Origin of the sequence: Micrococcus sp. 116, from assembly GCF_902506395.1 — a bacterium.
GTDB lineage: Bacteria > Actinomycetota > Actinomycetes > Actinomycetales > Micrococcaceae > Micrococcus > Micrococcus luteus.
Genome location: NZ_LR732370.1, coordinates 2,247,515 through 2,302,698, shown reverse-complemented (window position 1 = coordinate 2,302,698; position 55,184 = coordinate 2,247,515). Strand labels below are relative to the sequence as shown.

Sequence of the window (55,184 nt, the reverse complement as noted above, 5' to 3'; positions counted from 1 at the left end):
CCTTGCCGCCGGGCAGGGCGCGACGGATCGCGCCGAAGACGCCGCCGTAGTCCTTGGTGCCCTCCGACTCCCCCGCGGCGCGCCCCTGTGCGGCGCCCTCGCGGATCTCGCCGGGGATCACCATCGGCAGGGGGCCGAAGAGCTCCGCGGCGTTCTCCATCACGGCCTTGCCCATGGCGCGGTTGCCCACGCCGCCGATCACGGCGCCCACGCCGAACGGCACGGCGCGGCCCACGAAGCCGGCACCCTGCCGCAGGAGCATCTTGCGCATGAACGTCCTCTTGAGGCGATCCACCACGAACGCGCTGATGCCGGTGCCCGATGCGGTGCCCGCGAGCGCGTTGAGGCTGGACTGCGGGTCGTAGGGACGGCCGGCCTTGGCGGCGGCCTCGCGGAGCAGCTCCTTGGCGTCGTCGCCGAGCATGAGGCCCATGACGAGGGCCTGGGCGCGCTGCGGGTCCTGCGTGGTGATGCCGTGCAGCTCGGCGAGGGACTGCGCGTAGAGGGCGGTGGCCTCCATGAAGCCGGCGACCGCGGCACCGGACAGGCCGAGCGCGGCCACGGTGCCGATGCCCGGGACGATCGCGGTGCCGCCCACGGCGGCACCGGCCCCCGTGACGGTGGTCAGGTACTGCTGCCCGAGCCGCTCGGCGAGACGCTCCGGGCTCTCCCCCGGGTGCTTCGCCGCCATGCGCTGGATGTTCTTCAGGACCAGGGGGCGCTGGACCGCCAACACCGTGGAGAGGGCCTTCTCGAAGCCCTCCGTGGGCTCGCCGTTCTCATCGAGTGCCGACTTCAGCCCGAAGTCCTTCACCTTCCCGGACGCGTACCGGCCGATCGTCGAGTTCTTTGCCATGCGCGCCACAGTATCGGCGCGCGACCCCCGCGGTCAGGACCCGGGCGTCGCCGCGCGCAGGGAGTGCTCGAGGAAGATGCGCACTTCACGGACCTCGTCGGGGCCGGTCCCGTGCAGGATCCCGGGGTAGGTGCGCACGGTCAGGCGGGTGTGCTCCTCGGCCCACGCGCGGGTGTGGGCGACGGCGTCCGGATGGATCACGGGATCCTCGGCGTCCCGGCCCCAGAAGAACGGGCGCGGGCCCGGTCCCTCGGCCGGGGAGTCGAGCATGGCCAGCAGCTCGTTGTCGACGGCGAAGCCGCTCAGGCCCACACCGCAGGTGAACGCCTCGGGGCGCAGACGCAGGACCGTCGTCGCCATGGCCATGCCCTGGGAGAAGCCGAGCACCGAGACCGTGCGGAAGCCGGCCGCCACGACCTCCTCGGCGGAGAGCACGTCGAACACGCGGTGGGCGGCGGCGAGCACCTGGGCGAAGTCGGACTGCAGCAGCAGGTCGAGCAGGAACCAGCCGTGCGCGCCGGGGTCGCCCGGGCCTTCGGACGCCGTCTCGTCGATCTCGAAGCCGCCGCGCACCGCCAGGCCGGTGCACCGCTCCGGGAGCATCGGGAAGTGGCGGCGCGCCGCGCGGACCTCGTTGGAGCCGTAGCCGTGGAACACGAGCACCAGGTCCGTGCCCGCGCGCTCCGCCGGCGGGCGCGACCACACCACGCTGTGGCCGGAGCTGATCGTCTCGGTGACTGGTGCGGGCGTGGGGCTCATGGCTCCATCCTAGGGAGGACCCCCGACCGGGCGTCATGCCTGGTCAGGGGCCGTTTTCGCGTGGGCCCTGCGGGGATCGAACCCGCGACCGGCGGATTAAAAGTCCGATGCTCTGCCAGCTGAGCTAAAGGCCCCCACCCGCGGCCGACGACGACGGCGCGCGGCCGACGACGGCGACCCTCACGGGTGCCCTCCGATGGTAGCCCAGGCGTCCGGGGCACTACCGTGGACGGGGCCGCCGCCTCCGGCGACCACATCCCCACCCCGATGCGCCCTCGAAGGGAGCCCGCCCATGGCACGTCACCGCCTGCCCGCCGGCCGCGGCGCCAGCTCGAGCGCCTCGGGCGTGCTGCGCCCCCACCGGCCCCGCCTCTCGGAACCGCAGGAGCTCACGCACTTCGCCGGCGGCGAAGACCCGCAGGAAGTGGCCGCGGCGGCCTCGCGCCTGGCCCACGCCCTCGTGGCCGGCGGCCGCGCGGAGGAGGACCCGGCCATCGTCGAGCGGCTGGTCGGGCTGGTCCGCGAGCTGGGCGTCGAGACGCTCGCCGAGCTGTGGGCGGACGCCCCGCCCGTCTCGCTCGCCGGCGCCCTGTGGCGCCTGTACGCGCTCCAGGAGGCGACGACCCGCGACGGCGAGCGCTGGGCCGCCTGGTACCGCGCCGGGCATGCCGCCTACGCCTCGCGCGTCGTGGCGGGCGCCGTCGAGCCGCCGGGGCCGGCCGAGCTGCGCCGCCTCACGGACACGATCCTCACGGGCGCCTACCGCTCCGAGATCGACGTCGCGTTCGAGCGCGCCGCGGCCTACGCCCGCGTCGTGGCTCTGGGCCAGGTCGAGCACGCCGAGGGCTCCGAGGCCGCCGCCCCGGACCGCGCCGCCGCCCTCACCCGCCGGGCCGCGCGCCTGGTCAGCACCGCCGACGCCCTGGAGGCGGCGGGTCGAGCGTTTCGGGACGGATCGCTAGACTGATGGGGACGGCGCCGGGCCGCTGGTAACCCCGGGCTCCAACACATAGCCGCTGCGAGCGGCCTTCCGCCGAGAGGCGTTCCCGGTCCGGCGTCGTCGTCGACCCCTTCGCCACCCGTCGACGAGAGAGCGACCGCTGCCCATGTCCCCCCGCATGCCCTGGCTCGTCACGCGCGACACCCCGGCGCTGCGCCACATGGCGGACCTCGCCGAGGCCCTGCACCGGTCCGTGCATCTGGTGGCCCAGGTCGCGGGGACCCGCGGACCCGAGGCGGACCGTGCCGCCCGTGAGCTCGAGGAGCTCGACTCGTCCTCGAGCGCCACCCTCATGGCCTTCCTCACCGCGCTGCGCAGCGCCTACGTGACTCCGCTGCCCCGTCAGGACCTCTACCGGCTGGCCAGCGGCGTGCACGCGACCACCCGGCGCGTCGTGTCGGCGGGCGTGCTGATCCAGCGGGCCGACCTCGAGGAGCTGCCGACGCACGCCCTCGACGTCCTCGAGACCGTGGGGCGGCAGGCCGAGCTGCTCGCCCGCGGCGCCGCCGAGATGCGCGACCTCGACGCCCTGGAGGCCACGTGGATGCAGCTGCTGCGCGCCTCCCGCCGCACGGAGCGGATCATGGTCGAGTGGCTCGCTGACCTCGGCATGGACCTGCTGCAGCGCGACTACAACCGCCAGCGCGAGGTCGCCTGGGCGCTGCACGCGGCGCTCGAGGCCCTCTCCCGCGTGAACATGGACCTGGGCATGGTGCTCGTCCGTGAGTCCTGAGCCGGTGGAGGCGCCGTGACCGCGGGGCTCGCCGTCGTCCTCGTGCTGCTGTGCGCCGTCGGCGCGCTGATGGGGTTCCGTGACGCCCCCAACGCCGCGGCGCTGCCTGTCCGGTACCGGGCGCTGACCCCGCGCGGAGCCCTCCTCCTGACCGGAGCGGTCAACACCGTGGGCGCCCTGCTGGGCATCGGGCTCATCACGCTGAGCGTGCACTACTTCACCTCGCCCGCGGTGCGCAGCGAGATCGGCCCCCTGGCCGTGGGCGTGTCCTGCGCGGTGACCCTCGTGTGGGGTCTGCTGCTGTGGTGGCGGCGCCTGCCCGGCTCCAGCACGCACGCGCTGATCTCCGCGCTGGCGGGCAGCCACCTCGCCGTGCGCCTGAGCCTGCACATCGACGTCGCCCACACCATCTTCGACCTCGTCCGCGCCGAGGTGCTGCTCAGCCTGCTGCTCTCGCCCCTGATCGCGTGGGCGCTCGCCCGACTGCTCACCGCGCCCGCCATGCGGCTCGCCACCCGCGGCACCACGGTCAACGTCCAGCACCGGGCCCGCGTCGCGTTGGGCATCTCCGCCAGCGCCATGGCCATGGGCCACGGCCTGCAGGCCGGTCAGCGCATGGGGGTGCTGTGGGCTGCCGTGCTGGTGGGGTCCGGGTCCGTCCTGGCGCCGGACGCCCTGACGGCCGAGTTCGTGGGGGGCGCGTTCCTGTTCGCCCTCGCGGTCGGGCTCGGCACGCTGGGCGGCGCCTGGCGGATCGCCTGGACCCTCACCGAGCGTCTCGTGCGCCTCGACCCCCTGCGGGCGTCCGTGGCCGCCGTCATCCCCGCGGGCCTGCTGTTCGTCGGATCCCTGATGTTCCACCTGCCCCTGTCCTCCACCCACACGGCGACGGCGGCCATCGTGGGCGCCGGCCAGACGCAGACCTACGCGTCCGTGCGCTGGCCCACCGTGCTGCGCGTGGTCGGCTGGTGGCTGCTCACGCCGGTGGCCTGCGCCCTCCTCGGCCTCCTCGGCACGCTGGCCCTCCTCCCGCTGGCCTGAGGCCGCGCCCGACGACGACGCCCGGCCCCGCAGACGCCGCGACCCCGCCCGGCGTGCGGCCGGACGGGGTCGGGGACGGAGCGCGGGGCGGCTCAGCCGAAACGGCCGGAGACGTAGTCCTCGGTCTGCTGGCTCGAGGGGTTGTTGAAGATGACGTTGGTGTCGTCGTACTCGATCAGCTTGCCGGGCTTGCCGACGCCCTGGATGTTGAAGAACGCGGTCTTGTCCGCCACGCGCGCGGCCTGCTGCATGTTGTGCGTGACGATGATGACCGTGTACTCCTCCTTGAGCTCGTTGATCAGGTCCTCGACGGCGAGGGTGGAGATCGGGTCGAGCGCGGAGCAGGGCTCGTCCATGAGGATCACGTCGGGCTGCACCGCGATGGAGCGGGCGATGCACAGACGCTGCTGCTGACCGCCGGAGAGGCCGGAGCCGGGCTTGTCGAGGCGGTCCTTGACCTCGTTCCACAGGTTGGCGCCGCGCAGGGACTTCTCCACGAGCTCGTCCGCACGGGACTTGTTCAGGCGGGTGCCGTTGAGCTTGTAGCCGGCCAGCACGTTGTCGCGGATGGACATCGTGGGGAACGGGTTCGGACGCTGGAAGACCATGCCGATCTGGGAACGGACGCGGACCGGGTCCACACCGGGCCCATAGATGTCCTCGCCGTCGAGCAGGAGCTTGCCGTCCACGGTGGCGCCGGGGAGCACCTCGTGCATGCGGTTGATGCTGCGCAGGAAAGTGGTCTTGCCGCAGCCGGAGGGGCCGATGAAGGCAGTGACGGAGCGGGGGGCGATGTCGATGTTGACGCCCTCGACGGCCTTGAACTTGCCGTAGAAGACATCGACGTCGACGGCCTGGATGCGCTTGGACATGAGTGGTTCTGTTCCTTCGTGGAAGTCTCTGGGGGGGTGCAGCCCGACGTGATCCTCATGGACGAGCCCTGCTCCGCGCTCGACCCGATCTCCACCCTCGCCGTCGAGGACCTGATCAACGAGCTCAAGGACCCGCGGACCTGGCCGCCGCCCCCACCGCAGACGTGCTCACGGCCTGGGACCGGCTCGGCTACCCGCGCCGGGCCCTGCGCCTCCAGGAGGCCGCCCGGGCCGTCGTCGAGCGCCACGACGGCCGGGTGCCGGCCGACCCCGCCGCCCTGCGCGCCCTGCCCGGCATCGGCGAGTACACGGCCGCGGCGGTCGCGAGCTTCGCGTTCGGCATCCCCGAGACCGTCGTGGACACCAACGTGCGCCGGGTGATCGCGCGCGCGGTCGCGGGTGAGGCCCTGCCCGGCAGGTCGCTGACCCGCGCCGAGATGCGCCGCGCCCAGGCCCTCATGCCCGAGGACCCCACCCGCGCCAACGCGTGGAACGCGGCCGTCATGGAGCTCGGGGCCCTCGTCTGCACCGCCCGCTCCCCCGCCTGCGACCGCTGCCCCCTGGCGGAGACGTGCGCGTGGGTCGCGGCGGGCTCCCCGCCGCCGGTGGAGGTGCCGCGCGGCCAGGCCTGGGCCGGCACGGACCGTCAGGTGCGCGGGGCTGTGATGGCCGCCGTCCGCGAGCACGGTCGCGTGGCCGAGGCGGAGGTGCCCGCCGTCGTCGTGGCCGGGGGGCGGCTCGGGTCGCACCGCCCCGACGACGCGCAGTGGGCGCGGTGCGTCGCCGGGCTCGTGTCGGACGGGCTGCTGGCCCGGGACGACGACGGCGGCCTCACCTTCCCGGCCTGACCTCGCCGGGGCACGGGGCGGCCCGCGGTGCGGCGGCTCAGAGGCGGCGGATCATCCGCGTGTTGCCGAGCGTGTTCGGCTTGACCCGGGCGAGGTCCAGGAACTCGGCGACGCCCTCGTCCGTGGAGCGCAGCAGTTCCGCGTAGACCTCCGGGTCCACGGCGGACTGGTCCGCCATCACCTCGAAACCGTGCCGGCGGAAGAACTCGACCTCGAAGGTCAGGCAGAAGACCCGCTCGACGCCCACGGCCCGCGCACGGTCCAGCAGCTCCTCGATGACCAGGTGCCCGACGCCGGCCCCCCGGTGGGCCTCCGAGACGGCGAGGGTGCGGACCTCGGCGATGTCCTGCCACATCACGTGGAGGGCGCCGAAGCCGGCCAGGGTCCCATCCGCCTCCTCGGCGACCACGAACTCCTGGATGGCCTCGTAGTAGGCCACAGCCTCCTTCTGGAGCAGCACGCGCTCCCGCGCCAGCGGCTCCACGAGCGCCTGGATGACCGGGACGTCCTGGGTCCGCGCCGAGCGGAGGGTGAGGGGGCGGTCGGCAGGCATGGGGTCCAGTCTAGGCACGGACATCCCGACCCCGGACAGACGGGAGCCCCCGTCCCGGCGGACCAGGCGGGGGCTCCCGCGGCGTCGACGGCAGGCTCAGGCCTGCTGCTCGCCCTCGTCCCCGGACAGGAACTTCTCCTGCGCGCCGTCGACACCCTTGTTCACGGTGTCGCCGTGCTCGCCGAGCTTGTCGCCGTGCTGCTCCTGAGCGTTGTCCACGGCCTCGTCGATCTTGTCCGAGTGCTGGTTTGCGAGGTTGTTCAGGTCACCGATACCCATGGGCGGCCTCCTTCTTCTCGGGGCTGCTCCGCGGCCGTCCCGGCGAGTGCCGGGCCGAAGCGGAGACAGGACCACCGTCGAGCGGTCACAGACCACAGTGGCACCGATCCCGCCGCGAGGGAACCCCTCTCGCGCCTGCGGGGAGGCGGGCCGGTTCAGCGGTCCTTCGCGAGGCCGTCCTTGATGCCGGCGGCGGTGTCGCGGACCTCGGCCCCGGCGTCCCCGCGGGGGCACGACGACGGCCCGCCGCCTCCTCCCCGAGGGGGAGGGGCGACGGGCCGTGGCCACCGGACGCGCGGTCCGGCGTCGTGGGTCAGACCCCGCAGGTCACACGGAGCGGTCGGCGTCCACCGGATCGCCGGCACCGGGCTCGAGCTCGGCCAGCTCCGCACCCTCCAGGGCCTCCCGGCCGCCGGAGAACGCGAACGTCAGCTCGGCGCCCTCCCCCTCGCCCGTGGCGTCCACGGTGATGAGGGAGCCGGCCGGGATCTCGCCGAAGAGGATCTTCTCCGAGAGCTGGTCCTCCACCATCTGCTGGATGGTGCGGCGCAGCGGGCGGGCGCCCATGGCCGGATCGTAGCCGCGGTCCGCGAGCAGGTCCTTGGCGGACTGGGTGAGCTCGATGGACAGGTCCTGCTCCGCCAGGCGCTTGCCGAGGCGGGAGACGAACAGGTCCACGATCTCCACGATCTCGTGCTTCTGCAGCTGCGGGAACACGATCACGTCGTCCACACGGTTGAGGAACTCGGGGCGGAAGTGCTGGCGCAGCTCCTCCTTGACCTTGCCCTTCATCCGCTCGTACCCGGTGGTGGTGTCCGTGGCCGACTGGAAGCCGGTCATGACGCCCTTGGAGATGTCCCGGGTGCCGAGGTTCGTGGTCATGATGATCACGGTGTTCTTGAAGTCCACCACACGGCCCTGCGAGTCGGTCAGGCGACCGTCCTCGAGGATCTGCAGCAGGGAGTTGAAGAGGTCCTGATGGGCCTTCTCCACCTCGTCGAACAGCACCACGGAGAACGGACGGCGGCGGACCTTCTCGGTGAGCTGGCCGCCCTCCTCATAGCCCACGTAGCCGGGAGGGGCGCCGAACAGACGCGAGACGGTGTGCTTCTCCTGGAACTCGGACATGTCCAGCGTGATGAGCGCGTCCTCGTCCCCGAAGAGGAACTCCGCGAGGGACTTGGCCAGCTCCGTCTTGCCGACGCCGGTGGGGCCGGCGAAGATGAACGACCCCGAGGGGCGGTTCGGGTCCTTCAGGCCCGCGCGGGTGCGGCGGATGGCGCGGGACAGGGACTTGATGGCCTCGTCCTGGCCGATCACGCGACGGTGGAGCTCGTCCTCCATGTTGCGCAGGCGGTCCGTCTCCTCCTCGGTGAGCTTGAACACCGGGATGCCGGTGGACTTGGAGAGCACCTCGGCGATGAGGTCCTCGTCCACCGTGGCGACGTCGGCGTCGGCGCCGGTGCGCCACGCCTGCTCCTTCTCGCGGCGCTCGTCCTCGAGCTGCTGCTCCTGGTCCCGCAGGCGGGCGGCGCCCTCGAAGTCCTGGCCATCGATGGCGGCCTCCTTCTGGGTGCGCACCTCCGCGATCCGGGACTCGTAGGCCTTGATCTCCGGCGGCACGGTCATGCGACGGATGCGCAGACGCGCACCGGCCTCGTCGATCAGGTCGATGGCCTTGTCCGGCAGGTGCCGGTCGGAGACGTAGCGGTCCGCCAGGCCGGCGGCGGCCTTGAGCGCGCCGTCGGTGATGGAGACCTTGTGGTGCGCCTCGTAGCGGTCCCGCAGGCCGCGCAGGATCTCCGTGGCGTCCTCGACGGACGGCTCGGCGACCTGGATCGGCTGGAAGCGGCGCTCGAGCGCGGCGTCCTTCTCGATGTGCTTGCGGTACTCGTCCAGCGTGGTGGCGCCGATGGTCTGCAGCTCACCGCGGGCCAGCATCGGCTTGAGGATGCTGGCGGCGTCGATCGCGCCCTCGGCCGCACCCGCCCCGACGAGGGTGTGGATCTCGTCGATGAACAGGATGATGTCCCCGCGCGTGCGGATCTCCTTGAGCACCTTCTTCAGGCGCTCCTCGAAGTCGCCGCGGTAGCGGGAGCCGGCCACGAGGGAGCCGAGGTCCAGCGAGTAGAGCTGCTTGTCCCTGAGCGTCTCCGGGACGTCACCGCGGTCGATCGCCTGGGCCAGGCCCTCGACGACGGCGGTCTTGCCGACGCCGGGCTCGCCGATGAGCACGGGGTTGTTCTTGGTGCGGCGGGAGAGCACCTGCATGACGCGCTCCATCTCGCCCGCACGCCCGATGACGGGATCCAGCTTGCCGTCGTGCGCGGCCGCGGTGAGGTTGCGTCCGAACTGGTCCAGCACCACGGAGCCGGCGTTCTGGCCGGCCTCGCCGCCCTGGCCCACCCCGGCGCCGGCGGTCTCCTTGCCGCCCTGGGCGCCGCCCTGGTAGCCGGAGAGCAGCTGGATGACCGTCTGACGGACGCGGTTCAGGTCCGCGCCGAGCTGCACGAGCACCTGGGCGGCCACGCCCTCGCCCTCGCGGATCAGGCCGAGCAGGATGTGCTCGGTGCCGATGTAGTTGTGGCCGAGCTGCAGCGCCTCGCGCAGGGACAGCTCGAGCACCTTCTTGGCGCGCGGCGTGAAGGGGATGTGGCCGGGCGGGTTCTGCTGACCCTGGCCGATGTCCTCCTGCACCTTCTCTCGCACGGCGCCCAGGGAGATGTCCATGGACTCCAGTGCCTTGGCTGCGACGCCCTCACCCTCGTGGATCAGACCGAGCAGGATGTGCTCGGTGCCGATGTAGCTGTGGTTGAGCATGCGCGCCTCTTCCTGGGCGAGCACGACCACCCGCCGGGCGCGGTCGGTGAATCTCTCGAACATGGGCACACTCCTTGCGTACGGTCGTGGTCGAGACTACGCACCCGGGCCGCGTGCCGCGCGACTGTTCGCCAGCGGGAGAAGCGGCCCGGCCGTCGTCGGGAGGGGCCGGAACGAGGCCCGGGGACGCCGATTCCTCGACGCACCCGGGCGGGGCGCTCACTTGCGCTTCGCGTTGCGGTAGGCCTCCACCACGTCGCGGTGCAGACGGCCCCGGCTCGAGACCTCGTAGCCGTTCTCGGCCGCCCACTTGCGGATCTGGGCGGCCTCGACCTTGGGCGACGGCGGCGCCACGGCGCGGCCCTTCTTCATGTAGGGCTTCAGGAACTCACGGAGTTCCGCAGCGTGCTCCTTCGACAGGTCGATCTCGTAATTGCGACCGTCCAATGCGAAGTTCACGGTCTCATCTGCAGGCGAACCGTCAAGATCATCCACGAGGACCACTTCTACCTTCTGTGCCAACGGTGATTCCCACTTTCTTCTCTCGTGCGCGTGTCCCTGGGTTCCGGTCTTCGCTCTCGGGGTTCTTTCCCGCGTGCTCACGATTCCGGCCGTGCACTTGTGGTGATTCAAGAATACCGCAACAAAGCCGGGCAGAAGGATTCTTCAACGCCGGGGAAGGAATCTCAGCGGGCGCGGTCCTCCGGATCGGCCTCCGGCCCTCCCTCGGCTCGGCGTCGGGCCGCCCACTCACGGGCCTCGGCCTCCTCGCGGGCCGCCCGCGCGTCCGCGCCCGAGAGCCGGCGGGCCTGACTCTCGCGCTCGCCCGTGTCCGAACGCAGCAGGGAGCGCATCACCAGCCAGAAGATGAGCCCGAGGCCGATCGAGGGGGCGAGGACGGAGAAGTAGTCCCAGAAGTCGGCCATGTCAGGCCTCCGGCTTGAGCAGCGGGAAGAGGATGGTCTCGCGGATGCCGGCGTCCGTGAACAGCATCACCAGGCGGTCGATGCCCAGGCCGATGCCGCCCATGGGCGGGGCGCCGTACTCGAGGGCGCGCAGGAAGTCCTCGTCCAGCTGCATGGCCTCGTCGTCGCCGGCGGCCGCCATCGCCGACTGGGCGGTCAGGCGCTCGCGCTGGATGACGGGGTCGATCAGCTCGGAGAACGCGGTGCCGCGCTCCATGCCGCCGATGATCAGGTCCCAGGCCTCGATGACCCGGTCCTTCGAGCGGTGCGGGCGCGCGAGCGGCTGGGCGGCCGGCGGGTAGTCGTACACGAACGTGGGGTTCATCAGGGTGGGCTCCACGATCTCGCCGAACAGCTCGATCACGAGCTTCTCCGCGTCCCACGCGGGGTCCACCTTGACCTCGTGCTCCGCGGCGATCGCCCGCAGCGTCTCGGCGTCCGTGTCCGGGGTGATCTCGCGGCCCACGGCCTCGGACAGCCCCGGGTACACGGCGACCCAGGCCCACTCGCCGTCGAGGTCGATGACGCCCTTCGCGGTCTCGAGCCGACGCCCGGCGCCCACCGCGTCCGCGGCGTTGAGGATGATCTCCTGCATGCGCTCGGCCATGACGTGCATGTCCGCCCACGCCTCATAGGACTCGAGGGTGGTGAACTCGGGCGAGTGGGTCGAGTCCACGCCCTCGTTGCGGAACACGCGGCCGATCTCGAACACGCGGTCGATGCCGCCGACGACGGCGCGCTTGAGGTACAGCTCGGTGGCGATGCGCAGGGTCATCGGCTGGTCGAACGCGTTGAGGTGCGTCTCGAAGGGACGTGCGAGGGCGCCGCCGTGGACCAGCTGGAGCATCGGGGTCTCCACCTCCACGTAGCCGTGGCCCTCGAGGGTGCGCCGCACCGCCGAGGTGACCTTGGCCCGGGTGTAGACCATGCGGCGGGCCTCCTCGCGCACGATCAGGTCCGCGTAGCGCTGGCGGACGCGGGTCTCCTCGTTCAGGTCCGCGTGCAGCACGGGCAGGGGGCGCAGCGCCTTGGAGGCCATCTCCCACGCCGAGGCCATGATGGACAGCTCGCCGCGGCGCGAGACGATCACCTCGCCGGTGACGGAGAGGAAGTCGCCCAGGTCCACGACCTTCTTCCAGTCGGCCAGGGACTCCTCACCGACGGCGGCCAGGGACACCATGACCTGGAGGCGGACGGCCTCCCCGTCCGCGCCGGACTCCTGCAGGGTGGCGAAGCAGAGCTTGCCGGTGTTGCGGAGGAAGACGACGCGCCCGGTCACCGACACGGTCTCGCCCGAGGCCCAGTCAGGCTCGTGGCCGTCGAACCGCTCACGCACCTCGGCCAGCGCGTGGGTGCGCGGCACCTGCACGGGGTAGGCCTCGCGGCCCGAGGCGAGCAGCTGCTCACGCTTGGCGGCGCGGACGGCCTGCTGATCGTGGTGGTCGACGGCGGCGGAGGCGGAGTTCTCGGTGGTCACGGTTCCCGAGTCTACCGACGGCGCCCCGCCGGTCAGCCGCGCACCTCGGGGTTGACGAGGGCCGGGACCTCCGCGCCCGTGGCCATGGCGATCGCGTTGCGCGCGGCCAGCTCGGCCATCGCGGCGCGGGTGTCCCGGGTGGCGGAGCCCAGATGCGGCAGGAGCATCACGTTCTCCAGCTCGGCCAGGCCCGGGGCGAGGGCGGGCTCGTCCTCGTAGACGTCCAGACCGGCGCCGAAGAGCCGCCCCTCGCGCAGGGCGGTGACGAGGGCCGCCTCGTCCACCACGGGCCCCCGGGCCGTGTTGACGAGGACGGCGTCGTCCTTCATCTTCGCGATCACGTCCGCATCCACGAGGTGATGGGTGTCGTCCGTCAGGGGCACGTGGAGGGACAGGACGTCCGCGACCTCGACGAGCTCCTCCCAGCGGACCTGACGGACGCGGCCGGCGAGGTCGCCGAGCTCCGCGGCCGCGACCTCCCGGTGCGCGGGCGGCCGCGGCGCGAACACGACCTCCATGCCGAAGGCGAGCGCACGCTCGGCCACCGCCTTGCCGATCCGCCCGAAACCGGCCAGGCCCAGGGTCGCGCCACGCACGTCCCGGCCCACGAGCAGGTCCGGCGCCCAGCCGTGGAAGCGTCCCTCGCGCACCATCCGCTCGCCCTCGGGGGCACGGCGGGTCACCCCGAGGATCAGGAGCATCGCGATGTCCGCGGTGGCGTCCGTGAGCACGTCCGGGGTGTTGCCGACGGCGATCCCCCGCCGCGTCGCGGCGGCCACGTCCACGTTGTTGTAGCCGACCGCGTAGTTGGCGATGCCCCTGATCCGCGCGTCGGCGAGCACGTCGGCGGTGAACTTCTGGTCCAGGGCCGCGACGACGACGTCGTAGTCCCCCGAGGCCACCAGCCGCGCGAGCGCGGCGTCCCCTCCGACGTCGGCGCCGTCCACCACCTCTCCGGCCGCGCGCAGCATCCCGAGCCCGGGCTCGGGGAGGCGGGTCATGAGCAGGAAACGGGGGGTCACGGCGGGGCCTCACTCTCGGATTCGGCGGCGACCAGACCGCCTACACCTGGGTCATCACCTCGGCCCTGCTCGCCACGGCCATCGCCACCCCGATCTGGGGCAAGCTGGCCGACCTCGTCAACCGCAAGGTCCTCTTCCAGGTCGCCCTGGCGATCTTCGTCGCCGCCTCCGCGGCGGCCGGGTTCACCCACGATCCGACCTTCCTGATCGTCTGCCGCACCGTGCAGGGCCTGGGCGGCGGCGGCCTCGTCGCGCTCAGCCAGGTGATCATGGCGGACATCATCAGCCCGCGTGAGCGCGGCCGCTACATGGGCCTGTTCGGCGCCGTGATGGCCGTGGCCACGGTGGGCGGCCCGCTCGCCGGCGGCGTGATCACCGACCTGTGGGGCTGGCGCTGGAACTTCTTCGTGGCGGTGCCCTTCGCTGTCGTCGCCCTGGTGATGGTGCAGCGCACCCTCCACCTTCCGCACCGCGAGCGCCAGAAGGTGTCCATCGACTACCTCGGCATCGTGTTCCTGACCGCGGCCACCGCGCTGCTGCTGATCTGGGTCACCAGCGCCGGTCGCGACTTCGACTGGGCCAGCACCACCACCGCGTGGATGCTCGGCGGCGCCGCCGTCGCCACCGTCCTGTTCGTCGTGACCGAGCTGCGCGTCGCCGAGCCGCTCATCCCGCTCACCCTCTTCCGCGACCGCACCTTCACCCTCGCGACGATCGCCTCGATCGCCACGGGCCTGGCCATGTTCGGCTCCTCCGTCTACCTGGCCCAGTACATGCAGCTGGCCCGCGGCGCGGCGCCGACCCAGGCCGGCCTCATGACCATCCCGATGATCCTCGGCCTGCTCGTGTCCTCCACGGTGATCGGCGGCCTCATCACCCGCACCGGCGTGTGGAAGCGCTGGCTCGTGATCGGCGCCGTCCTGCTGATCGCCGGCACCGCCCTGCTCGGCACCCTGCACTACGACACCTCCTTCTGGCTGGTGTCCCTCTACATGTTCCTGCTCGGTGCCGGCGTCGGCATGACCATGCAGAACCTCGTGCTCGTGGTGCAGAACACCACCGACCCGCGGCAGATGGGCGTCGCCAGCTCCGGCGTCACCTTCTTCCGCACCCTGGGCGGCAGCATCGGTGTCGCCGTGATGGGCGCCGTGGTCTCCAACGTGGTCCCGGACCGCATCGAGGAGCGCCGCGCGGACCTCGCCGCGGCCCTGCGCAGCCTGGGCCCGGACGCCGCCGAGTGGTCCGAGAGCCTGCAGTCCAGCACCCTGCCACGCGTGGCGGAGATGCCCGACGGCCTGCGCTCGATCTTCGAGGACGTCTACGCCACCGGCATCTCCCACGCGTTCCTCGTGGGCGTGCCGCTCGCGATCGTCGCGCTGATCGCGATCCTGTTCCTGCCGAACATCCCGCTGGGCCGCATGACCACCTCCGAGCGCCTCCACGCCACCCGCGCCGACCTGGCCACCCACTCCACGGCCGAGGCCATGCAGACGCTGCCCGCGACCGGTCCGATCCCCGTGGTGACCGCGGCGCAGGGGCAGCATCCGGCCGAGGACCCGGAGGAGTCCCGGGCGGTGGCGGCCGAGCGCCCGGCGACGGCGTCGCCGGTGGCCGGCCGGCCCGTCGTCCCCGCGGCGCTGGCCGTGGCGGGGACGGCCCTGCTGGCGGCCGTCGTCACCGCGCTGGTCCGGGCCCGCCGTGGCTGACGGCGCCCCGGACCCGGGCAGAGGCGGCGACGACGCGGGCTTCGAGGCCGCCGTCCAGGGGCTCGAGCAGGCGTTCTCGCGTCTGGTCCTGCAGCACCGCCAGGTGATGGTCCGCTACGCGGCGGCCCTCAGCCCGGCCCTGTCCGTCGGGGCGATGAAGGCGTTCATGATGCTGGCCAACGAGGGGACCATGACGCCCTCGGCCGTGGCCGAGGGCCTGCTGGTGGACCGCGCCCAGGTCTCCCGCATGGTCCGCGACCTCGAGGCCGCCGGGCTGATCACCCGAGAGCCGGACCCGCGGGACCGCCGCTCCGCCCTCCTGAGCGCCAGCCCCGAGGGGCTCGCCCGCCTCGACGCGGTGCGCGGCGGCCCGGCGGGTCGCGGGCTGCGCGACGACCTGGCGCGCTGGGACCGCGAGGACATCCGGACGCTGACGCGCCTGCTGGACCGGCTGGCCGCCGAGCGTCAGACCCGGATGCAGGACCCCGCCGAGTCCGAGTGAGCCGCCGGCCGGACCCGCGGGCCCGGCCGGCGGGCGGGATCACCAGATGGTGACGCGCTCCTCCGGGGCCAGCCACATGGGATCCCCCTCGCGCGTGCCGAACGCCTCGTGGAAGGCGTCGATGTTCTTGACCACCTGGTTGCAGCGGAACTCGTTGGGCGAGTGCGGGTCCGAGGCGATGCGGGTGACCATGGCCTCCGGTCGCGTGAGCTGACGCCACACGGTGGCCCAGGCGGTGAAGAACTCGCGGTCCCCCGCCGCGGCGTCGAGGGAGGCGCCGTCGCCCTCGTCCCGCCAGATCTCCAAGGCGCGGTGGGCGATGCCCAGGCCGCCGAGGTCGCCGATGTTCTCCCCCAGGGTGAACTCGCCGTTGACGCGGTGGTCCGGGGCCTCGGCCGGGGAGAGCGCGTTGTACTGGGCCACCAGCCGGGAGGTGCGCTCGGTGAACGCCGCGCGGTCCTCCTCGGTCCACCAGTCCTCGAGCCGACCGGCGCCGTCGTACCGCGAGCCCTGGTCGTCGAAGCCGTGGCCGATCTCGTGGCCGATCACGGCGCCGATCGCCCCCAGGTTCGCGGCCATCGAGGCCTCGGGGTCGAAGAACGGGGGCTGCAAAATGGCGGCCGGGAAGACGATCGCGTTCTCGAGCGGGGAGTAGTACGCGTTCACCGTCTGCGGCGTGATGTGCCACTCCTCCGGGTCCGGCCCGTCCGCGATCTTGCGCAGGTCCCGCTCCCACTCGAGCTCCGAGGATGAGCGGGCGTTGCCCAGCAGGTCGCCGGCGTGGACCTCGAGGGCGGAGTAGTCCAGCCACTTCGAGGGGTAGCCCACCATGGGGCGGAACATCGCCAGCTTCTCGAGCGCCCGCTGACGGGTCTCCTCGCCCATCCACTCGAGCTCCTCGATGGACCGGCGATAGGCCTCCTGGAGCAGGCCCACGAGCTCGTCCATCGCGGCCACGTGGCCCTGCGGGAAATGGCGGGCCACGTAGAGCTGCGCCACGTCCTCGCCGGCCGCCCCGTTGACGAACGCGACCGCGCGCTTCCAGCGGGGGCGGACCTCCTCGGTGCCGGCCAGGCGGCGGCCGTAGAAGGAGAAGTTCTCCTGCACGAACGCGTCCGGCAGGAAGCCGGCGAAGGAGCGCAGCACCTGCAGGATCAGCCAGTGACGCCAGTCCTCGAGGTCGGCGGCCTCGGGTCCCTCGAGCAGCCCCTGCACACCGGAGAGGAAGTCCGGCTGCCACACCACGACCTCCGCGGCGCGCTCGCCGGCGGCGTCCACGCCCTCGAGCCACGCGTCGGCCAGGGGGAAGAGCTCCGTCAGCCGGTCGTGGGTCATGGGGTTGTAGCGGGCCACGGCGTCCCGGCTGCGGACCAGGTCCCAGTGCAGGGCGGCGATGCGCTTCTCCAGCTCCACCACCCGGACGCCCAGCGCGGCGGCCTCGTCCCGGTCCGCGCCGATCCCGGCCAGCGTCAGCAGGCGGCCGGTGTGCTCGGTGTACTGCGCGAGGATCTCGGCGTAGGCCTCGTCCCGGTAGTAGGACTCGTCCGGCAGGCCCAGGCCGCCCTGGAGCAGGTGCAGGAGCATGCGGTCCGGGTTCCCGGCGTCGTTGAGTGCGCCGGTGTTGATGAGGCCGGAGACGCCCTGACGCTGCAGTCGCCCGGAGAGGGTGAGCAGCTCCGCAGGGGTGGTCACGGTGGCCACCGCCGCCAGGTCCGAGGCGATCGGCTCGAGGCCGCGGGCCTCCACGGTCTCGTCGTCCATGAAGGAGGCGTACAGCGCGGCGATCCGGCGCTTGAGCTCCGGATGCTCCATGCCCTCCGTGTCCTCCGCATCCAGCGGCGCGAGCGGGGCGTCCCGGTGCGCGCCGGCCGCGGCCGTGGCCTGCACGCGCGCCTGGGCGGGGTCGAAGCCCGCGCCGACCTCGCGCACGGCGTCCTCGCACAGGTGCCGGACGGCGAGCTCGGCCGCGTCCCGCAGCTCGAGGAACGCGCCGTAGGCGCCCTGGTCCGCGGGGATCTCGTGGGTGTCCAGCCACCCGGCGTTGACGTGGCGGTACAGGTCCTCGCGCGGCGACGGGACGCGGGGCTCGGCGGTGGCGGTCACGGCGGATCCTCCTGGACGTGGGGGGTGGGACGGTCTCGCACGGCACTCTAGCCGTGACACCGGACACGACGACGGGCACGCACCCTGGTCGGGTGCGTGCCCGTCGTCGTGGGGACGGCCGGCCCGGGGGCCGCCGTCGGGAGGCGGGGGCTCAGCCGACCTCGGCGGCCAGCTTCGCGAGCGACTCCTCCATCTGCTCCTCGGAGACCATCGGGAAGAGGTTCTTCTCCAGCAGCTCCGGGTCGGTCACGTCGGTCCAGTCGTAGGTGAGGGACACGTCCGTGCTGCCGGAGCCGTTGTCCTCGAGCCGGTAGACCCACTGCCAGCCCTTGGGCTCGGTGCCGGCGGGGGCGGTCTTCCAGCCGACCAGCTTGTTCGGGTCGTAGGCGACCACGTGGTTGTCCGTCTGGTAGTCGCCACCCATGTGCTCCGCGTGCATGTTCATGGTGAACACGTCGCCGACCTTCTGGATGCGCTGGGTCTTGTCGTCCGACTGCACCATGCCCGAGCCGTCGAACTTCGCGTGGTTCGCGGGCAGGGTCAGGAAGTCGAACACGTCCTTGGCGGACGCGTCGATGGTCCGGGTGACGGTCTGCTGGGTCTCGCCGTGGGCGGTCTTGTTCATCTCGGTCATGGGATCAACCTAGGCACGGGGCCGGGGCGGCCGACAAGGTCTGGGGCTCAGTCCGGCACGTTGCGCCCACGCCGGAACGCGGACACGCTGCGGTGGCCGGCCACGCTGAACCGCCACGGGAAGCGCACGGAGCCGCCCTCCCCCGAGACGCCGACGCGCGGGCCCGTCACGACCTCGATCGGCGGCTCGGCCGGATCGCGGGGCGCGGGCGGGGCCAGGAGGAAGCGGGCGGGCGCGGCCGGCGCGGCGAGGCGGGCCGGGGTGCCGCCGTCGTCGGCCACCTCCGGCGGCGCGGCGACGATCTCCACGGGCGCGTGGCCCATCTCCAGGGTGATGCCGAGGCCCTGGCCGAGGTTCCCCGGGCCGGAGAGCAGCTTGAGGCCGGTGTCCCGGCCACGGCGGGCCACCGCGAGGTCCCCTCCCGCGAGCACCTCGGCCGCACGCAGCAGCACACCGCCGGCCTCCCCCTCGGGGTGGCCCACCAGGTTCAGGCAGCGGTGGATGCCGTAGTTCAGGTACACATACGTACGCCGCGGCGGCCCGAACAGCGCGGCATTGCGCTCGGTGCGACCGCGGAACGAGTGGGCGCCGGGGTCCGCGCCCGCGTTCCCGTACGCCTCGGTCTCGGTCAGCCGCACGGTGACGGCGCCGTCCGGGGCGACGACGGTCAGCCGGCACCCCAGCAGCGTCGCGGCGAGCGCGGGCGAGGGGCCGTCGAAGGCGGCGGCGAGACGCTCCGGGGTCACGGCAGCGGCCCCGCGGCGGGCAGCACCATGGTGTCGATCAACCGGACGGGCGGCACGTGCGCGGCCACGAGGGCGAGGGCCTCGCGGCGCAGCGGCTGGCACAGCAGCTCCGGACCGAGCTCGGCGAAGGTGTCCCGGTCCACCACCACGAGGTGGTCCAGCTCGACGCCCGGCTCGTCCTCGACCATCCGGCGAGCGGCCTGGACGTCGACGGGCTCACCGGCCGCCGCGGCGTCGGCCAGGGAGCGCAGGGCGCGGCTGAGGACGAGCGCGTGTTCCAGGCCCGCGGCGTCCAGGCGGGTGTTGCGGCTGGAGAGCGCGAGGCCCTCGGGCGAGCGGACGATGGGCACGGCGCGGACGTCGACGTCGATGTCCAGGTCCGTGGCCAGGCGGCGCAGGACGGTGAGCTGCTGCGCGTCCTTCTGGCCGAAGTAGCTGCGCAGGACCGGCACCGCCGGGCGCACGATGTTCCACAGCTTCGCCACGACGGTGGCCACGCCGTCGAAGTGGCCCGGGCGGGAGGCGCCCTCGAGGACCTCCCCCATGCGGCCGGCGGAGACGGTGACGATCGGCGCGTCCGGGTAGCCCGGGTACATCTCCTGCACGTCCGGGGCGAACACCACGTCGGCGCCCGCCGCCGCCAGCAGGTCCAGGTCCGCGTCCAGGGTGCGCGGGTAGTGCTCCAGGTCGGCCGGATCGCCGAACTGGAGCGGGTTCACGAAGATGCTGACCGCGACGACGTCGTTCTCGGCGCGGGCCCGCCGCACCAGGGCCGCGTGGCCGCCGTGGAGGGCGCCCATCGTGGGGACCAGGCCGACGGTGACGGGCTCGGCGTCGCCGTCGTCCGTGGCGTGGGCGACGAGCTCACGGAGAGCGGAGCGCATCTCGGCGACGGTCCGGGCCAGACGCGGGCGCGCGGAGACGCCGTCAGCCTCGGGCGTCACGGGAGCGGGGAGGGCGTCCTCGAGGGTCAGGCCGGTGCCGGCGGGGACGGGGCGCTGGTCGGGGACGCGGTCGAGAGGGGTCACCCTCCGAGTCTAGGCACGGGGCCTCGGGGAGGACTTCCGCCTCACCACGCGCATCTGGTCCAAGGCCTGAGCCGCGGGCCGGATTCGGCCCCGCCACGCGCGACGCCGGCCGGTCCCGTCAACGGGACCGGCCGGCGTCGTGCTCGAGTCGGGCTCAGGCGTCCTTCGCGGTGTCCTTCACCTGGCGGGCGGCGTCCTGGGACTCCGCCTTGAGGCCCTGCGCCGTGTCCGTGCCCTGCTCCTTGAGGTGGGAAGCGGCCTCGGCGGCCGACTCCTTCACGCTCCCGGCGGCCTCGCGGGCGGCGGGCTCGAGGTCCTCGCGCAGCTGCTGGGCGGCCTGCTTGGCCTCGTCCACCAGCGGGGCGGCCTGGTCCTTGAGGCCCTCCGCGGCGCGCTGCTCCGCGCGTGAGGCGGGGATCAGCGAGCTGAGCAGCAGGCCGGCACCGAAGGCGATCAGCCCGGCGGCCAACGGGTTGCCCGCGGTGCGGCCGCGCAGCTGAGCCGGGGCCTGGTGCAGGGCGTGCTGGGCGTCGTCGGCCCACTCGGACACCCGGTCGCCGGCGTCGCCCAGGCGGTCCTGGGCCTGGCCGGCCGCGTCATACGCGGAGGCCCGGGCGTCGTCGACCACCGCGTGGGCGCGATCGCCCAGCGAGGGCTCGTGGCGGTGCTGCTCCGGGGAGCCCATGATGTTCTCCTTCGCGTGGATGAAGCCGTCCTTGATGCGGTTGGTCTGCCGGGACACGGCCTTCGTGGGGCTCACCTTCTCGGCGAGGGCGTCCACGTCCTGGCCGAGCTCGCGGCGCGTGCGCTCGATGTCGGCGCGGATCTCGTCGGGGTTGTTGCTCGTGGTCATCGCGTCTCCTTCGCGGGGTTCAGGGTCTCGGGGATCTCCTGAAGCGTCTCCTGGGTCTGCGGCAGACCCTTGATCTTCTCGATGTCCTTCTTGCCCTGTACGGCCAGCACGGCCGCGACGACGCCCCACAGCACGGCCACGATCAACGCGGCCCAGCCGATCGGCAGGAATACGTCGAGCAGGTGCATCAGGGCCAGGGACAGGAACATCAGCAGGAAGAAGCCGCCGACGGCGGCGCCGGCCAGCAGGCCTGCCCCCTTGCCGGCCTTCTTCGCGGACTCGGTGGCCTCGGCCTTGGCCAGGGCGATCTCCTGGCTGACCAGCGTCGACAGCTTGGCCGACAGGCTCTGGAACATCTCGCCGAGGCTCTCGTGCTCGGCACGGAACTCCGCCTGCGTGGGCGGCGGGGTGTGCGCGCCGGAGTGCGGCGTCGCGTCGCGGAACGGTTCGTGGGCGGTGCTCATGCGTCACCCCCGGGCCGGGTCTGGTCGAACGGCCGCTCGGCGGTCAGGCCCTGCTGGACCGGCGCCTGCGTGCCATACGGGGTGTCCCCGACGCCGGCCGCGCGGCGGGGCCCGGCGCCGTCCGCGACGCGGCCGTCGGCCTGGGAGAGCGAATCGCTCGAGTAGGCCGGGGCCTGCGAGTCCAGGTGGTGCGGGGTCACGTCCGCGTGCACCGCGTCCGGACGGGTCGTGTGACGGCGCGGCGAGGTGGAGGCGGCGGAGTCGGGCTGGGCGGCGTCGCGGATGCCGCGCGTCAGTCGACCGGCCACCAGCCCGGCGCCCAGGGCGAGGGCCAGGAACGTGCCCGGACGGCGAGCGGCGAAGCCGCGCACGTCCTGCAGCAGGTCCTGCGGGGAAGCGGTCTCCAGGCGCTGCGTCAGGGCCTCGGCACGGTCCGCCACCGAGGCGACGCCCTGGCGCACCAGGTCGGTCTGCGGCTGCTCACCGGAGACCACGCGGTGCAGGTCGTCGGTGTAGCTGCGCACCTGGCCCGCGAACCGCTCCTGCTGGGTCTGCACCTGCGCGCCGACCTGCTCCTGGGCGGAGCCGACCAGCGACTGCACCTGGTCAGCGGCCTCGTCCTTCACCTGGCCGGCCTCGTGCTTGGCGGTGGCCGCGAGGTCCTGGGCCTTGTCCTTGGCGTCCTGGGCCACGGCCTTCGCCTGGCCCTGGGCCTCGCCCGCGGCCTGCTGGGCCTTGTCCTTCGCCTGGTCCTTGGCGTCACGGCCCTCGGCTGAGGAGCCGTGGGCGTTCTTCGGCGTGTTCGTCGTCATGCTGTGCCTTCCTTCGTCCGGGTCGGCGGCCCCTCATGGCCAGCCCTTCTGGCCGTCCACGTCACCGGGTCCACCGGTCCTGAGGGCCAAGGTAAGCACCGCGACGGACGTGCCGGAAGACCTCGGGTCCGCCGGGATCGTCTCCGGTCGGGACGGGGTCAGCGCACCTTCAGGCCCCGCTGGGCGGTCTTGCCGACGCCCCGGCCCGGGTGCTCCTTCTTGCCCTGCATCCAGGTGTCCACGGCCTGCACGCCGAGGTCGGGGTGGTCGGTGAAGAAGCCGTCGATGCCGGCGTCGAGGAACGGCTGGATCATGCCGACCATGTCGCCCCGCGCGTTCGGGTCCGTGGAGGAGCGGAACTCCGTGTAGAGGAACTGGTTCTCGGCGCGGAAGGTGTACGGCACCACCTCAAGGCCCGCGCGGTGGGCGAGGGAGACGAACGCGGTCTCCTCGCCCATCGAGCCGTCCTTCTCCTTGGTGATGATCTGCGCGAAGGCCGGGCCGAGCGTGTCGACGCCGGCCGCGCGGACCTCGCGCATGCCCGCGGCGGTCTCGTAGAAGTCGTAGTCGCGGAGCCCGTCGCCGGCGGCCACGGAGTCATAGGGCGCGCCGGTGACGCTGGAGAGGAACACCGTCTCGGCCTTGAGGCCGAGGTTCTCGTTGAGATCGCGCAGGTTGGCGAGCTCGAAGGACTGCACGGTGGCGGGGGCGTTGCGCTTGTTCAGGCCGTACTCGTCGAGCAGCTCGACGACGCGCTCCTCCATGGACAGGCCGATGGAGTCGAAGTAGGTGGGGTGCTTGATCTCGGGGATGACGCCGATCTCGCGGCCGTACCGGGCAGAGAGGCGCTCCCGCAGCTCGAGCACCTCCTCGAAGGTGGGCACCTGGTACCGGCCGTCGTAGGACGCGGACTCGGGGCGGACCTGCGGCAGGCGCTCCTTGGCGCGCAGGGTCTTGAGCTCGGCGAGGGTGAAGTCCTCGGTGAACCAGCCGGTGAGGGCCACGCCGTCGACGACCTTGGTGGTCTTGCGGTCCGCGAACTCGGGCCGCTGGGCGACGTCCGTGGTGCCGTCGATCAGGTTCTCGTGGCGGACCACGAGCACGCCGTCCTTGGTGGAGACCAGGTCCGGCTCGATCACATCCGCGCCCTGGGCGGCGGCCAGCTCGTAGGCGGCCAGGGTGTGCTCGGGGCGGTAGCCGGAGGCACCACGGTGACCCACGACGTCGGGGCGCACTACGGGCTTGCCCGTGACGGACTGCGCGGCGGCCGGGGTCGTCGGTGCGGCGGGGGCGGCGGCGGCCGGGGCGGCCAGCGGGGCGCTGACGGCGACGGCGGCGGCGAGGGCCACGAGGCCGCGGGCGGCGTGACGACGGACGGAGGTCATGGAACGGTCCTTTCCGGGAGGGGGATGACCGCTCCAGTGGGCCAGATCCGGGTGTCGGCCGGGTGGCCCCCCTCCGGCCACAGCCGGCCCGTCCGGTGAACAGCCGGTGACGGGCGGCTGATCGGAGAGGTTCAACCGCCCGTCACGATGCGCGGCGCCGGGCCCGGCGGCTCAGCCCGCCGTCGGCGACGGCCGCGTCAGTCCCAGCGTCTCCGGGGCCGACGGGGTGCCGTCGCCGAGGACGTGCTCGCCCAGGAAGCCGAGGACGACCTCGTACCAGACCCTCGCGTGCTGCGGGGCGAGGATCCAGTGGTTCTCGTGCGGGAAGTAGAGGAACCGGTGGTCGGTGGTGCCGTCCGCGGCGGCCGGCCGCCCGGACTTCGCCAGCAGGTCCGACCACAGGCGCAGCCCCTCGCCGATCGGCACGCGGTAGTCCTTGTCGCCGTGGATGACGAGCATCGGAGAGACGATCTCCCCCACGAACCGGTGCGGAGAGTTCTCCTGCTGCATTTGCTCGTCCATCTCGCGGGCCCAGTAGAACGCGGCGTCCGTCGTCGGGCCGAAGCCGTCCAGCGCCCACAGCGAGGCGTGCGTGACCACGCACCGGAACCGATCGGTGTGCCCGGCCACCCAGTTCGCCATGTAGCCGCCGAACGAGCCGCCCATGGCGGCGGTGCGGTCGCCGTCGACGTCCTCACGCGCCACGACGGCGTCCGTGAGCGCCATCAGGTCCGTGTAGGGCGCCTGACCCCAGCGGCCCCAGCCGCGTTCGATGAAGTCCTGGCCGTAGCCCGTGGACAGCGCCGGGTCCGGCATCAGCACCGCGTAGCCGCGCGCCGCCATGACCCACGGCGTCCAGCGCCAGCTCCACGCGTTCCACGAGCCCAGCGGCCCGCCGTGGATCCACAGTAGCAGCGGGTGACCGCCGGCCGGCGCCTCCCCCTCGGGGAGCACGAGCCAGCCGCGCACGCGCGTGCCGTCCTCGGCGACGGTCTCCACGTCCTCGAGGGTGCCCGGGATCGCGGGGCGCTCCACGGGGTTCGGCAAGCGCGTGGCCTCGCCCGTGGCCAGGTCGATCCGCGCCACCTCCGGCGGGAACAGGTAGGAGGAGCGGACGCCGTAGGCCGTGGCCCCGTCCGGGGAGAGCACGACGTCGGTCCACGCCTCGTCCTCCCGGGTCACCTGCGCGACGGCGCCGGTGGCCACCTCGATGCGGAACACCGGGCGGCGACCCTCCGAGTCCGCGAGCGCGATCACCGCGGAGTCGTCCGGCAGCCACGCGACGACGTCGGCCCAGCGGTCCCAGCCGTGGGCCAGGGGCGTGGTCTGGCCCGTGGCCGTGTCCATCACGTACAGGCGCGGGTGCACGGCGGAATGCGGGGTGGAGTCGGGGGTGCGGACGACGACGGCGCGCGTGCCGTCATGGCTGACGGGGCCGACGGCCACGTCCTCACCGGGGACGTCGTGCAGGACGCGGTGCTCGCCCGTGGCCAGGTCCACGCGCACCACCGTGCCCTCGCGCACGTTGCCGCGAGCCTCGGCGGTGGCGGCCGTGGTGAGCAGGAACGAGCCGTCCGGGGCCACCTGCGCGCCGATCCCGAACGCGTGGGAGCGCGGGAATCCGGAGACGTGGCGCAGGTGGTGCGCCACGTCGTCGGCCTCGGGAGCCAGGCCGGAGGCGGCGGGGCCGGGCTCGGCGACGTCGGCGTCGGTGGCGGGCTCGCCCTGCGGGTCCGGGCCGGGCTCGAGGACGAAGAGCTCGGGGCGGGCGGGGCCGAGGTCGTGGTCCCAGAAGCGGATGGGGTAGCCGGTGTGCAGGATGGCGTCCACGCCGGCGTCCCTGCGGGTCTGCGCGAGGGCCGCGTGCTCGGCCTCGGTGGTCGCACCGAGCAGCCGGTCCGCCGTGACGACCACGCGGTCCGCCGCGGAGGCGCACGTGACCGCGGCGACGCCGCCCGGGCGGGAGAGCACCACGCGCGCCTCGCCGCCCCGGGCCGGCAGGGCCCACAGGGCGTTGCGCTTCTCGGCCTCGGCGTCGGCGGGGTCGGGACGGGCGGAGGTGAAGAAGAGGGTGCCGTCCGCGGCGAACTGCGCGCCGGCCTCGCCCTCGCGGGAGCGGGTCAGGCGGTGGGCGGGGCGCTCGCCCGCGGGGTCGACCTCCCAGAGGGCGGTGGCGTAGCCGGTGCCCTTCGCGTCCCGGGTGGCGACGGTGGTCACCAGGCGGGCGCCGTCCGGGCTGAGGGTGAGACCGGCGACGCGCGGCAGGGCGGTGAAGGCGTCGAGGTCGTGGAAGGGGGTGGCGGGGGTGTTGTGTCCGGGGTGTCCGGGGTGGAGGTCATGCGTTCGTTTCTATCGGCCTGCACGTGATCCGGGCAACACGGAGGGCGGCGGGGTGGTGGCCTCGACGGCGGGCCGCCCCGGTGCCCGCCGCGCCTCAGGCGCCGGGCAGCGCGCCGGCGTCGGCCCGGATCTGCTGGAGCTGCTCGCCGAGCCAGTCGACGTACCCGCCCATCCACTCCCCCGTGGCCTGGTCGTTCCAGCTCTGGCCGACCACCGGCTGCGGGAAGACGACGGCGTCCGAGAGGGTGTCCCGCAGCGCGAGGGCGGGCCCCTCCTCGTCCGCGACCGTCACCCACTGCATGCCGTGGCGCGCGCCCAGGTGCTCGCCGAGCAGCACCGCGACGACGTCCAGCAGCACCGCCAGCTCCTCGGGGTCCAGCTCGTCGGCCTCCGCCTGCGAGCGGGCCAGCACGGCGTCGTAGTACGCGGCGACCGCGTCCAGGTCCAGGTGGTCCACGCCCTCCTGCGCGGCGAAGTCGCGACGGACGCGCACCCACTCCCGCTCGGGCTCGGTCAGGGGGCTCATCTCGGGCTGGTCGGTCATGGCCTCCATCCTGCCAGGCGCGTCGGGCGCCGCCGTCGCCGGAACGGGCGGCGCCGGCCGCGCTTTCGTTCGAGAAACGGCGAGGAACCGGGGGGACACACCGCCGGAGGCCTGCGATCCCCCAGCGGGAGCACTCGTGGACGCGCCCGATGTCGTGCCGCCAGCGACGAGGCGAGCGTGCGGGCCGTCGTCGTCCGCCGCCCCCGACCGGACTTGAGACACTGGCCCCATGCGCATCATGACCGTCTGCCTGGGGAACATCTGCCGCTCGCCCGCCGCCGAGGCCGTGCTGAACCGCAAGCTCGCGGAGGCCGGTCTCGACGACGTCGAGGTCACCTCCGCCGGCACGTCCGACGAGCACGTGGGCGCCCGGCCGCATCACCTCACCCGCGAGGTCGGCGGCGAACTGGGCTACGAGTTCCCGACGGTGGGGGTGCAGCTGTCCGCCGACCTCGTGGACGACGCCGACCTGATCCTCGTGATGGACGAGGCCAACCTCGCCGACGCGCGGCGGCTCGCGACCACGGACGAGCAGCGGGACCGGATCCACCTGATGGGCGAGTTCGCGTCGGATGCGGACAGCGCCGGGGTGCGCGAGGTCCCCGATCCGTACGGGTATCCGCGGCCGCAGTTCGAGGAGATGTACCGGCAGATCGAGGACGCAGCAGACGGCGTCGTCGCCGCGATCCGCGACGGCCGCCTCTGACGGCCGGGGCGCGGCCCCGGACCCGCCGTTTCCCGAACGAAAACGGTCCGGGACCCGCCGTTTCCCGAACGAAAGCGGGGGGCGGGGGCGGCGGGGGGTCGGTCAGTCGTCGTGGGGGTCGTCGGAGTCGTCGAGGACCTCTCGCAGCCGCGCCGCCGTGTCCGCGCGCAGGGTGCCGCGGGTCTCGGCGCGGTCGGTCGTCGCGCGGGCGAGGGTCTCCCACACGGCCCGCACGTCCGGGGGCAGTCCCCCGGCCTCGAGCTCCCCGAGGGTCTCACGGTGGGTCCGCAGCGTGTCGACGTCACCGCGGGCCACGGGGCCGGTGAGGGCGCCGTCGCCGTCCGTGAGCGCGTTCTCCAGCGCGGCGGTCATCAGTGAGCGCAGCACCCGCTCCGGGTCGGCCACCCCGATCGTCTCCAGGATCTGGCGGGCCTGCGCCGTCAGCGTCACCAGGTGGTTCGACCCGTGGGACAGCGCCAGGTGGTAGGCCGCCCGGTCGGCCTCCTTCACGACCACGGGCTCGCCGCCCATCTCCACCACGAGCGCCTGGGCCACGGGCAGCACCACGGGGTCCGCGGTCACGCCGAACACGCAGTCCTGCAGCCGGGCGACGTCGAGGCTCAGCCCCGTGAACGTCATGGCCGGGTGGATCGCCAGGGGGATCGCCCCGTGCGCGCGCACCGGCTCCATCACCCCCACCCCGTAGCGGCCGGAGGTGTGCACGAGCAGGTGGCCGGTCTGCACGTGGCCCGCGGCGGCCAGGCCGGCCACGAGCTCGCCCAGCGCGTCGTCCGGGACGGCGAAGACGACCATCTCGGAGCGGCGCAGGATCTCGGGGATCTCCAGGACGGGCACGCCCGGCAGGAGCATCTCCGCGCGGTCCCGCGAGGCCTCGGAGACGGCGTGCACGCCCGTGATCGTGTGGCCCGCAGCCCGCAGCGCCGAGCCCAGCACGGCCCCCACTCGACCCGCGCTCACCACGCCGACGCCCAGCCGCCCGGGCCGCTGCGCCGGGTCATGCGGGTCCAGGCTCAGGTCGAGTCCGCCGGTCATCGCTCCTCCTCGCCGCGCACGGCGGGGACGTCTGCCCCGCTCTCCTCCCCGACGACGACGCCGCCGCCGACGCCGGCCCGCGCCAGTTCGCGGCGGCCCACCTCGGTGGCCGCGACCTCGCGCGTGCGCTGCTCGAAGCGGGCCAGCTCCTCCGGGCGCATCCACTGGTCGCGGTCGGCGAGGCGACGTGAGACGGCCGCGTGCCGTGCCTCCCGGGCGTACAGGTCCACGGCCACGTCCTCGTCGAGGTCGCGGACCACGGCGTTCGCCCCCGCGACCCACACGCGCACCGTGGCCAGGCCCAGGCGCCGCTGCACCGGCCCCTGCACCAGCTCGGCCGCCTGCACGCGCTCGTGCTGGAGGGTCTGCAGCCGGCGGTTCAACCAGCCGCTGCGCACCACCAGCAGGGACCGCGTCGTCGTGAAGCCGATCCGCCGCCAGGCGAACCAGTTGAACCACCACCTGCCGCGCCGCGGCACGTGCTGGAAGCCCCCCTCCGTGCCGGAGCCGTGCACGCCCAGGTGCATGAGCCCCGCGGGGGTCAGCCCCTGCGCGGCGCGCGGATCATCCTCCAGGCCCGGGTCCGGGGCCACGACCGTGAGGACGCGGAGCACGTCCTCCCACGGACCGACGGGCAGCGCCACGTCCCGGGTGCCGTCGGACTCCTGCAGGTAGCCGGCCACCGCCATGGTCACCCGATACCAGCCGAAGGGCCGCCAGAACAGAGGCTGGGAGACGGTCACCCCCTGCACCCGCCCCGGCGGGACGGTCTGGTGGGTGGTCTCGGTGAGCCCGTGCCGCAGTCGCAGCCCGTCGGTGGAGCGGCGCACCTGGAAGCCCCAGCCGGCGTTCAACCGGGACCACGCGACGCCGGCCACGGAGAACAGGGCGGGCAGGGACGCAGCCGCGCCGATCCCGGTCAGGGTCTCCCCCTCGTCCAGCACCGCCTCGGGCAGCAGCGCGACCACGAGGGCGAGGCCGGCCAGCCAGATCAGGGACCCGGCCAGCACCCCCAGCACGCCTCCGGAGAGCAGGACGGAGCCGAGGAGCCGCCCCGCGGGCACCTGCAGCATGAGTTCGCCGGCGTCCGCGGCGTCGGCGTCGGGGAGGCCGGGCTCGGCCGCCCGCTCCGGCGCGGACGCGTCCGCCCCGGCTCCCCCGAGCATCCCCGACGCGCGGTCCAGGATCTCCCGGCGCACCGCTTCGGCCTCGGCGCGGCGCAGGAAGGACAGCTCGAGCGCGGACTCGCCGCCGTCGGCCGCCTCGACCTTCACTGTGGCCAGCCCGAGCAGCCGGGCCACGAGGGGGTGCTGCAGGTCCACCGCCTGGATGCGGTCGTAGCGCATCTGCCGGCGGCTGCGGAAGAGCCAGCCCTGGCGCAGCTCGATCCGGTCCTCCCCGCAGCGGAACCGGGTGAACCACCAGGAGAAGAAGAACACGAGGCTGATCAGCAGGGTGACCCCCAGCAGGATGCCGCCGGCCACGAGCAGGCTGCCGTCGCCGCCGCCCGGGGCGTCCTCCCCGCTGAGCCGGCCCGCCGCGAAGTCCTCCACCGCGTTGCGGCCCGCGAAGAACAGGATCAGCAGCAGGAAGGTCCAGCCCCGCACCCAGGGCGAGGCGGGGTGGACGCGGACCCAGCCGGCGTCGTCGGCGGGGGGCGGGGCGGCCGCGCTCACAGGCCCGCCAGCCGCGCCTGGCCGCGCGCCATGAGGACTTCGCGCAGCTCCTCGGCCCTCTCGCGGGGCACGCCCTCCAGGGTGACGTCCCCGCCCGCGGCGGCGGTCTTCAGGGTGAGGGTCTGCAGCCCGACCCGGCGCAGCAGCGGACCGTCCGACACGTCCACGTACTGCAGGCGGCCGTACGGCACCGCGTGCACGCTGCGGAACAGGATGCCCTCGCGCCACAGGACGTCGTCCTCGCGCTCGGCCCAGCCCATCGCGCGCACGCGCCGCGGGATCAGGATCAGGTCCACGATCCAGGACACGACGACGACGGCCGGCAGCCCCCACGCGACCCACGCGGCCATCCCCGCCCACGGGCCGGTGAGCTTGAGGATCAGCGGCACGGAGAACGCGGCGAGCCAGATCAGGTGGCCGATGGACGTGGCGATGAGATTCACCGTGGTCAGCCGCGGCGAGGCCGGCGTGAAGGCCACGCCGCTCAGGTCAATGCCGGGCACGGGCATACCCTCCTTCGGTCTCGGGACGGGCCGGTCGGCCGCGGCCCGGGGACCCATCCTGCCCACGGCCGCCCTCGGGCGCATCCTCCTCAGGGGGGATCCGGCACCACCGTTCGACGATCAGCCCCACCACCAGCAGGACGAGACCGCCGGCGGCCTGCAGGGCGGCCTCCCGCACGGTCGGCGCCCCGACGCCGGCCCGCAGCAGCACCTGCACCGCCACACCGGCGTGCCAGCCGCCGAGGGCCGCTCCCGCGAAGCCGGAGGCCTGGCCGAGCACGAGCGTGCGGGCCGCGGCGAGCGGGTCCATCCGCGCGGCGGCGGGCTTCTCCCGGTCCCGGCGCACCCGCCAGCCCAGCCCGATGCACAGCACGGAGACCGCGGCCACGGTGATCAGGCCGCCGCGACCCACCACGGGCGCCGGCCAGCCCAGGGACGGCGCGGCGAGCCCGGCCAGCCAGCCGAGCACGGCGGCCGCCAGCACCACGAGCAGGGTCCACCCGGAGCGCAGCGCGATCACGTGTCCTCCCTCCCGAGGGCGTCCGGGCATGCCGGGCGGAGCGGGACGACGTCGTCGGTGCCGGCCAGCAGCCGGTGCCGCTCGGGCTCCTGGCGGCGCACCCCGGGGGCGTCCGCGGCGACGGCGGCGAGGTCGGCGACGGGCGTGCCGGCGAGCGTGGCGTCCGCGTCGAGCCACAGCCACGGCAGCAGCACGAAGGCCCGCTCGGCCGCGCGGGGGTGCGGCAGGGTGAGGTCCGGGTGGTCGCTGCGCACGTCCCCGTAGGCGATCACGTCCACGTCCAGGGTGCGCGCGCCCCAGCGAACCTCACGCCGCCGATGGTGGTCCTGCTCGAGCCGGTGCGCCACCGCGAGCAGCTCCCACGGCGCGAGGTCCGTGCGCAGGGTGACCACCTGGTTGAGGTAGTCGGGTTGGCCCGGCGGCCCGCCCACGGGCGCGGTGACGGCCCGGGGCGAAGCCCGGACGTCCGTGATGTGCGGCAGCGCGGACAGGGCGGCGACGGCGGCGTCGAGCGTCTGCGCGGGCTCGCGCAGGTTGGCGCCGAGGGCCAGCACGGCCGCGACGGGCGCGTCCGGGCGGGCGCCCAGCTCGGGGACGGGCGCGGGGCCCTCGGCCGGGTGCGTCCAGTCGACGGTGCTCACGCGAGATCCTCCCGGGTGCGGTGCACGGTGACGGCGGCGTCCGCGAAGTCGTGCGGGATGGGCGCCTGCGGCTTGTGCACGGTGACCTCGACGGCGGTCACCACGGGCTGCTCGGCGAGGACGGCGCGGGCGATCCGGTCGGCGAGGGTCTCGATCAGGTCCACCGGCTCCCCGGTGACCAGGCGGACCACCGTGTCCGCGACCTCGGCGTAGTTGGCGGTGCGGGCGAGGTCGTCGCCGGCCGCGGCGGGGCCGGCGTCGAGGTGGAGGACGACGTCCGTGACGAACGGCTGCCCGTCCCGGCGCTCGTGGTCGAAGACCCCGTGGTGCCCGACGGCGGACAGCCCGGCCAGGCGGATGCGGTCCCGGGCGCTCACGGCAGCACGTCCTCGGAGACGGGCTCACCCGGGGCATGCGCCCCGACCCAGGCGGCGGCGGTGCGGACGGCGTCGGCGCTGGCGCGCACGTCGTGCACGCGCACGCCCCACGCGCCCTGGGCGGCGGCGAGGGCGGAGATGGCCGCGGTGGCGGCGTCGCGCGCGGCGGGCGGGGCCGGGGTGCCGTCGTCGTCCGCCAGCAGCGTGCCCAGGAACCGCTTGCGCGAGGCGGCGACGAGCACCGGGTGGCCCATGGCGCGGAGCCACTCGAGGCCGCGCAGCAGCTCCCAGTTCTGCTCGCCGGCCTTCGCGAAGCCCAGGCCCGGGTCGACGATCAGCTGCGCGGGCTCGACGCCCGCGGCGAGGAAGCGGCCGGCCACGTCCCGCAGCTCGCACACGACGTCCGGGACGGTGTCCTCGTAGACGGCCAGCCCGTCCATGGTCTGCGGGTTCCCGCGGTTGTGCATGAGGATGTACGGCGCGCCCGACGTGGCGATCAGCGCCGGCATATCCGGCTCGTGGGCGAGGCCGGAGACGTCGTTGACGATCACCGGCCCCAGCGCCAGGGCAGCCCGGGCGGTGGCGGTGTGGCGCGTGTCCACGGAGAGGACGACGTCCTCGGCCAGCAGCGCCTCGATCACGGGCAGGATGCGCTCCTGCTCCTCGGCCGGCGGCACGGCGCGGGCCCCGGGGCGGGTGGACTCCCCGCCCACGTCCACGATGTCCGCGCCGTCCGCGACCATGCGCCGGGCGTGCTCGACGGCCGCGCGGACGGTGGCGTGCTCCCCGCCGTCCGAGAACGAGTCAGGGGTGACGTTGAGGATGCCCATGACCAGGGTCCGGTCCGCGGGCAGCCGCCCCAGCAGGGCGCGGTTCGCCTCCCGCGCCGCCGCGTCGATGCTCTCGTCCACGTGTCCTCCTCCGCCGTCGGTGGTCCTCAGCCGTGCATGATGAGGCTCATCGCCTCCGAGCGCGTGGACGGATCCCGCAGCTGGCCGCGCACCGCCGAGGTGACGGTCTTCGCGCCCGGCTTGCGCACGCCGCGCATGGACATGCACATGTGCTCGGCCTCCACCACCACGATCGCCCCGCGCGGGGCCAGGTGCTCCATGAGCGCCTCCACCACCTGCGTGGTCAGCCGCTCCTGCACCTGCGGACGCCGCGCGTACAGCTCCACGAGACGGGCCAGCTTGGACAGCCCCGTCACGCGGCCCTCGGCGGAGGGTATGTAGCCGATGTGCGCGGTGCCGTGGAACGGCACCAGGTGGTGCTCGCAGGTCGAGTAGAACGGGATGTCCTTCACCAGCACGAGCTCCTCGTGCGCGATGTCGAACGTGGTGCCGAGCACCTGGTCCGGGCTCTGGTGCAGGCCCGCGAAGAACTCCGCGTACGCCTTGGCCACCCGCGCCGGGGTGTCCGCCAGGCCCTCGCGGTCCGGGTCCTCACCGATCGCCAGCAGGATCTCCCGCACCGCCGCCTCGATGCGCGGCCGGTCCACCGCGGTCGAGTCCGGGTCGAACGTGCCGGGGACGGCGTCGTCGGGGGTGTGGGCTGTCATGCGGGCCTCCTGCGCGGTCAAAAGGTCGGTCCCTCGCCGGGGCCCGGCGTGTTGCTCGGACCGCCGTGCGGCGGCAGGCCGGGGCCGGCCGCGTCCCCGCCCAGCGACGACGGCGGCGCACCCTCCGGACGCACCGGCACCGTGGTGCCCTCGACGCCGACGGGGGTCTGCTCCCCGCCGTCGTGGCGCGAGCGGCGCTCGGAGGGGGAGAGGACCGGCGGGATGTCCTGCGGGAGCCGGTCGTCCGAGGCCAGCCACACGCCGCGCTCGGGCCGCTTGCGCACGTCCGCGAAGATGGCGGCGATGGCCTCCTGGGTCAGCGTCTCCTTCTCCAGCAGCTCGTAGGCCAGCCGGTCCAGGACGTCCCGGTTCTCCGTGAGCACCCAGTGGGCCTCGGCGTGGGCCTGGTCCAGCAGGGTGCGGACCTCGGCGTCCACCAGGTACGCGAGCTCCTCGGAGTACTCACGGGAGGAGCCGCCGGCGGCGCCGCCCACGAAGGGCTCGGAGCTGCCGCCGCCGAGCTTGACCGCGCCCACCTTGGCGGACATGCCGTACTCGGTGACCATCTTGCGGGCCGTGTCCGTGGCCTTCTGGATGTCGTTCGCGGCGCCCGTGGACGGGTCCTTGAACACGATCTCCTCCGCCACGCGCCCGCCCATCGCGTACGCGAGCTGGTCCAGGAGCTCGTTGCGGGTGACGGAGTACTTGTCGTCCTCCGGGACCACCATCGTGTAGCCCAGGGCGCGGCCGCGGGGCAGGATCGTGATCTTGGTGACCGGGGCGGAGTTGCGCAGCCCGGCCGCCACGAGCGCGTGGCCGCCCTCGTGGTAGGCGGTGACCTTGCGCTCGTGCTCGTTCATCAGGCGGGTGCGCTTCTGCGGGCCGGCCATCACGCGGTCCACGGCCTCGTCCAGGGCGTGGTTGTCGATCACGTTGTTGTTCGAGCGCGCCGTGAGCAGCGCGGCCTCGTTGATCACGTTGGCCAGGTCCGCACCCGTGTAGCCGGGGGTGCGCTTGGCCAGGGAGCGCAGGTCCACGTCCAGGGCGATCGGCTTGCCCTGCGCGTGCACCTCGAGGATCTTGGCGCGGCCCTCGAGGTCCGGGGCGTCCACGGGGATCTGGCGGTCGAAGCGGCCCGGGCGCAGCAGCGCCGGGTCCAGGACGTCCGGGCGGTTGGTCGCGGCGATCATGATGACGTTCGTGGAGGCGTCGAAGCCGTCCATCTCCACGAGCATCTGGTTCAGGGTCTGCTCGCGCTCGTCGTTGCCGCCGCCGATGCCTGCGCCGCGGTGCCGGCCGACGGCGTCGATCTCGTCCACGAAGATGATGGCGGGGGCGTTGGACTTGGCCTGCTCGAAGAGGTCGCGCACGCGCGAGGCGCCGACGCCCACGAACATCTCCACGAAGTCCGAGCCGGAGATCGAGTAGAACGGCACGCCGGCCTCACCGGCCACGGCCTTGGCCAGGAGGGTCTTGCCCGTGCCGGGCGGGCCGTAGAGCAGCACGCCCTTGGGGATCTTGGCGCCCACCGCGCGGAAGCGGTCCGGCACGGTGAGGAACTCCTTGATCTCCTGGAGCTCCTCCACGGCCTCGTCCGCGCCCGCGACGTCCTTGAACAGCACGTCCGGGTTGTCCTTGTTGATCAGCTTGGCGCGGGACTTGCCGAACTGCATGACCTTGCCGCCGCCGCCCTGCATGCGGGACATCAGGAACCAGAACAGCAGTGCGATGAGCAGGAACGGGACCATGAAGCCGAGCAGCGAGAGGAACCAGTTGCTCCGCACCGGCTCGTCCGTGTAGCCGTCCAGGGCCGAGTCGTCCACCGCGGTGACCACGTCCGTGGCGCGCGCGCTGGCGAAGTAGAAGTAGACCTCCTTGCCGAGGTCCCGGTCGTCCTGCTTGTAGGGCTCACGCAGGGTGAGGTCCACGCGCTGGTCCCCGTCCACCACGCGGGCCTGCGCGGCCTTGTCGTCCTTCAGCAGGGCCATGCCCACGTTGGTGTCCACCATGGTGCGGCCGCTCTGCGACGTGGTCAGCGGGATCGCGACGGCGAGGACCAGCAGGCCCAGCAGGATCCAGACGTAGGGCTTGTTGAACAGCTTCTTCACGGTCCGAGTGTCTCCTGGTCTGCCGCGGGGGCCGGGCTGCCCGGGGCGGCCGCCGTGCGGCCGGGGACGGCGCAGGGCCGACGTCGCGCCCGGGTCAAGCCCCCACGGTACCGGCCCGGCCCGGGTGTCCGCTGACTGTTCGCGTCAGGTGGACAGGGCGCGGGCGGTCGGCCGGCGCCGACGTCGGCCAGCGCCGTCTTGACGCCCACCGGGAATGCGAGAGGTCGGAATGGCGCGTGGATGGCGCCTCGGAGCGACCGCTCGCGTGACAGGTCGCCGGCGCTGCGGTCGCGCCCCTGTGTCCCCTCCTGCACAGGCCCCCGCGCACCCGAAATCCTCCCCGGGCCGGCGGCGGCCCAGCACATCGCCCGCCCCACCGCGCCAGGCTGGCACCATGCGTCGCCCCGCCCCGCTTCCCGCGGCCTTGCCTGACGGTCCCTTCACCGCCGCGCAGGCGAGGGCCGCCGGCATCGACCGCAACCGGCTGCGTCGCTCCGACATCGAACGCCTCGCCCGGGGCCTCTACCGCCGGCGTGAGGCCACCCCGGCCGCCGTCGAACGCCCCGTGGCCGGCTCCTCCCCCTACCGGTGGAGCACCCCGCTCTCGGCCACCCAACACGAGCTCCTGCTGCGACTCGCCCGGCACCGCGCCACCACGGTGGTGTCGCACCAGACCGCGGCCCGCGCCCGGGAGATCTGGCTGCCGGAGCGACTGGACGCGGGGGACGACGTCCACGTGAGCCGCCCGCGAGACCGTGGCCAGCTCTCCCTCCCCGGCGTCACCTCCCACCGAACAGCGCTCCCGCCCGCGGACGTGGAGCGCGTGCGGATCGGCGGCCTGGCCTGGTACGTCACCGCCCCGCCCCGTCTCTGGGTCGACCTCTCGGCCCTGCTCGACGACGACGAGCTCGTCATCCTCGGCGACCATCTCGTCCGCCGGGCGCAGCTGTCCGGCGGCCCGGACGCCGCCGAGCGGACCCGGGCGGCCCTGGCCCAGGCGGCCGAAGCGAGCCCGTCCGCGCACAACCGACGACGACGGCTCCGCACCACCGCCACACTGGTCCGGGTGGGGGCGCACTCGCCGAAGGAGACGCGGCTGCGGCTCGCGCTGAGGGCCGCCGGGCTCCCCGAGCCCGCACTGCAGCTCGAGGTCTGGGACCCGGAGTTCTCCCTGCACCACCCCGCGACGGCGGACCTGGGCTATCGGCAGGCGAGAGTGGCCCTGCACTACGACGGCGGCCACCACGGCGCGGATCGCCAGATCGACCGCGACGTGCAGCGCAACGCGGCCTTCGAGCGACGGGGCTACCGGAACATCACCGTGTCCTCCTCCGACGCTCGCCGCGGATTCACGCGCGTGATCGTGGAGGTGCGCCGTCACCTCGGGGACGCCGGCGACCTGTCACGCAAGGAGTCGGAATGGGGCGTGAATGGCACCTCAGAGCGACCGCTCACGTGACAGGTCGCTGCTGCGGCGGCCACGCCGGGCCGGGCCCCCGGTCAGCTGTACACGTGCGGGGCGAGGGTGCCCACGAAGTCCAGGTTGCGGTACTTCTCCGCGTAGTCCAGGCCGTAGCCCACCACGAACTCGTTGGGGATGTCCCGCCCGACGTACTTCACGTCGATGTCCACCTTCATGGCCTCCGGCTTGCGCAGCAGGGTGCAGATCTCGACCGAGGCCGGGCCGCGGGACTCCAGGTTGGCCTTGAGCCAGGACAGGGTCAGGCCGGAGTCGATGATGTCCTCGACGATCAGGACGTGCCGGCCCGTGAGGTCCGCGTCGAGGTCCTTGAGGATGCGCACCACGCCGGAGGACTTGGTGCCGGAGCCGTAGGAGGAGACCGCCATGAAGTCCAGCTCCACGTGGGAGTGCAGGGCGCGGGTGAGGTCGGCGACCACCATCACGGCGCCCTTGAGCACGGCGACGATGAGCAGGTCCTTGTCCGCGTAGTCGCGGTCGATCTGGCGGGCCAGGTCCGTGATCGTGTCCTGCACGTCCTCGCGGGACATGAGGACGTGGGTGAGGTCGTTCTGGACATCCTGTGCGTCCATGCGCCGCTCCTGGTGAGTGCTCGTGCGGGAATGCCGGGCCGGGCCGCAGTCAGGGACCGGGCAGGCAGGGGATGAGGTCCAGTCTGGCACACGCCCGATGCGCGGCCACCCCGCCGGGCAGCTCCACCGGACCGGCCGACGTGCCCCCCGCGCGGGCGCCCGTCACGAGGGCGTCCACCGCGAGGATCCGTTCGCGGGGCGGGGCCTGCCCTCCCGCGGCGCGGGCGGCGCGCGCGATCACGCGGTGGCGCACGGCGGCGGGCAGCGCGGCCAGGGCGTCCAGATCCAGGGAGACGACGCGCGGGTCCCGGGCGGGCGGGTCGACGCGCAGCCGGGTGACCTCGGCGCCGGCCCATGCCTCGAGGGCCGCGGCGTCCTCGGCCGCGATGGCCGCGGTGCGCACCAGCCCGGCCCGCACGCCGGGGCCGAGGCCGGCGTCGGGGTCCTCGAGCGCGGGCAGCACGCGGGTGCGGACCCGCGAACGCAGCAGCGCGGGATCGCGGTTGTGCGGGTCCTCGAACCAGGTCAGCCCGGCCCAGCGGCAGATCGTCTCGGTGTCCGCGCGGGTCAGGCCCAGCAGGGGGCGGACGACGGCGGCCCCGCCCGGCAGCGTCCCGCGCGCCGGGATCCCCGCGAGGGACCGCGTGCCGGAGCCGCGTGCGAGCCCGAGGAGGACCTGTTCGGCCTGATCGTCGGCGGTGTGGGCGGTGAGGACGACGGCGGCGCCCCCCTGCCCCGCGTCCCGGGCGGCGGCGGCGAGGGCCTCCCGGCGGGCACGCCGGGCGTCGGCCTCGGGGCCGTCGCCGGTGCGGGCCACCTCGACCCGCGTGACGGTGACCGGGGTCAGACCGAGGATGCGGGCGACGTCGGCGGCGGCCGCCGCCACGGTGTCGCTGCCCGACTGCAGCCCGTGGTCCACCACGGCCGCGCCGATCGGGCCGAGCCGCGCACCCTCCCGGGTGCCCACGAGGACGGCGCAGGCCACGGCGAGCGCGAGGGAGTCGGCGCCACCGGAGAGGGCGACGAGGCCGCGGGGACGACTCCCCGCCCGGCCCGGCACGGCATCCGCGCGACGGGTCCCGTCGCCCGCCAGGGCCTCCCGCACCGCCGCGACGGCCCGGTGCAGGGGCTCGGGCCAGCGGGTGCGCGGCGGCCACGCGCCGACCGCGGGCACGCCGCCGACCCCGCCCACCGGCGTCGGCCCCGGGTCCCGCGCCTCAGGCCTGGGCACGGATGCGCGCCACCCACGTCTCGGGGGCGTGGAGCTCGGCCTCGCTCGGCAGCAGCTCGGGGGCGTCCCAGACCACGTTGAACCCGGCCATGCCGAGCTCGGCCACGGCGGCGGCCACGAACCTCTGACCGTCGCGATACTGGGCCATCTTGGCGTCCATGCCCAGCAGACGGCGGAGCATGCGGTCCAGGGGCGAGCGGCGGTCGCCGCGCTCGTCGAAGCGGCGGCGGATGGTCTTGACGGAGGACACGACGGAGGAGTCGACGCCGTCCATCACCACGTTCGCGTGCCCCTCGAGCAGGGACATCACGGCCGTCAGCCGGGACAGGCGCTCCCGGTCCTCCTCGTCCTGGATCGCACCGAGCAGGCCCGGCGCGGGGCGGGCCGGGGCCACGTCCTGCGCGTCGTGTCCGTCCCGCGCCCCAGTCCGGCCGGCGTCGGCCTCCCGACCCAGCGGGTTCGCCGCCGCGAGCGCGGTGCGCAGGCGCTCGGGCAGGGACTCGGCCTTGTCGAACAGGCCGACGGTGAGCGCCGTGATCTCGGCCCGCAGGTGCTCGCGCAGCCAGGGCGCGGCCGCGAACTGCACGCGGTGGGTCTGCTCATGCAGGCACACCCAGAGGCGGAAGTCCGCCGGGTCCACGTTGATCTCCGCGCGCACCTGCGCGACGTTCGGGGCCACGAGCAGCAGGCGTCCGCCGGCGGGGCCGCCCGCCGTCCCCCCGGGGCCGGGCAGCGCGATGAACGGGTCGTACTGGCCGAGGATCCTCCCGGACATCCAGGCGAGGATCCCGCCCATCTCCAGGGCGGTGGCGTGCCGGGTGACGCGGGTGGTGGCGGCGGCGTGCTCGCGGGGCCGGGTGTCCCGCAGATGCGCGAACGTGGGGTCCAGCAGGGTGGCGAAGGACTGGGTGGCGGCGCGCGACCAGGTGGGGCGGTCCACCACGAGCACCTGCGAGTCGCGCAGGTCCCGTGCCGCCTCGAGCCCGGTCAGGCGGTGGACGTGCGGCACGGCGGCCTCCGCGGCGGCGCGCAGGCCCTCCGCCTCGCGCGTCGCCTCCCGCGGCGTGAACCGGGGCCCGGCGGCGGCGAGGGACCGTGCGGTCCGTGCTGCGAAGGCCCAGTCCACCGGGTGGGCGACGGCGGGGCCCGGCTCGGCGGTGGCGCCCGGCTCGGCGTCCGCGGCGGTGCGGGGGCGGTCGGTCGCGTGGTCGTCGCTCATGGGCTCCATCAGATCACAGGCCCCGAACCTCGGATCAGAGCCCGGCGACGGCGCTGACGGCCTCGTCGACCGCCGCGCGCGCGGGCTCCAGCTTCCACTGCAGATCCGAGCAGATGATGCTGAACGCGAGGACCCGCCCGGACGTCGTGGTGACGGTGCCGGTGAGGGAGACCGTCTGGTCGAGCGTGCCGGTCTTCGCGGCCACGGCCTGCCGCGCGGGGGCATCCGGGAACCGGTCGCCCAGGGTGGAGTCCTCGCCGGGCCGCGGCAGGCCCTCCAGCACGGTGCCCAGGGCGGGTGTGCGGGCCACCCCGGCCACGACGCCGGCCAGCTGGCCCGCGCTGACGCGGTTGTCCGGGGACAGGCCCGAGGAGTCCACGAGCGCCATCCCGGCGGTGTCCACGCCGAGGTCCTCGGCGGTGGCCGTCAGCAGCCGCGTGGCGCCCTCGTGGGTGGCCGGCAGGTCCGTGGCGGGCGCGGCCGTGTGGGCCAGGGCCTCGACCACCTGGTTCTCCGAGTGGGCCAGCAGGTACGCGACCTGCTCCCCCACGGACGCGGACTCCACCGCCGCGACGGGGGCGGCGGCGAGGACCGTGGCGCGCGGCACCTCGGTGGCCGGGAACGTGTCCCGCAGGCCCACCTCGAGGTCGGCGCCGGAGGCGGCCACCGCGTCGTCGAGCGCGGCCTGGAAGGTGAGCGCGGCGAACTGCGCCGGGGCCTCGATGCGGTCCTCCCCGGTGCCGGGGGCCTCACGGCCGCCGTAGGTGGCCAACGGCTGCACCGGCGCGATGTTGCCGCTCTCCGGGATGTCCGACGTCCAGCGCGGGTTCAGGGCCGTCCGGTCCGTGAAGAGCCGCAGGTCCGTGCTGACCACCACCCGCCCGGTGACGCCGTCCTCGACCAGCCCGGCCACGGTCCGCTCCGCGAGGGTGCGCAGGCCCGCGCGGCCGGAGACGTGCGTCGAGTCCGAGGCGCCCGTGCCCAGCAGCACGTCGCCGCCGCCCACGAGCACCAGCTCGGTGGCCGCGCCGTCCGCGGTGGGCTGGGCCACCACGGTGGTCTGCAGGGTCGTCTCAGGACCCAGGGCGGAGACGATGGCCGCGGCGGCGAGCACCTTGAGCGAGGACGCGGGGGCCACGGGCTCGTCCGCGTCCCGCGCGTAGAGCACCTCGCCGGTGGCGAGGTCGCGGAACTCGGCGGAGACCGTGCCCGGGGACGTCGCCAGCCCCGGCTCGACGGCGGCCGCCACCTCGGCCGCGGTGGGGCCGGCGGACGGGGACGTCGACGTCGGCGCGGCGGTCGTCGACGCGGCGGGCGCGCTCGACGGGGCCGGCGGCGCGGTCACGGGCCCGCAGGCGACCAGGACGGCCGCGAGCGCGGCCAGGAGGACGGCGGGGAGCGAGCGGCTCCGGCGGTGTTCCGTGCGTCGATCCCGACGCCCAGCGCGCCCCGTGTCCACCTGTCCCATGCGTCCATCATGACGGACGCCCCCGGTAGGCTGACGGCAGCACCGCCGGGCGGCGCCGCGCCGCCCGGACACCCCACCCTCTGTGCGAAGGAGAGTCATGGCGCACGACGTCACCATCGAGATCCCCGCGGGCTCCCGCGTGAAGTACGAGTTCGACCACGAGACCGGCCGCCTGCGCCTGGACCGCGTGCTCTTCACCTCCATGCAGTACCCCACGCACTACGGCTACTTCGAGAACACCCTCGGCGAGGACGGCGACCCGCTGGACGCCCTCGTGTACCTGCCGGGCTTCGACCTGGTGCCGGGCTGCGTCGTCGAGGCCCGCCCGATCGGCGTGTTCAACATGACCGACGACGGCGGCGGCGACGCCAAGCTGCTGTGCGTCCCGGCGGACAAGCGCTACGACCACATCACCGAGCTCGAGCACGTGGAGGAGTCCCTCAAGCAGGAGATCGAGCACTTCTTCACCCGCTACAAGGACCTGGAGCCGGGCAAGTGGGTCAAGGCCGAGGGCTGGGAGGGCCGCGCGGCCGCCGAGGCCGAGCTCGAGGCGTCCATCCAGCGCTTCGACGCCCAGGGCGAGGAGTCCCCGACCGACGAGCCCCAGGGCCGCGCGGTGGACACCGAGGAGGCGCAGCCGGCCACCGAGGAGGGCGAGGCGACGGACGAGCCCCAGGGCCGCTGATCCCCGCACCGCCCACGCGCGCGACGCCGGCCGCTCACCCCTCGGGGTGGGCGGCCGGCGTCGTCTGCGGGCTGGCAGAATCGACCACCATGTTCGTGCTCACCATCAACCAGCGGGACACCCTCGACGCCGGCGACCGCGTGGACACGTTCCTGCGCGCCCTCCAGGACGTGCCGGGGCTGGACGACGCCGTCGTGCTCCCGTTCCAGCGCGCCGTGGGCGACGAGCTGATCGGCGCCGTCGAGGACCCGCGCGTCGCCGTGGACGTGGCGCTGCGCGCCCTGCGGCAGCGCCGCTGGAACGTGGGGGTCGGCGTCGGGACGGTGACGCACGCGGACGGTGCGGCGGGCGCGCCCGCCTCCGGGGACCTGCACGACGCCGGCGGGCCCGGTCTCGCGGCGGCGCGGCGGGCCGTGGAGGCGGCGACCGTGTCCACCGCGCGGATCCCGTTGGCCGTGCGCGGCCGCGACGAGGAGGCGGCCGCCGAGGCCGAGGCCGTGCTGCGACTCGTCGGGCAGCTCGTGTGGTCCCGGACCGACGCCGAGTGGGCGGTGCTGGACCTGCTAGTGCCCGGCGTGCGCGGCCAGCAGAAGCCGGCGGCCGCCGCGCTCGGGATCACGGCGCAGGCCGTCTCGCAGGCGGTGCAGCGCTCCTACTGGAACGAGGAGCACGCCTGCCGCCCCGCCGCCGCGCGGCTGCTCACGCTGGCGGGGGGCTGACCCGGCGGCCCGGGCCGGTCGCGCCGCTCAGGCCGCGGCCGGCTCCTCGAGGAGCGAGCGCAGCACCGTGGCGAGCCCGTGCTCGTCCACGTGCCCGGTGACCTCGTCCGCGGCGGCCACGACCTCCTCCACGGCCTGGCCCATGGCCACGCCGCGGCCGGCCCAGCGCAGCATCTCGATGTCGTTGCGGCCGTCGCCCACGGCCACGGTGTCCTCGGGGGCCACCTTCAGCACGGTGCGCAGCGCCTCGAGCCCGGAGGCCTTGGTCACGCCCGCCGCGGCGACGTCGAGCCACGCCGTCCAGCCCACGGAGTAGGTCACGCCGGACAGGCCGATGCCCTCCACCGCGCGACCGAACTCCTCGGCGGAGGAGTCCGTGGAGAACACCACGAGGCGCACGGCCGTGGTGTCCATGAGCTCCTCGAACGTGACGCCCTCCGCGGCCACGCCGAAGGACATGTCCTGGAACCGCTCGGTGGAGCGGAAGGTGCCGTCCGGCAGCTCGAGCGCGTACTTGGCGCTGGGCAGGCGGTGGCGCAGCTGGGTCAGGACCGAGCGCGGGTCGAAGGTGCGCAGGTCCGTGACCTCGTAGCCCTCCTCCAGCTCGGGGTCCAGGCGCAGCGTGACGCCGCCGTTGGAGCACACCATGAAGCCGGCGCCGATCCCCAGGGAGCGGGCCACGGGCAGGGTGGCCGCGCGGGAGCGGCCCGTCGCGATGACCACGTGGTGCCCGGCGTCCAGCACGGCCCGCACGGCCGCGCGCACGGGCTCATGCAGATGGCCGTCATGGTCCACGATCGTTCCGTCCACGTCCAGGCACACGAGCTTCTTCGTCATGACCTCCACCCAACCACACGGCCTGGACACGACGGCGACGCGCGGGTGAACCGCAGGGGCGCCGCAGGGGCGCCGCGGGGCGGGCGGGCGAGGCGACCGGCGCCGCGGGGGACGACGTCGTCCGTTCAGACCAGCTCGAAGCGCTCCATCCCGCCGAGGTAGGGACGCAGCGCGGCGGGCACGGTGACCGAGCCGTCCGCGTTCTGGTGGTTCTCCAGGATCGCCACGATCCAGCGGGTGGTGGCCAGGGTGCCGTTGAGCGTGGCCACCATGCGGGTGCCGCCCTTGGAACCGTCCTCCGTGCGGACCCGCTCGCGGATGTTGAGACGGCGGGCCTGGAACGTGGTGCAGTTCGAGGTGGACGTCAGCTCGCGATAGGTGCCCTGCGTGGGGACCCAGGCCTCGCAGTCGAACTTGCGGGCGGCGGAGAGGCCGAGGTCGCCGGCGGCGATGTCGATCACGCGGTACGGCACCTCGATGGCGCCCAGCATCCGCTCCTCCCACGCCAGCAGGCGCTCGTGCTCCGCCTCCGCGTCCTCCTGTGCGGCGTAGATGAACATCTCCAGCTTGTTGAACTGGTGCACGCGGATGATGCCGCGGGTGTCCTTGCCCGCCGAGCCCGCCTCACGCCGGTAGCACGTGGACCAGCCCGCGTACCGGACGGGGGCGCTCACGTCCATGATCTCGTCCGCGTGGTAGCCGGCCAGGGCCACCTCGGAGGTGCCCACGAGATACAGGTCGTCGCGCTCCAGACGGTAGATCTCGTCGTCGTGCTCGACGTCGAAGCCGGTGCCCTGCATGGTCTCCGGGCGCACCAGGGTGGGCGGGATGACCGGCACGAAGCCGTTCTCCAGGGCCAGGTCCAGGCCCAGCTGCATCAGGGCGAGCTCGAGACGCGCGCCCACGCCCTTGAGGAAGCTGAACCGGGCGCCGGACACCTTCGCGCCGCGCTCCATGTCGATCGCCCCGAGCAGCTCGCCGAGCTCGAGGTGGTCGCGCGGCTCGAAGCCCTCGGCGGCGAAGTCGCGCGGGGTGCCGACCTCCTTGAGGACCACGAAGTCGTCCTCGCCGCCGGCCGGGACGCCGTCGACGATCAGGTTCGGGAAGGCACGCTGCAGCTCCGCGAGGCGGGCCTCGGCCGCGCCGGCGGCCGACTCGGCCTCCTTCACGCGCGCGGCCAGGTCCTTCACCTCGGCCAGCAGGGCCTTCTTCTCCTCGCCCTTCGCCTGGGCGACGCGCTTGCCGAAGGCCTTCTGCTCCGCGCGCAGCTGCTCGAAGCCCGCGATGGACGAGCGGCGGGACGCGTCCGCCTCGACCACGCGGTCCACGAGGGACGCGTCCTCCCCGCGCGCCTCCTGGGAGACGCGGTACTTCTCGGGCTGCTCGATGAGGTCCTTGACGTCGATCACGTGCGCCAGCCTAGCGGGCGGGGCCGACGCCTAGACTCGGGGCATGACTCCCGAGTGGTGGATGGCGCTGGCCGCCCTGGTGCTCCTGGCCGTGCTGGCCGTCGTCGTGGTGGTGCTGGCGGTGCGCCAGGTCCGCCTCGGCGTGCAGCACCAACGGACGCGTCTCCTGGTGGACGCCCTCGACGCGCGGGTGGGCGGCGTGCAGCGCCGGCTGGAGGAGGTGCCCGGCATCGGCACGGGCCGCCACGAGGTCGCGCTGGTACTGAACCCCATCAAGACGCACGCGGACCGGGTGCGGCGCGAGCTCGAGCGGCTCGCGGAGGCGGAGGGCCTCGGCGAGGTGCTCGTGCTCGAGACGCAGGAGGACGACCCCGGCACCGCCATGGCGCGGCAGGCCCTCGACGCCGGCGCCCGGCTCGTGATCGCCGCGGGCGGCGACGGCACGGTCCGCACCGTGGCCGAGCAGCTGGCCGGCACCGACGTCGCCCTCGGCGTGGTGCCGCTGGGCACCGGGAACCTGCTGGCCCGCAACCTGGACCTGCCGATCAACGACGTCGAGCAGTGCCTGCGGATCGCCGTGGGGGGCCGGCAGCGACGCATCGACACCGTGGACGTCCGCTTCACGCACGAGGACGGGCGCGTCACCCGGCAGACCTTCACCGTGATCGGTGGCGCCGGCTACGACGCGGACATCATGGGCGACACCAAGGATGAGCTGAAGGATCTGGCCGGCTGGCTGGCCTACAGCGAGGCCGGCATACGGCACCTGCGCGGCAAGCGGCACGAGGTGACCGTGGCCCTCGACGGCGGTCAGCCCCGCCGGTTCAAGGTGCGCACCGTGATGGTGGCCAACTGCGGGATGCTCACGGGCGGCGTCGAGCTGCTGCCCCAGGCCAAGCTCGACGACGGCCTCCTCGACGTCATGGTCCTCTCGCCCCGGCACGCGCTCGACTGGGCGCGGATCGCCGTGAAGACCGTGACCCGGTCCCGCAGCTCCATCCCCGTGATGCACACGGAGCAGGCGCAGCGCGTGAAGGTGGAGTTCGCCGAGCCGATGCCCTCCCAGCTCGACGGCGACGCCACCGGGGTCATCACCGCCCTCGACGCCCGCGTGCAGCCGGACTCGCTCGTCGTGATGCTCGTGGCCGAGGACGACGCCTCCGTGCGCGACGACGGCGTCTCCGCCGCCGCCCCCGTCCCGGAGCCGGCCCCGCACATCTGACCCCCCGTCCCCGCTTTCGTTCGGGAAACGGCGGCTTCCCCACCGTTTTCGTTCGGGAAACGGCGGCTTCCCCAGCACTTTCGTTCGGGAAACGGGCGCCGGGGCGACGCGCGGACGGGAAGCACGACGACGGCCCGTCGTCGTGGTGATCGTCCCGTTTCGGCAACGAAAGTCTCTCGGGGCCGCCGTTTCCCGAACGAAGGTGACCCTGGGGCCGCCGTTTCCCGAACGAAAGTGACCCTGGGCCGGCCGTTTCCCGAACGAAAGTGCTGCACCGCCTCAGCGGGAGCGGAGGGACTCCACCCAGGCGCGGCCGGAGCGATACGCGGCGTCGGTGAACTCGGCCGGCACCCTCGTGGGCACGGGCTCGGCCTGCGCGTACGAGCCCAGGAACCGCAGGTCGGGGTACTCCCGGTACAGGGCCGCGAGCGCATCCCCCACGCGGGCCTCCGCCAGGTGCCCCTCGAGGTCGAGGGAGAAGAAGTACCGCCCGATGCCCTCGCCGGTCGGCCGGGACTCGATGCGGGAGAGGTTCACCCCGCGCGTGGTGAACTCGGCCAGGATCTGCCCGAGGGCGCCGGGCCGGTCCTCCGGCAGCGGCACCACCAGCGTGGTCTTGTCCGCTCCCGTGGGCGCGGGCAGGGCCGTCGGCCGGGAGAGCAGCACAAAGCGCGTCACGGCGCCCGGCACGTCCTCGATCCGCTCGGCGAGCACCGGCAGCCCGGTCTGCTCGGCCACGAGCGGGGCGCACACGGCGGCGTCGAAGTCGCCCTGGGCCACGAGGCCGGCACCGGCCGCCGTCGACGGGGCGGGCGTGAACTCCACGCCCGGCAGCGCCGTCTCGGCCCAGCCGCGCACCTGCGCCCAGGCGTGGGGGTGCGTGGTCACGCGCCGCACGTCCTCGATCGCGACGCCGGGCCGGCCCACGAGCACGAAGCTGATGGGCACGTGCACCTCCGCGAGGATCTGCAGCGTCTCCCCGAGGGCGATCTCGTCCACGGTGGCGGAGACGCCGCCCTCCACCGAGTTCTCGATGGGCACGACGGCGCGGTCCACCTCCCCCCTGCGCAGCGCCGCCACGGCGCTCAGCACGGAGCCCGCAGACACGAACTCGGCCTCGGCCGGGTCCACCACCTTGCGCAGGGCGGCCTCGGTGAAGGTGCCGGCCGGGCCGAGGAAGGCATAGCGCAGGCGCGACGGCGTCGCGTCAGCGGAGTCCGTCCCCGTCACTTGACGGTGGGCTCGGCGTCGCCGTCGGCCTCCATCGGCTTGCCGGCCTCGAGCCACGCGCCGGAGCCGCCGGCCACGTTGATGGCCGAGTAGCCGCGGCCGGTCATGAACTCGGCGGCGCGGGCGGAGCGGCCGCCGGTGCGGCAGATCAGGTAGTAGTCCGTGTCCGGGTCCAGCTCCTCGAGCCGGTCCGGCAGCTGGCCCAGCGGGATGTGCTGGGCGCCGGCGGCGCGGCCCAGGGCCCACTCGTCGTCCTCGCGGACGTCCAGGATGGCCGCATCGGCGGGGATCTCGTTCACATCGACGGTCTCGAAGGCGCTCATGGCTTCAGCGTAGCCACCCGCCCGGGCATCCCAGGAAGGCCCCGCCGTCCATGACCCGGGCCACGCCCGTTAGGCTCGGCCGCATGCAGACCTCCGACGCCGCACCCGCCGCCGACGACGACCGCACCCCCTCCGCCCCCGGCCCGGCCCGGCTCCTGGACCGCTCGGCCGTGCGCCTGCGGGAGGACCTCGCCGCCGGGGAGCTGAGCGCCCGGGAGGTCACGGAGGCGGCCCTCGCCGCGGCCCAGGCCCACGCGGACCTCGGCGCGTTCGCCCTCCTCGACGCCGAGGGCGCCCGGACCCGTGCGGCCGAGCTGGACGCGGCCCACCCGCGCGTCGCACCCCGGGCCGTGCCCGGTCCGCACACCTCCCCCGCCCCGGACGACGACGGCGCCCCCGCCTCCCTGCACGGTCTTCCGCTGGCGTACAAGGACCTGATCGACGTGCGCGGGATGCCCACGCGATTCGGCTCCGCCCTGCTGGCCGACGCGCCGCCGTCCGCGCAGGACGACCCGCTCGCGCTCCGCCTGCGCGGGGCCGGCACCGTCACCCTCGGCAAGACGACCGTGCCCGAGTTCGGCCTGGACTCCTACTCGGAGAACCTCGTGACGGCGCCGGCCCGCAACCCCCTGGACCCCACCCGCACCGCGGGCGGCTCCTCGGGCGGGGCCGCGGCCGCCGTCGCCGCGGGGATCCTCCCGTTCGCCCCGGGCTCGGACGGGGGCGGGTCCATCCGCATCCCCGCCGCGGCGTGCGGGCTCGTGGGCCTCAAGCCCGGTCGCGGGGAGCTGCCGATGGACGAGCACGCGGACACGGTCCGCAACCTCACGGTGTCGGGCCCGCTGGCCCACACGGTCGAGGACGCCGCCCTGCTCTACGACGTGCTGCTCTCCCCCGAGGGTCTGCCCGGCCGGGTGCTGCCGGACCTGCGCCGCACCGTGGAGACCGCCCGGGCCGGGGGCGCCGTCGACGCCCGCCGGATCGGCGTCACCACGGCCTCGCCCTTCGCCTCCAACCTCGAGATCTCCCTGGCCCGGCCCGCCGTCACCGCCCTGACGAAGGCCGCCGCCGCCCTGGACGCGGGCGGCCACGCGGTCGAGGACCTCTCCCCCTACTACGGCGAGGACTACCACCGGGACTTCCGCACGGTGTGGACGGCCGGGCTGCTCCGGGCGCCGCTGCCGGAGGACGCCGAGGCGCGCGTGGGCGCGGTGGCCGCGCACTTCCTGCGCACGGCCCGGGCCGCAGGGCGCGCCGAGCTCGACGACGCCGCCCACCGGCTCGAGGAGTGGGCGCGCGGGGTGCGGGCGCAGTTCGCCGCCGTCGACGTGGTGATGACCCCGGTGCTGGCCACCGCGCCCCCGCCGGTCGGCCACTTCCTGGCGATGGAGCCCGAGGCCAACTACGAGGCGCAGTGCGCGTTCACGCCCTACACCTCGATGGTCAACGTGCTCGGCCTGCCCGCGGTCGCGGTGCCCGTGCTCCGGGACGAGCGGGGCCTGAACTGGTCCGTCCAGCTCATCGGCCGGCCCGGCACGTCCGCGCCCCTGCTCGCCCTGGCCGCGCACCTCGAGCTGCTGCTGGCCGGCTGAGCCGGCCGGTCAGGTCGAGGTGTAGTCGCCCAGGGAGATCCCGGCGATCACCAGGATCACGAGGAACACGACGGCGAGCAGCAGCAGGGCGAGGGACACGTAGTTCATCACGAGGCCGGCGATCGCCATGCCGCGGCCGTGGGGCTCGCGCTTGAGGCCGATGTGGCCGAGGACCACGCCCACGATCGGCGGGAGGAGGAACGTGAACCCGCCCACCACGGAGATGATGCCGAGGATCATGGAGGCCACCGAGCGGCCGACGCCGTCGGTCTGGCCGGGCTGCAGCGGGGCTCCGAAGCCGTGGCCGGGCGTGCCCTGCCCGTAGCCGTAGGCGGGGACGGTGTTCGCGTCCTGGCCGTAGCCGTACGGCTGCCCGTAGGCGGGGCGGGTCTGCCCCTCCTGCTCGGCGTACGAGGGGGCCCGGTCCCAGGCGGCGCGGTCGGCGTCGCCGGCCGGGGCGTCGGGCCAGCCGGCGGCGGAGGAGCCGGTGCCGGAGGAGCCCGCACCGGCCTCGGACCCGTACCAGCTCGGCCGGGTGGCCTCACGGCGCGGGTCGTGGGAGGCGTGGGGGTCGGTCATGACGGTCCTTCCGGTTCGGGGCGTCGCGGTCCGGTGCCGAGTCTAGGTGTAGGAGGGCATGACGTTGTTGACTCGGGCCGGTGCCAACGAGGCCGGAGGAGCGTCTCCGCAGGAGGTATGAGGCCGATGGTAGTTGTAGTGGTTCACCCACACCGCCAGGGCCTCACGCCGAGCTTGCTCTGAGGAGTACGGGCGGGCGTAGAGGACCTCATCGACCATCAGCCGGTTGTACCGCTCGACCTTCCCGTTATGGCGCGGGGTGTAGGGGCGGATCCGGTGATGCCGGCCCCCGAGCGAGACCACCTTCGCGGTGAAGTCCGCAGCCCGATAGTTGTTCCCGTTGTCCGTGATCACCCGGTCCACGGTGATGCCGTGGGCGGCGAAGAACGCCCGCGCCCGGCAGTAGAAGCTCACGGTCGTGGCCGCCCGCTCGTCCTCCAACGCCTCGGTGTAGGCCAGGCGGGTGTACCCGTCGATCGCCGAGTGCAGGTAGGTGTAGCCGACCCGCCGGCCAGGCCCGCGCTTGGAAGCACGGCCTGCTTCACTTTCACGTCCGTGGGTGCGCCAGCCGCCCCCGTCTGGGATCTTCCCGATCTTCTTCACATCCAGGTGCACCATGTGCCCCGGCCCTCTCGCGGTGATCTTCTGGGGTCGTTGGCGCAGGTCTTCTCCGGCCGGGGTCAGGTCCCGTAGGCGGGAGATCCCGAGTCGGTGCAGCCACCGTCCCACGGTACGAAGACACACCCGGTGGCCCTCGGAGACGAGGTGGTGATGGATGCGCCGTGCGGACCACTTGCGCTCCCGCCGCAGGGCGTGGATCTGGGCGACCAAGACCGGATCGAGCTGGGCAGGTGAACGGTGCGGCCGGCTGGGCAGGTCCTGAAGGCCGGCTTCTCCCTGGGCGCGGTAGCGGGCGACCCAAGTGGCCACCGTGGGCCGGCTCACCCGGAACTCGGCGGCCACGTGCGCCTGCGGGATCCCGTCGTGCAGGTGGCGGTGGACCATCCTGAGACGGCCGGTCGGGGTCAGGGGTGCGTTAGCGTGAGTCATGAGTGGGTCTTCTCGGGCAGGTCGGTGGTGTAGGAACTTCCATCCTGCGGGAGAGGCCCACTCGTCTCATCTCAGCCCGGTACCCATGTCAAGAACCTCATGACCCACAACATCTAGGCGGTGCCCCCGGACCCGGCCCGGACCCGCACCCCCTGTTCCACGGCCGGCCTCACCCGGGCCGGCCCACGGCCTTGAGGTGCCCGGAGAACCCGCCGGGGGTCCGCCCCTCCAGGCGGGACGAGGTGAGCACGCGGGTGGTGTCGGTGGCGATCACGCGCACCCGGCGGCCGTCACCGCCGTCGCGCTCCCCCGCCAGGGCCCGCACCGCCGCGGCCAGGCCGACGTCCTCGTGCTCGGCCACCGGCGGGAACCCGCCCACGGCCTCGTACAGCGACCACGGCAGCCCCAGGTTCGCCCCGTGCACGTGCGCGTGCCCCTCCTCGTGCCGGTAGCCGCGGAGCCAGGCCTGCCGCAGCGGCCCCTGGCGCACGTCCACCGTGCCCAGCACGAGCGCCTCGTCGCGGCCGGCGGCCACGGTCTGCGCCAGCAGCCAGTCGGCGGGGACGCGGCTGTCCGCGTCGGTGGAGGCGAGCCAGAGGCGCTCGGCGGGCACGTCGGGGAACAGCGCGCGGGCCCGGCGCGCACCCTCCGCGCGGGCCCGCCCGACGCCGGCCTGCCCGGCGGTCGGCTCCCCCAGTTCGAGGACGTGGATGCGCGGGTCGGCGGCGCGGGCCTCGAGGGCGGCGGCCACCGTGGCGTCGTCGCAGCGGTCCGCGGCGACCACGACCGCGGCCGTGCCCTGCGCGTGGTGCTCCTCCCAGCGGTCCAGGGCGGCGGTGAGGGCCGCGAGCGCGGCCGGCAGCCGCTCCTGCTCGTCCTTGGCGGGCACCACGACGACGGCGTGGGTCGCGGCGGCGGCCCGCACGTGGAGGCTGAGCCGGAAGTCGTCCTCCACGAGCTCGGTGCGCAGCCGCCAGCGCGGGTCGGCGGCGACGCGCGCGTGCACGGCGTCCCCGTCCAGCGGCCAGCCCTCGATGGGGTGGCGCCAGTGGCACAGCAGCAGCTCGCCGCCGGGGGCGAGCGCGGCGTCGGCGTCGTCGATCAGCGCGTCGAGCTCCTCGGGCTGCAGGAAGTAGCCAATCTCGGAGGCGATCACGAGGTCCGCGCCGGCGACGTCGGCCGGCCAGTCCGCGGGCAGCACGGCTCGGCGCACCTCGGCGTGCGGCGCGCCGGCCAGCCGGGCGGCGGCGCGCTCGACGGCGGTGGAGGACGCCTCGAGGCCGACCACGCGGTCCGCGCGCGCGGCCACGTCCGCGGTGAGCACGCCGATGGACGCGCCCGCCTCGACCACGGTCCCGTAGCGGGGCCGGGGCAGGGCGGCGAGGGTGAGCGCCCGCTTGCGGGCCTCGTAGGACGAGCTGAGGTAGCGCCACGGGTCCTCCTGGGCCCGGTAGAGCCGATCGAAGACGGCGGCGGCCCGGTGGGCGTCGGCGTCGTCGGGGCCGGAGACGCGGTGGGCCTCGAACGGGCGCTCGTGGTGGGCGAGCACGGCGGGGCCCAGGATCGCCTCGTCGCCGGGCGCGGCGGAGAGGGGCCGGACCTGGGAGGCGTGCGCGTCGAGGGCGGCACGGCGGGCGGCACGGTCGTCGTCGGTGAGCGGCAGCCGTCGGTAGCGGCGGGCGGGCAGGTCGGCCGGGTCGGCCCAGTGCCAGAACCAGATGGGGAAGGCGTAGAGCGGCAGGTCGCACTCGCCCGCGACCGCGCCGACGGCCCGGCCCACGGCCTCGTGGTCCGCGTGGCCGTCGCCCGGGTCGTGGGAGGCGAGCACGGCGGGGCCGGGGTGGGCGTCGAGGGCCGCGGCGACGGCGTCGCGCACGGCGTCCTCGTGCTCGGCCACGCCGGAGTCGGGCAGGGCCAGGGACGCCCACGTCAGCCGGTCCCGCGCCGGAGAGCCGGGGCCTGCGGAGGCGGGCAGGCCGGCGGCGAGGGCGTCGAGGGCGTGCTCCATCTCGTCCCGGCGCAGCCGGACCAGGTCCTCGGGCGTGTGCGTGGGCGAGTGCGGGTGGGAGGCCTCGCCGGCGGTGGCGACCAGCACGTGCACGCGTGCCCCGTCGCGCAGGGCGGAGCGGATCAGGCCGGTGGCGGCGAGGGTCTCGTCGTCCGGGTGCGCCACGGCCACGAGCAGCAGCGTCTGCGCGTCCCAGACGGGCAGGCGCAGCTCCGGCAGCTCACCGACGCCGCCCTCGGCCCAGGCCGCCTCGGACGTGCCGTCGTCGGTGTGGGAGAAGCTCACCACGTCCAGCCGCCGTCGGTCTCGCCGGTCAGGAGCGCGGCGCCCAGCCGGGCGTCGTCGCGGTGTCCATGGTGCTGGCGCAGGTAGACCTGCAGGTCGGCCACGGCGCGGGCGTGCGCGGCGCTGCCGGTGAGCGGGCCGGGGCCGGTGGCCTGCCCGACGACGTCCATCACCTCGGTGCACAGCTGCGCCACGGTGCCGCGGATCCGGTCGGCCTCGACCATGCCGCGGCCGTGGTCCAGGCGGCCGGCGTCCACGTCGTCGGCGGCACGGGCGAGCAGGGCGGCCATCGCATGGAGCAGCCGGTCGACGCGGCCGAGCGCGGCCTGGCCGATCTGGTCCGGGCCCGGTCCGCGGCCCTCGGCCTCGGCGGCCGCGCGGGCGGCGGTGGCGTTCCGCAGGGTGCGGGCGATGCCGACGGCGCCGCCGAACCACACCGCCGCCACGCCGATGCCGCCCCACGCGAAGCCGGGCCGGCGCAGGTACCACTCGGCGCCGCCGACGGCGTTGCCGGGGACGGCGTCGAAGGCCAGGCCCACCGTGCGGATCGGGGCGAGGCCGAGCGCGGGCCAGGCCGAGTCGGTCTCGGCCACGCCGGGGTGGGACAGGTCCACGAGCACGGCACGGCGGGTGCCGTCCGCCTCCCGGCCGGTGACGACGGCGGCCGCGCACCGGTCTGCGAGCGAGCACCACGGCTTCTCGCCGTCGAGCAGCCAGGCGGTGTCGGGGCCGTCCGGGACGGGGCGCAGGGCGGGGGTGCGGCCGCCGGACTCGGAGGCGTAGACGCCGAGCAACCCGGCCGGGGCGGGGACGCCGGCCTGGGACAGGATTGAGAGCGCGTCCAGATGGGGCTCGAGCACGCGGGCGGCCGAGAGGTCCTGCGCGGCGACGGAGGCGAGCAGCTCCCACTGCTCCCGGGTGCGCCCCGCGCCGGTCAGCGGCAGGTCGAGCGGGGCGGCGTCGTCGTCGGACGCGGCGCCGGACGCCGCACGGAGCAGCTCGACCATCGCGTCGACGTCGCCGCCGCAGGCCGCGGCGGCCGCGAGGAGGGCCTGCTCGGCCGGGCGGTCCACGGCTCCACCCGGGACGAGACGGACGGGCTCGGGCTGGGCCATGGGTGGGGACCTCCTCGTCGACGGCGCCCGGGCCGGTGCGCCCCGGGGTCGAGGATTCACCGTAGTCAGCACGGGGACGGCGGGGAATGGCCGGTGCGCCGGGGGCGAAGCGGCCCGCTCTTTCTTGACATGTTCCAGAGAACCGGATGGGATCGACTGGCATGGAGACCACGACGCGGGACGAGGACGAGCGCACGCTGCTGCGCGGCGTCGGCCTGCGCGTGACCCGGCCCCGCCTCGCGGTGCTGACCGCCCTCGCCGACCACCCCCACGCGGACGCGTCCACCGTGCTGGCCGCCGTGCGTCGGGCCCTGCCCGGCACCTCGCACCAGGCCGTCTACGACTGCCTCCACGCGCTCACCGAGGCCGGGCTCGTGCGCTCCCTGCAGCCCGCCGGCTCCCCGGCCCGCTACGAGATCTGCACGGGCGACAACCACCACCACCTCGTGTGCCGCGGCTGCGGCACGGTCGTGGACGTGCCGTGCCGCACCGGCTCCGCCCCGTGCCTCGACGCCCCCGAGGACCACGGCTTCGCGGTCGACGAGGCCGAGGTCTACTACTGGGGGCTGTGCGCCGGCTGCCGAGGGTGACCGCCGGCGTCGTCCCGCTGGGCCGCGCGTCTTCCCCCGTCCGCCCGCCCGTGCCAAGGTGTGGCACATGACCGAGAACACCGCCG

General features: G+C 74.3%; 53 protein-coding genes, 1 tRNA gene and 2 pseudogenes (1 of these 56 cut by a window edge). 14 read left to right on the top strand and 42 right to left on the bottom strand.

The window, feature by feature from the left end; all coding sequences use genetic code 11:
* The 3 genes from CITRIK5_RS10800 to CITRIK5_RS10790 form a co-directional block, all read right to left on the bottom strand.
* Positions 1-856, bottom strand: the 5' portion of a protein-coding gene (locus CITRIK5_RS10800; protein WP_122054879.1) for a hypothetical protein. 26 nt of this gene lie to the left of the window's left edge; the window shows 856 of its 882 coding nt (coding positions 1-856); the start codon lies at positions 854-856; the stop codon falls past the left edge of the window.
* Between the two features lie 33 nt (positions 857-889).
* Positions 890-1,615, bottom strand: a complete 726-nt coding sequence (locus CITRIK5_RS10795; protein WP_095695213.1) for an alpha/beta hydrolase — start codon at positions 1,613-1,615, stop codon at positions 890-892.
* A gap of 61 nt (positions 1,616-1,676) precedes the next feature.
* Positions 1,677-1,749 (bottom strand) — tRNA-Lys (locus tag CITRIK5_RS10790).
* A 158-nt stretch (positions 1,750-1,907) separates the two neighbouring features.
* Between CITRIK5_RS10790 and CITRIK5_RS10785 the strand changes: the two genes are divergently transcribed.
* From CITRIK5_RS10785 to CITRIK5_RS10775, 3 genes are all read left to right on the top strand, one after another.
* The gene (locus CITRIK5_RS10785) at positions 1,908-2,582 is read left to right on the top strand and encodes a hypothetical protein (RefSeq protein ID WP_041103592.1); all 675 of its coding nucleotides are present in this window, start codon (positions 1,908-1,910) and stop codon (positions 2,580-2,582) included.
* Positions 2,583-2,721: 139 nt separating this feature from the next.
* Positions 2,722-3,348 carry a hypothetical protein gene (locus CITRIK5_RS10780; protein WP_036314859.1) on the top strand — a complete coding sequence of 209 codons (627 nt, stop codon included), beginning with the start codon at positions 2,722-2,724 and terminating at the stop codon, positions 3,346-3,348.
* A gap of 15 nt (positions 3,349-3,363) precedes the next feature.
* Positions 3,364-4,389 (top strand): inorganic phosphate transporter, encoded by a 1,026-nt coding sequence (locus tag CITRIK5_RS10775; RefSeq protein WP_123244179.1) that lies wholly within the window; start codon positions 3,364-3,366, stop codon positions 4,387-4,389.
* 92 nt (positions 4,390-4,481) lie between these two features.
* On the opposite strand, the gene pstB is transcribed toward CITRIK5_RS10775, so the two are convergent.
* Complete coding sequence (pstB, locus tag CITRIK5_RS10770) at positions 4,482-5,261, bottom strand: phosphate ABC transporter ATP-binding protein PstB (RefSeq protein WP_123244180.1); 780 nt, start codon at positions 5,259-5,261, stop codon at positions 4,482-4,484.
* A gap of 36 nt (positions 5,262-5,297) precedes the next feature.
* Between pstB and CITRIK5_RS10765 the strand changes: the two are divergent.
* Both CITRIK5_RS10765 and CITRIK5_RS10760 read left to right on the top strand, forming a co-directional pair.
* Positions 5,298-5,402 (top strand): annotated as a pseudogene (locus CITRIK5_RS10765) (phosphate ABC transporter ATP-binding protein); the annotation flags it as partial.
* Positions 5,403-5,425: 23 nt separating this feature from the next.
* Positions 5,426-6,109, top strand: a complete 684-nt coding sequence (locus tag CITRIK5_RS10760; protein ID WP_370462598.1) for an A/G-specific adenine glycosylase — start codon at positions 5,426-5,428, stop codon at positions 6,107-6,109.
* Between the two features lie 37 nt (positions 6,110-6,146).
* Here the strand turns inward: CITRIK5_RS10760 and CITRIK5_RS10755 are convergent, their stop codons facing one another.
* From CITRIK5_RS10755 to CITRIK5_RS10725, 7 genes are all read right to left on the bottom strand, one after another.
* Entirely contained in the window at positions 6,147-6,662 is a 516-nt protein-coding gene (locus CITRIK5_RS10755) for an amino-acid N-acetyltransferase (protein WP_049147791.1), read from the bottom strand.
* A gap of 96 nt (positions 6,663-6,758) precedes the next feature.
* On the bottom strand, positions 6,759-6,941 hold the full coding sequence (locus CITRIK5_RS10750; RefSeq protein WP_041104640.1) for an Rv0909 family putative TA system antitoxin: 183 nt from the start codon (positions 6,939-6,941) through the stop codon (positions 6,759-6,761).
* 327 nt (positions 6,942-7,268) lie between these two features.
* The gene (locus CITRIK5_RS10745; protein WP_123244185.1) at positions 7,269-9,824 is read right to left on the bottom strand and encodes an ATP-dependent Clp protease ATP-binding subunit; all 2,556 of its coding nucleotides are present in this window, start codon (positions 9,822-9,824) and stop codon (positions 7,269-7,271) included.
* 156 nt (positions 9,825-9,980) lie between these two features.
* Positions 9,981-10,283 carry an Lsr2 family protein gene (locus tag CITRIK5_RS10740; RefSeq protein WP_036314827.1) on the bottom strand — a complete coding sequence of 101 codons (303 nt, stop codon included), beginning with the start codon at positions 10,281-10,283 and terminating at the stop codon, positions 9,981-9,983.
* 164 nt (positions 10,284-10,447) lie between these two features.
* Positions 10,448-10,687 carry a hypothetical protein gene (locus tag CITRIK5_RS10735; RefSeq protein WP_002856071.1) on the bottom strand — a complete coding sequence of 80 codons (240 nt, stop codon included), beginning with the start codon at positions 10,685-10,687 and terminating at the stop codon, positions 10,448-10,450.
* A 1-nt stretch (position 10,688) separates the two neighbouring features.
* Positions 10,689-12,203, bottom strand: a complete 1,515-nt coding sequence (lysS, locus tag CITRIK5_RS10730; RefSeq protein ID WP_123244186.1) for a lysine--tRNA ligase — start codon at positions 12,201-12,203, stop codon at positions 10,689-10,691.
* Between the two features lie 32 nt (positions 12,204-12,235).
* Complete coding sequence (locus CITRIK5_RS10725) at positions 12,236-13,225, bottom strand: D-glycerate dehydrogenase (protein WP_159833630.1); 990 nt, start codon at positions 13,223-13,225, stop codon at positions 12,236-12,238.
* A 20-nt stretch (positions 13,226-13,245) separates the two neighbouring features.
* Between CITRIK5_RS10725 and CITRIK5_RS10720 the strand changes: the two are divergent.
* Both CITRIK5_RS10720 and CITRIK5_RS10715 read left to right on the top strand, forming a co-directional pair.
* Positions 13,246-14,931 (top strand): annotated as a pseudogene (locus CITRIK5_RS10720) (DHA2 family efflux MFS transporter permease subunit); the annotation flags it as partial.
* The gene (locus CITRIK5_RS10715; protein WP_036314817.1) at positions 14,924-15,433 is read left to right on the top strand and encodes a MarR family winged helix-turn-helix transcriptional regulator; all 510 of its coding nucleotides are present in this window, start codon (positions 14,924-14,926) and stop codon (positions 15,431-15,433) included. The pseudogene CITRIK5_RS10720 and the gene CITRIK5_RS10715, both read left to right, overlap by 8 nt.
* A gap of 39 nt (positions 15,434-15,472) precedes the next feature.
* Here CITRIK5_RS10715 and CITRIK5_RS10710 read toward each other — a convergent pair whose 3' ends face one another.
* The 10 genes from CITRIK5_RS10710 to CITRIK5_RS10665 all read right to left on the bottom strand — a co-directional run bounded on the left by CITRIK5_RS10710 (position 15,473) and on the right by CITRIK5_RS10665 (position 26,342).
* On the bottom strand, positions 15,473-17,536 hold the full coding sequence (locus CITRIK5_RS10710; RefSeq protein ID WP_159833628.1) for a M13 family metallopeptidase: 2,064 nt from the start codon (positions 17,534-17,536) through the stop codon (positions 15,473-15,475).
* A gap of 151 nt (positions 17,537-17,687) precedes the next feature.
* Positions 17,688-18,170 carry an SRPBCC family protein gene (locus CITRIK5_RS10705; protein WP_036314813.1) on the bottom strand — a complete coding sequence of 161 codons (483 nt, stop codon included), beginning with the start codon at positions 18,168-18,170 and terminating at the stop codon, positions 17,688-17,690.
* 47 nt (positions 18,171-18,217) lie between these two features.
* Positions 18,218-18,916 (bottom strand): DNA-3-methyladenine glycosylase, encoded by a 699-nt coding sequence (locus tag CITRIK5_RS10700; RefSeq protein WP_036314811.1) that lies wholly within the window; start codon positions 18,914-18,916, stop codon positions 18,218-18,220.
* Positions 18,913-19,944, bottom strand: a complete 1,032-nt coding sequence (gene panC, locus CITRIK5_RS10695) for a pantoate--beta-alanine ligase (RefSeq protein WP_159833626.1) — start codon at positions 19,942-19,944, stop codon at positions 18,913-18,915. Before panC ends, CITRIK5_RS10700 begins: the two co-directional genes overlap by 4 nt.
* A 154-nt stretch (positions 19,945-20,098) precedes the next feature.
* Positions 20,099-20,797, bottom strand: a complete 699-nt coding sequence (locus tag CITRIK5_RS10690; RefSeq protein ID WP_036380847.1) for a DUF3618 domain-containing protein — start codon at positions 20,795-20,797, stop codon at positions 20,099-20,101.
* Positions 20,794-21,261, bottom strand: coding sequence for a phage holin family protein (locus tag CITRIK5_RS10685; RefSeq protein WP_036314802.1), 468 nt, complete (start codon positions 21,259-21,261; stop codon positions 20,794-20,796). Before CITRIK5_RS10685 ends, CITRIK5_RS10690 begins: the two co-directional genes overlap by 4 nt.
* Positions 21,258-22,073, bottom strand: coding sequence for a hypothetical protein (locus CITRIK5_RS10680; protein ID WP_036380841.1), 816 nt, complete (start codon positions 22,071-22,073; stop codon positions 21,258-21,260). The genes CITRIK5_RS10685 and CITRIK5_RS10680 overlap by 4 nt, the downstream gene beginning before the upstream one ends.
* A gap of 158 nt (positions 22,074-22,231) precedes the next feature.
* On the bottom strand, positions 22,232-23,458 hold the full coding sequence (locus tag CITRIK5_RS10675) for a glycerophosphodiester phosphodiesterase (RefSeq protein ID WP_049146623.1): 1,227 nt from the start codon (positions 23,456-23,458) through the stop codon (positions 22,232-22,234).
* Positions 23,459-23,629: 171 nt separating this feature from the next.
* Positions 23,630-25,675 (bottom strand): alpha/beta fold hydrolase, encoded by a 2,046-nt coding sequence (locus CITRIK5_RS10670; RefSeq protein WP_236557184.1) that lies wholly within the window; start codon positions 25,673-25,675, stop codon positions 23,630-23,632.
* A gap of 217 nt (positions 25,676-25,892) precedes the next feature.
* Positions 25,893-26,342, bottom strand: coding sequence for a DUF3806 domain-containing protein (locus CITRIK5_RS10665; RefSeq protein ID WP_061866859.1), 450 nt, complete (start codon positions 26,340-26,342; stop codon positions 25,893-25,895).
* A gap of 229 nt (positions 26,343-26,571) precedes the next feature.
* Here CITRIK5_RS10665 and CITRIK5_RS10660 point away from each other — a divergent pair, with 229 nt between their 5' ends.
* On the top strand, positions 26,572-27,048 hold the full coding sequence (locus CITRIK5_RS10660) for a low molecular weight protein-tyrosine-phosphatase (protein WP_061866860.1): 477 nt from the start codon (positions 26,572-26,574) through the stop codon (positions 27,046-27,048).
* Between the two features lie 102 nt (positions 27,049-27,150).
* Here the strand turns inward: CITRIK5_RS10660 and CITRIK5_RS10655 are convergent, their stop codons facing one another.
* Genes CITRIK5_RS10655 through ftsH form a run of 9 tightly spaced genes read right to left on the bottom strand, consistent with a single transcriptional unit; the run spans position 27,151 to position 35,484 of the window.
* Entirely contained in the window at positions 27,151-28,101 is a 951-nt protein-coding gene (locus tag CITRIK5_RS10655) for a Rossmann-like and DUF2520 domain-containing protein (protein ID WP_061866861.1), read from the bottom strand.
* Positions 28,098-29,777, bottom strand: a complete 1,680-nt coding sequence (locus CITRIK5_RS10650; RefSeq protein WP_061866862.1) for a PH domain-containing protein — start codon at positions 29,775-29,777, stop codon at positions 28,098-28,100. Before CITRIK5_RS10650 ends, CITRIK5_RS10655 begins: the two co-directional genes overlap by 4 nt.
* Positions 29,774-30,286, bottom strand: coding sequence for a PH domain-containing protein (locus CITRIK5_RS10645; RefSeq protein WP_061866863.1), 513 nt, complete (start codon positions 30,284-30,286; stop codon positions 29,774-29,776). The genes CITRIK5_RS10650 and CITRIK5_RS10645 overlap by 4 nt, the downstream gene beginning before the upstream one ends.
* A complete protein-coding gene (locus CITRIK5_RS10640) occupies positions 30,267-30,800 on the bottom strand; it encodes a DUF3180 domain-containing protein (RefSeq protein WP_123244272.1) in 534 nt (177 codons plus the stop codon). The genes CITRIK5_RS10645 and CITRIK5_RS10640 overlap by 20 nt, the downstream gene beginning before the upstream one ends.
* Positions 30,797-31,441, bottom strand: a complete 645-nt coding sequence (gene folK, locus CITRIK5_RS10635) for a 2-amino-4-hydroxy-6-hydroxymethyldihydropteridine diphosphokinase (protein WP_123244271.1) — start codon at positions 31,439-31,441, stop codon at positions 30,797-30,799. Before folK ends, CITRIK5_RS10640 begins: the two co-directional genes overlap by 4 nt.
* Positions 31,438-31,818: a dihydroneopterin aldolase gene (gene folB, locus CITRIK5_RS10630; protein ID WP_044659875.1), complete on the bottom strand. Its 381-nt coding sequence runs from the start codon at positions 31,816-31,818 to the stop codon at positions 31,438-31,440. Before folB ends, folK begins: the two co-directional genes overlap by 4 nt.
* On the bottom strand, positions 31,815-32,729 hold the full coding sequence (folP, locus tag CITRIK5_RS10625) for a dihydropteroate synthase (RefSeq protein ID WP_095353930.1): 915 nt from the start codon (positions 32,727-32,729) through the stop codon (positions 31,815-31,817). Before folP ends, folB begins: the two co-directional genes overlap by 4 nt.
* Positions 32,730-32,755: 26 nt before the next feature.
* Positions 32,756-33,376 (bottom strand): GTP cyclohydrolase I FolE, encoded by a 621-nt coding sequence (gene folE, locus CITRIK5_RS10620; RefSeq protein WP_020625291.1) that lies wholly within the window; start codon positions 33,374-33,376, stop codon positions 32,756-32,758.
* Between the two features lie 17 nt (positions 33,377-33,393).
* Positions 33,394-35,484, bottom strand: a complete 2,091-nt coding sequence (ftsH, locus tag CITRIK5_RS10615; RefSeq protein ID WP_095353932.1) for an ATP-dependent zinc metalloprotease FtsH — start codon at positions 35,482-35,484, stop codon at positions 33,394-33,396.
* A 394-nt stretch (positions 35,485-35,878) separates the two neighbouring features.
* Here ftsH and CITRIK5_RS10610 point away from each other — a divergent pair, with 394 nt between their 5' ends.
* On the top strand, positions 35,879-36,943 hold the full coding sequence (locus tag CITRIK5_RS10610; protein WP_123244270.1) for a type IV toxin-antitoxin system AbiEi family antitoxin domain-containing protein: 1,065 nt from the start codon (positions 35,879-35,881) through the stop codon (positions 36,941-36,943).
* A 41-nt stretch (positions 36,944-36,984) separates the two neighbouring features.
* Here CITRIK5_RS10610 and hpt read toward each other — a convergent pair whose 3' ends face one another.
* Genes hpt through CITRIK5_RS10590 form a run of 4 tightly spaced genes read right to left on the bottom strand, consistent with a single transcriptional unit; the run spans position 36,985 to position 41,331 of the window.
* On the bottom strand, positions 36,985-37,536 hold the full coding sequence (gene hpt / locus CITRIK5_RS10605; RefSeq protein ID WP_002858265.1) for a hypoxanthine phosphoribosyltransferase: 552 nt from the start codon (positions 37,534-37,536) through the stop codon (positions 36,985-36,987).
* A 49-nt stretch (positions 37,537-37,585) separates the two neighbouring features.
* The gene (gene tilS, locus CITRIK5_RS10600; RefSeq protein ID WP_123244269.1) at positions 37,586-38,767 is read right to left on the bottom strand and encodes a tRNA lysidine(34) synthetase TilS; all 1,182 of its coding nucleotides are present in this window, start codon (positions 38,765-38,767) and stop codon (positions 37,586-37,588) included.
* Entirely contained in the window at positions 38,754-39,986 is a 1,233-nt protein-coding gene (locus CITRIK5_RS10595; protein ID WP_123244268.1) for a zinc-dependent metalloprotease, read from the bottom strand. Before CITRIK5_RS10595 ends, tilS begins: the two co-directional genes overlap by 14 nt.
* A 34-nt stretch (positions 39,987-40,020) precedes the next feature.
* Positions 40,021-41,331 (bottom strand): D-alanyl-D-alanine carboxypeptidase/D-alanyl-D-alanine-endopeptidase, encoded by a 1,311-nt coding sequence (locus CITRIK5_RS10590; RefSeq protein WP_233569944.1) that lies wholly within the window; start codon positions 41,329-41,331, stop codon positions 40,021-40,023.
* A gap of 220 nt (positions 41,332-41,551) precedes the next feature.
* Between CITRIK5_RS10590 and CITRIK5_RS10585 the strand changes: the two genes are divergently transcribed.
* Together CITRIK5_RS10585 and CITRIK5_RS10580 are read left to right on the top strand one after the other, a co-directional pair.
* Positions 41,552-42,139 (top strand): inorganic diphosphatase, encoded by a 588-nt coding sequence (locus CITRIK5_RS10585; RefSeq protein ID WP_123244266.1) that lies wholly within the window; start codon positions 41,552-41,554, stop codon positions 42,137-42,139.
* Between the two features lie 89 nt (positions 42,140-42,228).
* Positions 42,229-42,858, top strand: coding sequence for a hypothetical protein (locus tag CITRIK5_RS10580; RefSeq protein ID WP_123244265.1), 630 nt, complete (start codon positions 42,229-42,231; stop codon positions 42,856-42,858).
* A gap of 27 nt (positions 42,859-42,885) precedes the next feature.
* On the opposite strand, the gene CITRIK5_RS10575 is transcribed toward CITRIK5_RS10580, so the two are convergent.
* Positions 42,886-43,695: an HAD family hydrolase gene (locus tag CITRIK5_RS10575; RefSeq protein WP_044659867.1), complete on the bottom strand. Its 810-nt coding sequence runs from the start codon at positions 43,693-43,695 to the stop codon at positions 42,886-42,888.
* A 125-nt stretch (positions 43,696-43,820) separates the two neighbouring features.
* Positions 43,821-45,104: a serine--tRNA ligase gene (serS, locus tag CITRIK5_RS10570; RefSeq protein WP_123244264.1), complete on the bottom strand. Its 1,284-nt coding sequence runs from the start codon at positions 45,102-45,104 to the stop codon at positions 43,821-43,823.
* Between the two features lie 43 nt (positions 45,105-45,147).
* Here serS and CITRIK5_RS10565 point away from each other — a divergent pair, with 43 nt between their 5' ends.
* The gene (locus tag CITRIK5_RS10565; RefSeq protein WP_123244263.1) at positions 45,148-46,326 is read left to right on the top strand and encodes a diacylglycerol kinase family protein; all 1,179 of its coding nucleotides are present in this window, start codon (positions 45,148-45,150) and stop codon (positions 46,324-46,326) included.
* A 279-nt stretch (positions 46,327-46,605) separates the two neighbouring features.
* Here CITRIK5_RS10565 and pheA read toward each other — a convergent pair whose 3' ends face one another.
* Both pheA and CITRIK5_RS10555 read right to left on the bottom strand, forming a co-directional pair.
* On the bottom strand, positions 46,606-47,556 hold the full coding sequence (gene pheA, locus CITRIK5_RS10560) for a prephenate dehydratase (protein ID WP_095353943.1): 951 nt from the start codon (positions 47,554-47,556) through the stop codon (positions 46,606-46,608).
* The gene (locus CITRIK5_RS10555; protein ID WP_010079684.1) at positions 47,553-47,879 is read right to left on the bottom strand and encodes a rhodanese-like domain-containing protein; all 327 of its coding nucleotides are present in this window, start codon (positions 47,877-47,879) and stop codon (positions 47,553-47,555) included. Before CITRIK5_RS10555 ends, pheA begins: the two co-directional genes overlap by 4 nt.
* Before the next feature lie 83 nt (positions 47,880-47,962).
* Here CITRIK5_RS10555 and CITRIK5_RS10550 point away from each other — a divergent pair, with 83 nt between their 5' ends.
* On the top strand, positions 47,963-49,471 hold the full coding sequence (locus tag CITRIK5_RS10550) for an amidase (protein WP_061866746.1): 1,509 nt from the start codon (positions 47,963-47,965) through the stop codon (positions 49,469-49,471).
* A 9-nt stretch (positions 49,472-49,480) separates the two neighbouring features.
* On the opposite strand, the gene CITRIK5_RS10545 is transcribed toward CITRIK5_RS10550, so the two are convergent.
* From CITRIK5_RS10545 to CITRIK5_RS10530, 4 genes are all read right to left on the bottom strand, one after another.
* The gene (locus tag CITRIK5_RS10545) at positions 49,481-50,050 is read right to left on the bottom strand and encodes a DUF4190 domain-containing protein (protein ID WP_061866747.1); all 570 of its coding nucleotides are present in this window, start codon (positions 50,048-50,050) and stop codon (positions 49,481-49,483) included.
* Positions 50,051-50,092: 42 nt separating this feature from the next.
* Positions 50,093-51,100, bottom strand: coding sequence for an IS481 family transposase (locus tag CITRIK5_RS10540; RefSeq protein WP_159833221.1), 1,008 nt, complete (start codon positions 51,098-51,100; stop codon positions 50,093-50,095).
* Positions 51,101-51,269: 169 nt separating this feature from the next.
* Positions 51,270-53,393 (bottom strand): PIG-L family deacetylase, encoded by a 2,124-nt coding sequence (locus CITRIK5_RS10535; protein ID WP_061867220.1) that lies wholly within the window; start codon positions 53,391-53,393, stop codon positions 51,270-51,272.
* Positions 53,390-54,508 (bottom strand): hypothetical protein, encoded by a 1,119-nt coding sequence (locus CITRIK5_RS10530; protein ID WP_061867218.1) that lies wholly within the window; start codon positions 54,506-54,508, stop codon positions 53,390-53,392. Before CITRIK5_RS10530 ends, CITRIK5_RS10535 begins: the two co-directional genes overlap by 4 nt.
* A gap of 161 nt (positions 54,509-54,669) precedes the next feature.
* On the opposite strand from CITRIK5_RS10530, the gene CITRIK5_RS10525 reads away from it, so the two are divergent.
* Entirely contained in the window at positions 54,670-55,098 is a 429-nt protein-coding gene (locus CITRIK5_RS10525; protein WP_061867217.1) for a Fur family transcriptional regulator, read from the top strand.
* The last annotated feature ends 86 nt before the right edge of the window (positions 55,099-55,184 follow it).

What these genes read in the sequence shown, in the direction of transcription:
- CITRIK5_RS10795 (WP_095695213.1), bottom strand. Translation starts at nt 1,615, where the DNA reads ATGAGCCCCACGCCCGCACCAGTCACCGAGACGATCAGCTCCGGCCAC.
- CITRIK5_RS10785 (WP_041103592.1), top strand. Translation starts at nt 1,908, where the DNA reads ATGGCACGTCACCGCCTGCCCGCCGGCCGCGGCGCCAGCTCGAGCGCC.
- CITRIK5_RS10780 (WP_036314859.1), top strand. Translation starts at nt 2,722, where the DNA reads ATGTCCCCCCGCATGCCCTGGCTCGTCACGCGCGACACCCCGGCGCTG.
- pstB (WP_123244180.1), bottom strand. Translation starts at nt 5,261, where the DNA reads ATGTCCAAGCGCATCCAGGCCGTCGACGTCGATGTCTTCTACGGCAAG.
- CITRIK5_RS10755 (WP_049147791.1), bottom strand. Translation starts at nt 6,662, where the DNA reads ATGCCTGCCGACCGCCCCCTCACCCTCCGCTCGGCGCGGACCCAGGAC.
- CITRIK5_RS10750 (WP_041104640.1), bottom strand. Translation starts at nt 6,941, where the DNA reads ATGGGTATCGGTGACCTGAACAACCTCGCAAACCAGCACTCGGACAAG.
- CITRIK5_RS10745 (WP_123244185.1), bottom strand. Translation starts at nt 9,824, where the DNA reads ATGTTCGAGAGATTCACCGACCGCGCCCGGCGGGTGGTCGTGCTCGCC.
- CITRIK5_RS10735 (WP_002856071.1), bottom strand. Translation starts at nt 10,687, where the DNA reads ATGGCCGACTTCTGGGACTACTTCTCCGTCCTCGCCCCCTCGATCGGC.
- CITRIK5_RS10705 (WP_036314813.1), bottom strand. Translation starts at nt 18,170, where the DNA reads ATGACCGAGATGAACAAGACCGCCCACGGCGAGACCCAGCAGACCGTC.
- CITRIK5_RS10690 (WP_036380847.1), bottom strand. Translation starts at nt 20,797, where the DNA reads ATGACCACGAGCAACAACCCCGACGAGATCCGCGCCGACATCGAGCGC.
- CITRIK5_RS10685 (WP_036314802.1), bottom strand. Translation starts at nt 21,261, where the DNA reads ATGAGCACCGCCCACGAACCGTTCCGCGACGCGACGCCGCACTCCGGC.
- CITRIK5_RS10680 (WP_036380841.1), bottom strand. Translation starts at nt 22,073, where the DNA reads ATGACGACGAACACGCCGAAGAACGCCCACGGCTCCTCAGCCGAGGGC.
- CITRIK5_RS10675 (WP_049146623.1), bottom strand. Translation starts at nt 23,458, where the DNA reads ATGACCTCCGTCCGTCGTCACGCCGCCCGCGGCCTCGTGGCCCTCGCC.
- CITRIK5_RS10665 (WP_061866859.1), bottom strand. Translation starts at nt 26,342, where the DNA reads ATGACCGACCAGCCCGAGATGAGCCCCCTGACCGAGCCCGAGCGGGAG.
- CITRIK5_RS10660 (WP_061866860.1), top strand. Translation starts at nt 26,572, where the DNA reads ATGCGCATCATGACCGTCTGCCTGGGGAACATCTGCCGCTCGCCCGCC.
- CITRIK5_RS10655 (WP_061866861.1), bottom strand. Translation starts at nt 28,101, where the DNA reads ATGACCGGCGGACTCGACCTGAGCCTGGACCCGCATGACCCGGCGCAG.
- CITRIK5_RS10645 (WP_061866863.1), bottom strand. Translation starts at nt 30,286, where the DNA reads ATGCCCGTGCCCGGCATTGACCTGAGCGGCGTGGCCTTCACGCCGGCC.
- folE (WP_020625291.1), bottom strand. Translation starts at nt 33,376, where the DNA reads ATGACAGCCCACACCCCCGACGACGCCGTCCCCGGCACGTTCGACCCG.
- CITRIK5_RS10610 (WP_123244270.1), top strand. Translation starts at nt 35,879, where the DNA reads ATGCGTCGCCCCGCCCCGCTTCCCGCGGCCTTGCCTGACGGTCCCTTC.
- hpt (WP_002858265.1), bottom strand. Translation starts at nt 37,536, where the DNA reads ATGGACGCACAGGATGTCCAGAACGACCTCACCCACGTCCTCATGTCC.
- CITRIK5_RS10595 (WP_123244268.1), bottom strand. Translation starts at nt 39,986, where the DNA reads ATGAGCGACGACCACGCGACCGACCGCCCCCGCACCGCCGCGGACGCC.
- CITRIK5_RS10585 (WP_123244266.1), top strand. Translation starts at nt 41,552, where the DNA reads ATGGCGCACGACGTCACCATCGAGATCCCCGCGGGCTCCCGCGTGAAG.
- CITRIK5_RS10580 (WP_123244265.1), top strand. Translation starts at nt 42,229, where the DNA reads ATGTTCGTGCTCACCATCAACCAGCGGGACACCCTCGACGCCGGCGAC.
- CITRIK5_RS10575 (WP_044659867.1), bottom strand. Translation starts at nt 43,695, where the DNA reads ATGACGAAGAAGCTCGTGTGCCTGGACGTGGACGGAACGATCGTGGAC.
- CITRIK5_RS10565 (WP_123244263.1), top strand. Translation starts at nt 45,148, where the DNA reads ATGACTCCCGAGTGGTGGATGGCGCTGGCCGCCCTGGTGCTCCTGGCC.
- CITRIK5_RS10555 (WP_010079684.1), bottom strand. Translation starts at nt 47,879, where the DNA reads ATGAGCGCCTTCGAGACCGTCGATGTGAACGAGATCCCCGCCGATGCG.
- CITRIK5_RS10550 (WP_061866746.1), top strand. Translation starts at nt 47,963, where the DNA reads ATGCAGACCTCCGACGCCGCACCCGCCGCCGACGACGACCGCACCCCC.
- CITRIK5_RS10545 (WP_061866747.1), bottom strand. Translation starts at nt 50,050, where the DNA reads ATGACCGACCCCCACGCCTCCCACGACCCGCGCCGTGAGGCCACCCGG.
- CITRIK5_RS10540 (WP_159833221.1), bottom strand. Translation starts at nt 51,100, where the DNA reads ATGACTCACGCTAACGCACCCCTGACCCCGACCGGCCGTCTCAGGATG.
- CITRIK5_RS10530 (WP_061867218.1), bottom strand. Translation starts at nt 54,508, where the DNA reads ATGGCCCAGCCCGAGCCCGTCCGTCTCGTCCCGGGTGGAGCCGTGGAC.
- CITRIK5_RS10525 (WP_061867217.1), top strand. Translation starts at nt 54,670, where the DNA reads ATGGAGACCACGACGCGGGACGAGGACGAGCGCACGCTGCTGCGCGGC.